Raw genomic sequence first — 57,671 nt, 5'->3', positions numbered from 1 at the left:
TCTGAAAATCCAACTGTTGGCTACAGTTTCGGCGGCTCTCGTAATTTCGACGATACCTTCGTCCACTTTTGTGATAGCCGTGTCGATATTCGATGCCATTTGTTCGTCGTGTATTAATCGCGGAAGGGTACCATCTCCATGATTTAAGGCGTAAGTGGTCTTGTGCAATTCGTACACGACGGAATCAGCAGTAGAAATGGTTGAATTTAAATCGGATAAAATGTTGTTTATTTCGGTTGTCAGTTTATCCTCGTTTACCAATTTACCCAAATCGCCTTGGCCATTATTGACTTTACTTATAAGCTGGTTCACCTGATGGAGAGATTTATTTACACTATGAGAGGCGATATTGAGCTGAGAGGTGAGTGAATCGTCGTTGAGCATACGGGCAATATCCCCGTTTCCACTGTCTATTTTGGCTGTTACTGATCGAAGATTGGTAATGGTTCCTGTAGCTTCTTCGAGCATTATTTGCGCTTGTGCAATCATCCCCTGAATATCGAGACCTTCGGAAACGCTCAAAAAATCCCCGTTTTGCACTCGTCCCGTTTTGGGATCGCCGGAAGAAATAAGTACAATTTTACCGCCCATTAATCCTTCCTGTCCAATCTGAACGGTAGAATTTCTATAGATATATTTGGTATAACGATCACGTACCGACATGGTGACCACCACAGAAGTGTCTGAGACGATACGGATATCGTTAACCGTACCCACGTTGATGCCGGCAAATCTGACATTGTTCCCCACAACCAGTCCGCGAATATCTTTGAATGACGCCCGTATTTGGGTGTTGGATGAAAACAGATTTTCCTGGCTGCCGATCAAATACACTGCTACCACGAATAGTATGAGAGCTGCGGCGATAAAAATGCCTAACCGTAATGCTCTTCTTTGATTTTTCATATTGAGTTTATTTTTTATAGTTGTTAGTTACTGATTTCTATTCATGCGTCAAATAAAATAATCTCTGATCTCTTTCCGATCGCTATGAACTAATTCGTTATAAGTTCCCTCGACCATAAAAACACCGTCTTCCATTATGCTTATGCGGTCGGTAGCAATTTTTGCACATTTCACGTCATGAGTAATAATGATGGAGGCAGTGTTATACTCCTCACGAATTTTGATTATCAATTCGCTAATTTCGCCGGAAGTTACAGCATCGAGGCCGGTCGTTGGTTCATCATACAGAATGATTTCGGGGCGAAGAATCAGTGTGCGTGCCAAAGCAACTCTTTTACGCATTCCGCCTGAGAGTTCCGAAGGCATCTTGTCTATCACGTCGAGCAGCCCCACACTTGCAAGCGATCGTTCTACCAACTCTTGCGAGTCGTGCTTTTTATCTACAAACTGAGTTCGGCGTATGGGGAAAAGCAGATTTTCGCGTACGCTCATCGAATCATACAATGCTCCTCCCTGAAACAGATAACCCACTTTTTTTCGAATGTCGTCGAGCTCTGTATCGTTGCAGGCAAGTACATCTTTTCCCAACACATTTATTTCTCCCGAATCGGGTTCAATCAACCTAACAATACATTTAGCCAAAACCGATTTTCCGATACCCGATTTCCCCATAATTCCCAAATTCTCGCCACGATGGAGCTTTAAATCAATTCCGTTAAGAATAACTTTATCAAGAAAAGATTTATACAAATTTTTTACGACGATCACTTCTTCCTTTTCCATGCGCATACTTTACAAAATATTGATAATCAAAACAAAAATGAGATCGATCACGAAAACAGTGAGTGATGAAGCAACCACGGCCGAGTTTGCTGCGTATCCGACAGATTCGGTACCGAGTTTGGCATTGTAGCCCTTATAGCAACCGATGAGACCTATAAAGAACCCAAAAAAGAAAGTTTTAACGGTGGCCGGAATAAGATCTTTGAAACTTAGCATGCCAAATGCATTGTTTATAAATAAAGTGCTACTCATGTCGGAAAAAATGTTGATAGCCAGATAAGCTCCCAAAAAACTAAAAGCATCGGCAAAGATTACCAATATAGGAACTACAATGGTGGAGGCCAGCACTCGAGTGGATACGACAAACCCCAATGGTCGGGTTCCGGACACTTCCATTGCGTCTATCTGCTCGGTGACGGTCATAGCTGCAATTTCGGCACCGATGCCCGAACTTATTTTTCCGGCACAGATAAGTCCGGTTATCACAGGACCCAACTCTCGTATCATTGCGATGGCGATGACTCCGGGCAACAACGTTTGAGCTCCAAAATCCGTGAGAATGGGATTCATTTGCATAGTGAGTACCAAGCCCATAATAAATCCCGTTACACTGACAAGTGAAAGGGATTTGTTACCGAGCAGAAACCCTTGTTTGATTATTTCCTTATGTTCGAAAGGAGGTTTGAAGAACTGTTTGATTACTTTACCCGTAAAGATTGCCAATTCGCCCAAATCTATGAATATGCTGGTATCGAAATTTCGAATTTCTTCTTGGAGCTGAGCCTTTCGAACCTTGATTTGTCGACTGCTTATTATTTTGGTGTTAATTTTCTTCATATTTTTCGTAATCAGATCGTCGGACAAATATAAATGTAAAGATAGTTATACTATAGTGTAAAACATTTTTTGGTGAACAAAGGTTTTTAGAAATTTATTTATCTTTATTTTTTTCGATAAAAAAAGCCCCTAAATTGGTTTATCTGCAAATTTGCTTCTCTCAAACCAATTTAGGGGCGGGTATCTATTGTAACTAATCTCTTCTTTTTATAACTTATTGCGAATATTCATGGCTATTTCTTCAAATTCCTGAGATGTCAGTTTCACGCGTGGATTTGCCAGGTTCATATCGCCTTCTTTTTCAATAGGAATTAGATGAATGTGGGCATGGGGTACTTCGAGTCCGATCACCATCAATCCCACGCGGTTGCAGGGAACAGCATTTTCGACGGCCTTAGCTATTTTTTTTGCAAAAATAATCATCTCGCTCAATGTTGTATCATCGAGATCGAATATATAGTCAGTTTCTTGTTTTGGAACGACCAGCGTATGCCCTTTCGACATCGGATTGATATCGAGAAATGCGAAAAACCTTTCATCTTCTGCAATTTTATAACAAGGAATTTCTCCTTCGATAATTTTGGTAAAAATGGTTGCCATGACTTGCTGCATTGTTTAGATTGAGATTTCCAATATTTCGAATGTCAACATCCCGGAAGGTACTTGTATTTCGACCACGTCGCCCACTTTTTTGCCAAGCAAACCTTGTGCAATCGGCGTATTGACGGCTATTTTGCCGTTTTTTAGATCGGCTTCGCTTTCAGAAACGAGAGTATAGGTCATATCCTTTTTCGTTTTTAGATTTCGGATAGTAACCTTATTCATGATTTGCACAAAATCTGTTCCTATAGAATCTTCATCGATGAGACGAGCTGAAGCGATCAACCCTTTGAGTTGGGCTATTTTAGCTTCGAGCATTCCTTGAGCCTCCTTTGCAGCGTCATATTCGGCATTTTCCGAAAGATCACCCTTGTCGCGAGCTTCGGCTATTTGTCGCGATATTTCGGGACGTTGCACAGATTCCATGTAAGTCAATTCTTCCTTTAACTTCCGAAACCCTTCTTCGGTCATATAAGTAACGGCCATAGTAAAGTCTCCTTTTTTTGTTCGTTAATAATATTCTTTTTTGTTCGTAAAAAATGAAAGAAAAAGAATTCCGGCCTATCCTCGTAAAAGACCGGAACTCCTTTGCTTTCATATTGTATGTTGGGCAAAGATACGATTTTTTTTGCCTAACAAAAAATTTTATCGATATATTTTACAGCACTTTGTTTAATTCGCTTTCGAGTTTGGTAATATCTTCCACCCGAGCAACGATGCTTCCTTCGCGATTGAGAATGAATGAAGTAGGCAGATTTCGTACATTATACATCGAAAGCAATTGAGAATATACCGATTGAGAATCATGCACGGCGATCCATGGTATGCTGAGCGATGCATTTTTCCAAAAGTGTTCGTCTGAATCAAAAGAAATTTGATATATCTCCAATCCACGATTCTTGTACTTCGAATAAATCGTATTTAAATCGATGTTGTGTTTTGGAGAGAAATCCGAATTATATACAGTGAAATCTATCACTACTACTTTGTTCTTTAATGATGAAAGAGCAATCTTGTTCCCATTTACATCAGGTAAAACGATGTCAGGAAGAGCCGATTCGGTTTTTATCGGGACATTTTCCAGTATTTTTCGACGTTCTTCCTCTTGTCGGCGTGCTCGGAGTGCATTCATCGTAAAGTTATAAAGATGCTCGGTGCGCGCCGATTCGGGATAATACTGTTTCCACGAAGTAGCCACTGCCCCAAACATAGCATAGTCCTTCTTGTCATAGGGATCAAAGATCAGATAATCATCCACTTTCTGAAAAAGAGCATAATAAGCTGCTGCGCTTGCCGGATTACCCAAAATCACTTTTGTGGCAAACGTTTTATATTCATTCAGAGCCGAATCGAGCAGATTGACGTAAGTAACATCATCGATTATTTTGGTTTGATGCTGTTTCATCAATTCCCTTATTTTAGCGGCCGTAGCATTATATTGTTGGTCTATTTGTTTCAATTGATCATTCACGGGTGAATTCTCAATGCTGAGTGTACCATACAAATCGGATGCATTTGCTTTTATCACTAATGTTTCAACCGAATCGACCGCGAAAGGAGCTAATTGATGACCCAATCGTAATTGATAAAATTCGGGATTTTCGGGCGCCTTAACGGTAAACTTAAATGATCCATTCTTGTTGATTTTGGCAGAATCAAGCCGTTCGATACCGGCCAATCCCCGATGTTCGAGATAAATGGTGTCACCGGCTTTTGCCGAAGACAATTCTCCTTTTATTCTGAAAGTTTTCCCTCCCGATTGGCAACCGGAGACAAAAATGATCGCAAGACAAATCAGAATAAAAGCATATAATGCATTTCTCTTCATAAATAAATTGAAAATGATTTATAGTTTTTGATTGACAGTACAAACTTAACGATTTTTTCTTGACCACGAAAAACAAACTTCTCAAAAATAGAATGGTTACGCAACATGGTTGTTTTGAACAACAATTTTGATATTTTATTTCGTTGTCTTACACAGGAATAAAAACTTTATGCTAACTTTGTACGATTTTTATTAGATGTAGAAAAAACAATCAAAAATTTTTATGACGAATCCAATTGTTAAGAGAATCGAACTGTCAGACGGACGTACGATTACTCTCGAAACGGGGAAACTGGCCAAACAAGCCGATGGCGCCGTAACCTTGCGAATGGGCAATACGGTATTATTGGCAACTGTTTGTGCTGCCAAAGATGCCACCCCCGGAACTGACTTTATGCCTCTGCAAGTTGAATACAGAGAAAAATTCGCATCTTTTGGGCGCTATCCCGGCGGTTTTTTGAAACGAGAAGGAAGACCTTCCGATTCGGAAATTCTTGTCAGTCGCTTGGTCGATCGTGCTCTGAGACCTTTATTCCCGGATGATTACCATGCCGACGTATTTGTAAATGTTATTCTTTATTCGGCCGATGGGCAGGATATGCCCGACGCATTGGCTGGACTGGCCGCCTCTGCAGCCATTGCTGTTTCGGACATTCCCTTTAACGGACCCATTTCTGAAGTTCGTGTAGCGCGCATCGACGGGAAATTTGTAATTAACCCTACATTCAAGCAACTTGAAAATGCCGATATCGACATCATGGTTGGTGCAACCATCGACAACATTATGATGGTGGAAGGAGAAATGAACGAAGTATCGGAGGCGGAAATGTTGGATGCTATCAAATTTGCTCACGAAGAAATCAAAAAACAGTGTCAGGCGCAAATAGAACTCACGGAAATGGTGGGTAAAACTGTAAAAAGGACCTATTCACACGAAGTGAATGACGATGAGCTTCGCAAAGCTGTATGGGATGCCTGTTATCGGAAAGCGTACGACATTGCTAAATCGCAAAATCCCAACAAACACCAACGTACTGAGGCTTTCGAGGCGATTCAGCAGGAATTTTTGGAAACTATTCCTGAGGAACAACGTGAAGAAAAAGCTCCTTTGGTAGCCCGTTATTACCACGAAGTCGAGAAAGAGGCTATGCGCCGCTGTATACTTGATGAGGGAAAACGGCTGGATGGACGGACAACTACCGAGATACGTCCGATCTGGTGTGAGGTTGACTATTTGCCCGGTCCTCATGGTTCAGCAATTTTCACCCGTGGCGAAACACAATCGCTCACAACCGTAACGCTAGGCACAAAACTTGACGAGAAAATTATCGACGAAGTGTTGATGCAGGGGACAGATCGTTTTCTGCTTCATTATAATTTTCCGCCTTTTTCTACAGGAGAAGCTCGCCCCTGGCGTGCGACAGGACGTCGTGAAATTGGACACGGAAATTTGGCTCATCGGGCACTCAAACGGATGATTCCGAAAGATTATCCCTACGTTGTTCGCGTGGTTTCGGATATTCTCGAATCCAACGGGTCATCGTCGATGGCTACCGTTTGTGCCGGAACACTTGCATTAATGGATGCAGGCGTAGCAATAAAAAAACCTGTTGCCGGTATTGCTATGGGACTTATCTCCGAAAACAAGGGACAAAATTATGCAATTCTTTCGGATATTCTCGGCGACGAAGACCACTTGGGCGATATGGATTTCAAGGTGTGCGGGACCAAAGACGGTATTACTGCTACACAAATGGATATCAAGGTTGACGGACTCTCGTATGAGATTCTTGAAAAAGCATTGGCTCAGGCAAAAGCCGGACGCGAACATATCATGAGCAAAATGATGGAGTGTATATCAGAGCCTCGCACAGATCTCAAGCCTCATGCTCCGCGAATTGAAGTGATTATTATCCCAAAAGATTTCATAGGAGCTGTGATTGGTCCCGGAGGAAAAATCATTCAAGGAATTCAGGAAGAGACCGGAGCAGTGATCGCTATCGAAGAAGTAGATGGCAAAGGGCGTGTAGAAGTTTCGGCTTCTAACAAGGAGTCTATTGATGCCGCTATGCGCAAGATTAAAGGGATTGTTGCAGTACCCGAGGTGGGTGAAGTATATCAAGCTACAGTACGTTCGGTTATGCCTTACGGATTGTTCTGCGAATTTCTTCCCGGAAAGGACGGATTGCTACATATTTCTGAAATCGATTGGAGACGCTTCGAAAAAGTTGAAGATACCGGCATCAAGGAAGGCGATACAATCAGTGTGAAATTAATGGATATTGATTCTCGTACGGGAAAATTCAAATTGTCTCACAAAGTACTGCTTCCGCGTCCACCTAAAGCGGATAATCAATAATAGTGCATAAGCAGACGATTATTTCATATTTAAGCGAGCTCTCCAAATGAAGGGCTCGCTTTTTGGTGTGCCGGGCTACATTACTACCGGTAAGATGCAAGTTCCGGTACACGCCGAGTCGGAAAGATGTGTTAGTGAATGGCAAGGGTGTTAACTCTTCGTTCGGGAATCGATTGAGTCTCCATCTGTAAAAAGCATTTATACGGATAATGGCCGAATCAGAACGACCTGAAGCTTTGCAGTAGTAAACAACAAAGTTGTCCGCTAGCTCTTTAAAAGTTGCAGCCATCACAACACCTCCTTCCCTAAAGGGTAATTATCAACACTCAAAGAGCATTCCTTGAGCGATTTGAAATCAGATGGCAGGTACGGATTTATTGATATGGGAATGGAAAAGGAAGAACGGAATTGTAGTAATAAGCCGGCTATCCGTAATTCATGAGTGAACCTCGATTTTTATCTACCCACACGATTTCACATGGAGCCAATGAAGACTTCCTGCATAAATTGAGGCTGCAATCGTCCCGAATACACGTTTGTATCGAAAAATATTGTAACTTTCGGAATATTTCTTGACGGCACTATGATTATCATGCGGAAATATTTTGTTTTGTTGTTGTTTATCCAACTATTTTTATCTCTTTCAGTGGCTCAAAATAAAGACATACAGGCGTTGATTGACTCGATAGAGAAACAGTATATCGTTGACTCTCGAACGCAGATTTATCGTATCAACTTGTCCGAACGTGAAGGCCAAATCTTTTTAGAGGGAGTAATATCGAATGATCTTGCTTACAATGAACTGAGATCAGGTATTTCGGAACGTTTTCCACAACTGAAATTCGCCGTTCGGTTGCTTCCCGATCGGGAAAAATTGGGAAATGAAGTTTGGGGAGTTGTTTATAATTCGGTTGGGACAATGCGGGCTCAACCATCGCATGCAGCCGAGATAGTGAGTCAGACTTTGCTCGGGACACCCGTAAGGATTTTTGATGCAAAAGGCGATTGGAAATTGATTCAGACACCCGATTTATACATCGGATGGATAAACGGATCGATACAACCGATGGACGATACTGTTCACCGTAAATACTTTTCCTTGCCAAAGTTGATTGTTACTGCGATGGCAACGCAATCGCATGAGAATCCCGATGTCGATTCTCAACCGGTCTCGGATTTAGTAGCCGGCGATATGCTCGTTTTCACCGAAAAGCGATCGAATTTCTATCATGTTTCTTATCCTGACGGAAGGAAGGCATGGGTCGCAGCAACGGATGTCCTTCCCGTGCCGGATTGGCTCGAAAATATTCGGTTGACGGGTGAAAGCATTGTTGCCACTGTCCGAAAATTTGTCGGAGTGCCATATCTTTGGGGAGGAACCTCAGCCAAAAGCGTTGATTGCAGTGGCTTCGTCAAATCGGTTTATTTCATGCATGGAATCATTCTTGCTCGCGATGCCTCGCAGCAAGCACGATACGGAAAACTTGTGGATACAGCCGGAGATTTTTCGAAAACCGAACCGGGCGATTTGGTCTTTTTTGGCAGACGCGGTGACGAACAAAATCCGACGGAAAGTGTGGTTCATGTGGGAATATATATCGGCAACAACCGGTTTATTCATGCTTCCGACTATGTTCATATCAGTAGTTTCGATCCGAATGATCCACTATACGACGCATACAACACCAATCGTTATCTTCGCACGAAACGTATTTTGGGCGAGATTAACACCGAAGGTGTTGAAGAAATTTTACACAACGAATTTTATCGATAAAACAAGATAGATGCAAAACAGACGTCAATTTCTCAGAAATTCGGCTCTTGTGGTAGCAACGCTCGCTGTTCCGAAGACTTCGTTTGCATTTCCGGGCAACAAACGTCATTCATCAAACAAAATGAAATTATCTTGGACTCCCTACAACCTGCAACTCAATCATACCTTCACCATTTCGGGCTATTCGCGTACGACTACTCCGGTTGTACTTACCAAAATCGAATATGAAGGGTTGGAAGGCTATGGCGAAGCATCCCTCCCTCAATATTTGGGCGAAACACAGGCGTCGGTGATCGATTTTCTGAAAAAAATAGACTTTTCTGCGTTTAACGATCCGACACATATCGAGGAAATTCTTGAATACGTGGATGGAATTGCCGAGAAAAATACGGCAGCCAAAGCTTCGGTGGATATTGCTTTACACGATTTGGTCGGAAAAATTATCGGCGCTTCGTGGTACAAAATGTATGGCCTCAATAAAGCGGATGTTCCCGATACAACCTTTACGATAGGTATTGACACAGACGAAGTCGTTCGCGAAAAAACGCGCGAAGCGATTGGCCGTTTTCACATTCTGAAAGTGAAGGTGGGAGGGCCCGACGATAAGCGAATGATCGAGGCCATTCGATCGGTAACGGATTTGCCTTTGTCGGTGGATGCCAATCAGGGGTGGAAAGATCGCGAACAGGCGCTTGATATGATTTTTTGGCTCAAGGAACATGGCGTGGTGATGGTCGAACAGCCTATGTCCAAGACCGATTTCGATAATATAGCCTGGTTGACCCGGCATAGTCCTCTTCCGATTTTTGCCGACGAATCGGTGCAGCGATTAGCCGATGTGGAACGGACGAAAGGTGTTTTTTCCGGTATCAACATCAAGCTGATGAAATGTACCGGCATGCATGAAGCATGGAAAATGCGAAATCTGGCGAAAGCTTTGGGCATGAAGGTGATGATTGGGTGCATGACCGAAACATCGTGTGCTATTTCGGCGGCTGCACAACTTTCGTCGGGACTCGATTTTGCCGATCTGGACGGAGCGCTGCTCATTTCTAACGATTGCTACAACGGGGCTACATTACAAAACGGGAAAATCATTGCAACCGATTTGCCCGGAATCGGGGCTATTCCAAATCGAGATATTTCGTTTGGACGCGATTAGAAAAAATCAAAAGAATTGAAATAGATAACGGTGGAGCGCAAAGCAGACGGATATGGCCTGTTTTACGCTTCACCGGTATTTTATCCGTAATTTTGTTTCAAAAAAACTTACAATATTTTTGTTCTATGAAAGCATTGGTTACTATCGGATTACTCGTTTGTTCAAACCTGTTTATGACTTTTGCGTGGTATGGACATCTGAAACTGACGCAATATGCGTGGTTCAACAAATTTTCGTTATTTGGCATCATTGTGTTCAGTTGGAGCATTGCATTTTTTGAATATTGCTTTCAGGTTCCTGCCAACAGAATCGGATTTATCGGGAATGGCGGTCCCTTCTCGCTTGTGCAGCTCAAGGTACTTCAAGAGGTGATCACACTCGTGGTTTTCACCCTATTTTCGGTTGTAGCATTTCATTCGCATATTAAACCGAATCATCTGGTCGGATTCTTTTTCCTGATTGTTGCCGTATACTTTATTTTCAAGGGCTGAGTCAGATTTCATCAGATTCTATCAGGGTGCATCCTTTGAGGTACATTTCATTCAATGCCTTTCTATCGTCGCCCTTCTCGATATTTACAGCCGCTACGGCGTCGGTGATGACATAGGTATGAAATCCGTTTTCGATCGCATCCAAAACGGTTGCTTTCACACAATAATCCGTTGCCAGACCGCAAACATACAGATCCTGTATTTGATTTTCGTGCAGATAATCGATCAGCGAAACATTGGTTGCTTCAAAAGCCGAATATCCGTCATCTTTGTTTCCGGTACCTTTTAATAATTTTAAATCGATTTTATCGGTAATCAGATTGGGATGAAAGTCGGCACCGAAGGTCCCGGCAATGCAGTGTGGAGGCCATTTTTCAAAATGAACTGTTGCGGCCGGATGCCAGTCTTGCGACGAAATGACGAAATCGAATTTATCTTCGATTTGATTAATTATCGGAACGATTTTGTCGCCATCGCTGACGGCCAGCGATCCACCGGGACAAAAATCGTTTTGAACATCAACAATAAGCAATGCATTTTTCATATACTGAATTTTGAGAAATGTTCATTTTTTTTCGTACGATATAACGAAATAAACGGGTTTATGTTCGCAAAATGATTTGGATGGTGGCGCTATCTTGCCGAAATTCATTTTATTTTTGATCGGACCGAGCATTCCGTCCGGTAATTTAACCGGATTCGACCGGCTTTTTTGCCGTTATCGAACGAAATTTTATACATTCCCCACCATTGGCGAGGATTTGGCCCAATTTTATAAAACAAAACAATATTTCCATTGGACTTTTTGTAAAGAACCGGATTCCAGCAGGGGTATTGCAACGAGTCGTTGACAATGCCGTCGGCAACCTTGACGGGAGTGCTCCATTTTCCTTTTTTATCTTTCTCCGCCAGATAAATACAAACATCATTATTCCCTTCGCGTGTGCCTCCGAACCAGGCCGACAGAATTTTGTTTTTTCCTGTCTCCAATAGCGTCGAAGCATGACATTCGGAAAAAGGAGCTTGGTCGAAAATAAATTCTGAGGTCAGAATTTCTATTTTAGGCCTTTTCGCAAAATTTTGTCCTTCCATCGTAACGGAGAGAAAAATCATCAAAAACAGGAAATGTAATTTGAGAATTTTTGAAAGATCTTTTTCCATTTTGATATCGTTGAATTTGTTGGTATTCATAAATTGATTTTTTTCGATAAAAGCAAATAAATGAGCATGACCGCTATGATGCACAAAATTGCCATTACAATTTTCTCCCATTGTTTGATGGATTCGTTTTTTTCTTTTTTAGCTTTGATAAACAGAATAATCCCGACGACGTAGAAAAGAACCGTGAAGACAAGATACCTTAATCCGACCGAAAAAATTACGTAAACCGAATAGATCGTTCCCAGCACCGAGATGACGAAGAAGCGAAAATTTTGTCCCGTTATGCAATCCTGCCACGCGATCTTTACCGCATAAAGTGATGATAAAAAATAAGGAATCAAAACGAGACTGGTGCCGACAGTGATAGCTGCAAGATAGGTGTTGTTCATATTGGGAGAAAGAATGGCCAACAGAAAAAGTTGAGTGAAAAGTTGAGTAAGCAGCAAAGCGACAATCGGCGTTTTCTTTCGATTTTCCTTTGCCAGTATTTTTGGCATCACGCCGTCACGCGCGGCGGCATACATCGTCTCCACCGAAAGCAGTGTCCAGGATAAACCGGCGCCCAATACCGAAAGCATAATACCCAGCTTAACGATCACGGCCCCGGTTTGCCCGATTGAAGTTTTTTCGAGAAGCAATGCCATTGGCGTAGGAGAGGCATAGAGCTCTTTTGCCGGAATGGCAGCATGGATATGACCGTGAGTATAACATAAATGGCGAGCACTGATAATACGGAAATGAGCGTTGCCCGCTGAACGGTTTTTTGATCGGCAGCTCTTCCCGAAAGGACTGACGCCGATTCCACTCCCACAAAGCACCACAAAATAATAGCCATAGCATCTCCGATTTGAGCTACGACATTGGATTTTTGACCGGTCGAAGCTAATGTATGTTGCCAGTCGGCAACATGAAATATTTCGGGATTCATCAATCCGATTCCGGCAACGATAGCAAGTATGATTGGAATGAGTTTGGCAACGGTAACGATAAAATTTGTGATAGCGCTTTCTTTTATTCCTGCCCTTACGATGAAGTAATAAATCCACAGAATTGCCGAACCTGCCCAAAAGCATATTGTTGGCGAGAGTGCCTTATCGCCCAATAAATCGTTCATCGTTTTGAAAAACAACACCAGGTAGCTCACATTTCCCAACCAGCCTAACGACCAATAACCCCAAGCTGAATTGAATCCCATATAATCGCCGAATCCATCTTTGGCATATTCGTAAATTCCGCTTGTGAGATTGGGCTTTCGGTTTGCCAGAAAGATGAAAACAAAAGCGAGCATCAAAGCGCCTAATCCGCCAATGATTCAAGCGATGAGGGTTGATTGAGGATTGGCTACATGAATTAAGTCTTTGGGCGAATTAAAAATCCCCGAACCGATCATCGATCCGATACCCACAAATACCAACAGCCATAATCCTAATTTATCGTCTTTTTGCTTCATTGGTGTATAATCTGATTAGCTGTTTGTCGATGAACGTCGGCAAAGGTGAAGAAGCATTTATCTGTCATGCGAAAATGGCGAGCAAGATGACCACCACAACCAGTGCAGGGAGCATATTCATAACTCGAAGATTGCTAATGTGCAGAATATTCAGGCCTAATCCAACCAACAGAATTCCTCCGACACTTGTAAGCTCGAGAATGATTACAGGAGTGAAGAATGATCCCGCAAACATGGCTATCAACGTAAGCGAGGCCTGAAAAATGAAAAGAGGAACGGCAGACAATGCAACCGAAACTCCAAAAGCCGAAGCCAACAGCATGGACGAAAAAAAATCCATGAGCGATTTGGTATAGAGCAAATCGGGCGATCCTCCCGTGCCTTCCTGAATGGTTCCCAAAATTGTCATTGATCCGACGCAAAAAAGCAAAAAAGCCGTTGTCAGTCCTTCGGAAAATTGTTCGCTTCCGATACGAAATCGCTGTTTTACATTTTCTCCCAGTGTATTAACCCAGTTTTCGATATTCATCCATTCGCCCAGCAACGAGCCTATAGCAAGACTTGCAACCACGATAAGAATATGTTCCATTTTGACAGCCATCGACATACCGATTGCCATTGTGAAAAGGCCGATTGCCTGAAAATAAATTGAAGTAACTCTTTCGGGCATTTTCTTTTTCAAGAGTATTCCGATGATTCCGCCGGCGGCAACTGCAGCCGTATTTACGATTGTTCCTATCATGATTTTTTTTGTTGCTGCTTAAATAATAGATGATTTCACCTAAAACCATTCGCAAAAATACATTTTTTTGAAACAATGCAATTTTTTCAATCTACTAAAATCGAGTTATTTTGTACCTTTGTTTGATTTTTGTTTAAAAATTAGAAAATAAAAAAATTCATTCATTATGTATAATTGGTTTGAGTGTAAAGTGCGATACGACAAAATGCTGGAAACAGGGATGCAAAAAACGGTTACCGAACCTTATTTGGTAGATGCCTTATCGTTTACTGAAGCCGAAGGAAGAATCATCGAAGAAATAAAACCGTATATTTCGGGAGAATTTACCATAGCCGACATCAAACGGGTGAAATATGCCGAAACCTTTTTCAATGAGGAAGGCGATCGCTATTTCAAAACAAAATTATATTTCCTTATGTTGGACGAGAAAAGCGGAAGCGAAAAGAAAACTGCCGTAAATATGTTGGTGCAAGCCTCCACATTGAAAGAGGCGGTTGATATTGTGGAAACCGAAATGAAGAAAACCATGATCGATTATGAGTTTGCGTCTGTTGCCGAAACCGCAATTATGGACGTTTTCCCCTATTCGGTTGAGCCTCATAAGGAGAAAGAAGAATGAGCGTTAGAGAGAATATCGAATTGCTGCGACGATCGGTGCCCGAAAATGTAAAAATCGTGGCAGTTTCAAAATTTCACCCCGTCGAACAAATTCGCGAAGCTTACGATGACGGGCAGCGAATTTTTGGCGAAAGTCGAGTACAGGAACTTGTCGCCAAGCAGGCAGTTTTGCCCGACGATATCGAATGGCACTTCATCGGCACTTTGCAGCGGAACAAGGTGAAATATATAGCACCCTTCATACGCCTAATTCACAGCCTCGATAGCGAATCGTTGATGTCGGAAATCGACAAGCGTGCCGTTGAAAATAATCGTATCATACCCTGCCTTTTGCAAATACATATTGCGCGCGAAATCACAAAATCGGGATTTGCACCACAAGAGAGTACCGATTTCCTTGCCGGAGGCAGATGGAGAAATTATCCGCATGTTCAACTCTCGGGCGTGATGGGTATGGCTACCTTAACGGACGATGCCGAACAGATTCGAAGCGAATTTCGCCTTTTGAAATCGCTTTTCGATGAATGGAAACAAAAATATTTTGCCGATGAGCCGGCATTCAGCGAAATTTCTATGGGAATGTCTGACGATTATTCCATTGCTGTGGAAGAGGGTAGTACCATGATTCGAGTGGGTACGATGATTTTTGGGAAAAGATAAAAAATTTCGATATAACCTATCTATTGATTATCCTTATCGATAAAAATTGTATATTTGTTTCATCGTTTAAACCACAAAACATTTATTAAAATGGCCAATTTAGAAACCAGCTTTGCAGGCCTTAGTCTGCGAAATCCGCTTATAGCCGGAAGTAGCGGATTAACGAACAGTTTATCTAAAATAAAGGAAATGGAACAGGCCGGGGTCGGAGCTATTGTGCTGAAATCGCTCTTCGAAGAACAAATTGAGAGTCATTCCGAAAAACTGGCATCCATTTCAGATTATCCTGAGGCAGTCGATTATATCAATACCTACGTCAAAATGAATCATGTTGAAAAATATCTCGACTTAATTCGTTCGGCGAAGGAGGAATGCAAGATTCCGATCGTAGCCAGTATCAACTGTTACAAACAAGACCGATGGACGGATTTCGCTAAAAGCATCGAAAATGTCGGAGCCGACGCCCTCGAATTAAATGTGGTAATGTTGAATGCCGGCGACTTTGACAGTAATTATCTCGAAAACACTTATGTCAGTATCGTTCGCGATCTAAAAAAAACGATTCGTATTCCCATTGTTGTCAAATTGGCAAAAAACATGACCAATTTGCCGGGGTTGGTTTCGAAGCTTAAATCTCTTGGAGTCAACGGAATAGTGTTGTTTAATCGCCTATATCAGCTCGATATCGATATCGAAAATATGGAAATCGTCTCAGGTCCTGTTTTTAGTCATCCGTCAGATTTTAGCGATACATTAAGGTGGACGGCCATCGTTTCGGGCAAAGTTCCGGATGTAGATATAGCCTGTTCATATGGTGTACATTCGTGGGAAGATGTTGTGAAAGGAATCCTTGCCGGAGCAAGTGCAATTCAACTCTGCAGTATGCTTTATGAGCAAGGCCTCGATTCGGTTGGCAACATAATCACCTGCCTCGAAGAATGGATGGAACAGCACAACTATACAACCATAGACGATTTCAGGAGAAAACTAAGTTTTTCGAACGTTCCCGATCCCACATTGTATGAACGTGTACAGTTTATGAAATACTTTTCGAATTATAAACAATGACCCGTAATCTCACGATTCCGGATTGTTGATTTTTACGTAATTTCTTTTGGAATATTATATGAATCTACAACAACTTGAATATATTATCGCAGTGGACGATTATCGCCATTTTTCTAAAGCTGCCGAAGCTTCATTTGTCACCCAACCCACGTTGAGTATGATGATACAGAAGCTGGAGGACGAATTGGGTGTAAAAATATTCGACCGAACGCAACTCCCCGTACAACCTACCGAAATTGGCTCTCGAATTATTGACCAGGCCAGAGTTGCCGTGGCACAGGTTTATCAGATTAAGGAAATCATACAGGAAGAAAAAGGCATTGTGAAAGGAACTTTCCGGTTGGGAATCATTCCCACTATATCGCCTTATCTGCTGCCCAAACTGATGCAAGTCCATCAGCATAACCATACCGAGATTAGAATCGCCATCAACGAACTTACCACTGATAACATCATAAAGGGGTTGATGAATGGCACACTCGACGGCGGTATTCTGGCCACTCCACTCAAAGACGAACACATTGCGGAATATCCGCTTTATTACGAAAAATTCTTTGCTTATGTATCACCCAAGGAAACGGCTTTGTATGCGAAAAATGTGTTGGACGAAAGCGATTTGAATTCGACAAAACTTTGGCTGCTTGATGAAGTTCACTGTTTTAGAACACAAATACTTCATTTGTGTAATCTCAAAAAAAAGAAAAATCAGAACTCTATTTTTTCGTATGAGGCAGGAAGCATAGATACACTTATCAATATTGTGGATGCTACAGATGGGCTAACGGTTATTCCGGAAATGGCACTCGACAGTTTGAGCGAACTGCAAAAGAAAAACGTTCGCTCTTTTAGAAACTCTACCCCCGTCCGAGAAATAAGTCTTGTGACTCGAAAAGAATTTTTACGAAGACGCTTGTTGGGAATCATTTCCGATGAGGTAAAATCGGTTGTCCCATCGTCATTATTAGACGAGTCGCTGAAAAAATATGTCATTCCGCTATAGTATTTTTTCGGAAAGCACAGATCAGATCACAACGAAATAGAGCAACTATCTGCGTATAATCAATCAACGATGAATTATCAGTCGATTATAGACAAATATTATAAGAAAGGGACAAAATTATACGATATCTATATATCGCATGTTACCGATGTAACTCGAAAAGCTCTTTCCATTGCTCATAACCATCCCGAATTAGCCGTAGATGTACGTTTCCTCGAAGAAGCAGCGATGCTTCATGATATTGGCATATTCATGACTCACGCTCCGCACATTGCTTGTCAGGGACAGTATCCTTATATTTGTCACGGCTATTTGGGGCGCGAGATCCTTACCAACGAAGGCTATCCCCGTCATGGCCTTGTTTGCGAACGACACACCGGCACCGGCTTAAGTTTGCAAACCATCATAGATCGAAAATTGCCAATCCCCCATCGAGATATGCAACCCGTAAGCCTGGAAGAGAAAATCATTTGTTTTGCCGACAAATTTTACTCCAAATCGAGTCTGGGTAAAGAAAAATCTCTTCAAAAGATTCGGCAAAGTCTTTTGAAACACGGCAGAGAACAAGTAGAAAAATTTGACGAATGGTGCGAGCTTTTTCTATGACCTATCAAAAGGATGAGGGCATAGATTTTGGCAAGCTATTTGCATGATGATAGATGTGTACACCATGAGGTTTGACAACTAATAGTAGTTTTTTATGTACATATTTCATAAAATAATATTGTAAAACAGGTATGAAACAAAGGGACGAAAAATATAACGAAAATGGAAAACGAACGACAAATGCTCCTGAAAAAAATGAAACCATTGACAAGGAAGGCGTGATTGCGACTGAAGAAACGGACAATTTGACAGATGCGAAACCTGCTGATTACGACCAGGAAAATCAAATCAGTCAAATGCAGCAGCAATATGATGATTTAAACGATAGTTATTTGCGATTGCATGCCGACTTCGACAATTATCGCAAGCGCACGATGAAAGAGAAAGCGGATATCATTCGAAGTGGAGGCGAGCGTGTTTTGTCGGACATCATTCCCTTGATTGACGATTTTGAACGTGCCTTGAAAGCACTGCATGAGGCAGAAGAAAAAGATTCCATTTTGGAAGGCATTGATTTGATATATCAAAAATTTGTTTCGTTTCTTGAACAGCATGGCGTTCGAGAGATTGAGTCCGTAGGCCTGCCATTTGATCCCGACAAATTTGAAGCAGTGACGACAGTACCTGTTGCCGATGAATCGCAAAAAGGGAAGGTTGTCGATTGTATTCAAAAGGGATATTCATTGAACGATAAAGTGATTCGATTCCCTAAAGTAATTGTTGGAGAGTAACGGGGCATGGCACAAAAGAGAGATTACTACGAAGTGTTGGGTATTTCGAGAAATGCCACGGCAGAAGAGATAAAAAAAGCATATCGCAAAAAAGCTATCGAATATCACCCGGACAAAAATCCGGGTGATAAGGATGCCGAAGAAAAATTTAAAGAAGCTGCTGAGGCCTATGAAGTATTGGGCGATGCCAACAAACGAGCGCGTTACGATCAGTTTGGACATGCCGGTGTGGGCGGCGCAGCCGGAGGCGGATTTGGTGGAGGAATGTCAATGGATGATATTTTCTCGCAATTTGGTGATATTTTTGGAGGCCATTTCGGTGGGTTTGGCGGATTTGGCGGTTTCGGAAGTCAACGTGCCGGTCGTCGAACCAATCGTGGTTCGGATTTGCGCGTGAAAGTAAAAGTTAATCTGAAAGAAGTGCTCACCGGTGTCGAGAAAAAAATCAAGGTAAAAAAATATGTCGCCTGTTCGCATTGCAATGGAAACGGTTCGGAAAATGGGAATTCGACGAGTACTTGTTCTACCTGTCATGGATCGGGAGTAGTTACCCGTGTCACGAACACTATCTTGGGTCAGATGCAGACTACTACTACTTGTCCGACATGCAACGGAGAGGGCAAAACCATCACTAAAAAATGTCCGCATTGCAATGGAGAAGGCATCGTGAGTGACGAAGAAATTATTACCATAAAAATTCCTGCAGGTGTGGCCGAAGGTATGCAATTGTCGATGCAGGGCAGGGGAAACGCTGCTCGGCGTGGCGGAATCAATGGCGACTTGTTGGTAGTGATCGAAGAAGAGGAAGATCCGAATTTGATTCGCGATGAGAATGATGTGATTTACAATCTCTTTTTGAGCTTTCCGACTGCGGCTTTGGGTGGAACGGTGGAAGTACCGACGATTGACGGAGTAGCCAAAGTGAAAATCGATCCCGGAACGCAACCTGGCAAGGTGCTGCGACTGCGCAATAAAGGATTGCCCTCTGTCAATGGTTTTGGAACCGGTGATGAGTTGGTACACGTCAACGTCTATGTTCCCGAAAACTTGACGGACAAGGAAAAAAAGCTTCTTTCGGAGATGGAAAAATCGCCAAATTTTGAGCCCAGCAAATCCGCTAAAAAAAGCGTTTTCAATAAATTTAAGAAGATGTTTGACTGAAAAACAGATTATTAGATTTCGAAAAAAGCGAAAGTTTAATGAGGTGGACTTTCGCTTTTCTTAATCATAAATATAAGGATTATAATTTATTACACTTTTCAAAAAAATTAATTTCTTCAAGATTGCGTTTCATTATTAATTCTTCTTCGCCATTCATGTTTTGAAATGGCGTGCGGTTAATGCCTAAGTCAATACCGATTAATTTCATAATGCGTTTTCCTCCCACGATGTTTCCTCGATAATTTACAATCACATTAATGACTTTTTGGGCGAAATTTTGTAATTCCCTCGCTTTTTCGATATTGCCTTTATTGAATTCGTCAATCACGCCTACAAGTACTTTACCGATGTAGTTGCCTGTTCCGCTAATTCCCCCTTGTGCTCCACCCATGACTAACGCAGAAAGAATGGTTTCATCTTGTCCGTGCAACATGTCGAATTTGCCATTTTTATATAGCATACATTGGTTATATTCATATAAGCTTTCGTAAGTGTACTTAATTCCTGCCAGATTGGGAATCCTGTCTTCGGCTGCTTTCAAGAAGGGTAGCATGGGCAGGCATACACCGCTTAGGGCCGGAATATGATAAAAATAGAAGGGCAGTGAGGGTGCACCACAAGCAATTTCTTCGCAATATTTTACAAGTTCTTCAACGCGTCCTGCCTTTGGGAAAGGTGAAGCCATTGCCCCAATACCGAATGCTCCGATTTCAGCAGCATGTTGTGCCATCTTATAACTGTCTTTTATGCATGTTGATCCGACATGGACGATAACTTTGAATTCTTTATCTACAACCGATATCCATTTTTCTGCCAGTTTCATACGCTCTTCAACGGTCATCATGTAACCTTCGCCTGACGAACCGTTGATAAAAACCCCTATTATTCCGTTTTTTTGCAACATCATTGCATAATCCCCGATCGGGCTTAAATCTACTTCGCCTCTTTTGTCAAATGGCGTAAACGGAGCAACGATCAATCCTTTTATTTTTTCGAAATTCATCATGTAATTTTTTTTAGATGTTGATTATTTTAGTTAAATATTATTTTCTTCCGTATAGGTATATTCTTTTTTGGGTTTTAAGAAGAGCAATACCATAATGACTGCCAGTAAAACCAAAAAAGCCAATTTGCTAAAATCGGAACCTAAATTTCCTTTGTCGGTTGAAGTTCCAAGTACAATTGTAATAGCATATCCTCCAAAAACTCCCATCATGTTCATTATGCCGTAGGCTGTTGCCCGATATTTTGGAGAGATGATTTGGCAAAGTATAGGCATATTGTTGGCATCGAACATTCCATAACCGATACCGAACAAAAAGGCCGAACAAATGAGGCTTATATAGGTGTGCCCAAAGCCCAGGAGTATGAGTGAAGGTACGGTCAGGGTTAATCCTATGGCACTCGTGTAGATACGGCCTTTGATGTTTTTGAGCACCCATCGGTCGGATAGAGGGCCGCCGATAAAAACGCCGATGAGAGATGCAACGGCAATGGAAATCGTGGCCATTGGTCCTGCCATTGTCATGGGAATGCCCAAGTTTTTTGTAAATAATGTCGGTAGCCAATTTTTAGTTGCCCATCCGGGAAGGCTCGGGACGATAAAGTAGAATAGCATAACCCAGAAAGATGCTGTACTTAAAAGCACAATAAATGGTTTCCAGAAAGGTTCTTTTTCGGCTTTTGTGTTTAAAGGTTGTGTCTCGGATATTCGACTAGTATGACTTTTTTGGTCATTAAGGAACAAAATAAGGATAACGGCGTATATAATCCCAATGATACCAAAACCATGAAATACTGTTCGCCAGGAATAATTGGCCGCTATTGCAGCCCCAAAACCACCCAGTGCTTGCCCCGTATAAAGCCCTGTCATATGAATGCCGATTGCCAAGGAGCGGGTTTTATTTGTGTGATAATCGGCAATCATGGACAATGCTGCAGGAAGGTATAATGCTTCGCTTATTCCCATAAAAGCCCTGAGCCAATACAATTGGTTGAAAGAAGTAGCGTAACCCATGAAATAAGTTACGGCTGACCATACCAGTAAACTTCCGGCAATAAGCCATTTCCGATTTATTCTATCTGCTACAGCTCCTGCTGCCGGGCTTAAAAAACCGTAAACAAGCAAAAATATTCCCATTAACCGACCGAAATTTTCCGCAATTGACAGTTCTGCAATATCGACAGCCATTGCCGCTTGCATGGTGGATAGCATCTGTCGGTCGAGATAATTAAGCAGTGCAACCACCCAAAGTAATCCAACTACAATCCAAGGATAAGCTTTACTGTTTCTCATTTTCTTTATCGATTTTTTTATCGGGGTTATAAATAAGTCCTTCCATTTCCTGTTTACCATCGAGGGTGACAAATACAAACGTAAACATCCATTTTTGTAGGCGCACTTCTTTTGTGGAAAATTCACCTATCGGCAATTTCAACAAAATTTTATTCCAACCTTTTTTTAAAGTTACGGGAATAGGAGGACGCATCGCGAAATTTTCGTTCCCAAGTGGGATTTCGCTTGAAAGAATGGTATGATTATTACTCCAAACCGGAGGTTGAATTTCTTTATCGTTAATCATTATTTTACTTTTTCGATAATCCCATTCTCCTTGAGGAGGAGGAAGATCTTTTTCCGACCTGCTGTAGTTTTGCGTGCTCATCCATGCTCCAACGGTTTGTGTTTTCGGCGACCATACCCATGTATATGCATAGGCTGTATGATTGGGCTTGAGGTTGTCGTAAAAGGAGGGTATCATTTCTCCCCATACATGACGCAGGTATATGGCAGCACCGATAGCTTCGCGGGTATGGTATGTTTTCCCTTGATAGGTATAGTGTGTTTTTAGTTTTTTTTCGGGTGGAAATGATTGTTGCAGATTTCCGTAATTGGGAAAAGCATCCGTGATGCGCCATTTCACGTTTGTTTGGCGGACATAGGGAAAGGGTAAATTATTCAACATGTTTTGTTTATGCCAAAGCATTCGATTTTCAAAATCAATAAAGAGCGGATACTCCGGCGAATCTTCTTTCAATAATGTGCCTTGTTGGTCGAAATATTTTTTGCGTCCGCCTTGCCACGAACTTTCGGCAAAAGTCAGCATTAAAGGATAGAAGGCGTTTTCGATTAAAATATTTTTTTCGGGATATACAAATCGATCGTTCCATACAGCCATTATTGCTCCTATGATGTTATCTTTTTCATATTCTCGGTTGCCGATGTTGCTATTGTACAAGGCAATTAAATCGGCAAAATTGTCAAAATGATTGATATAATGGTACCGGGAATCAATAGCCGGCGTATTGGTTAATGGTTTTCCCCGCGAACTCCACATGTGTATCATATCGATTTCTCCCGGATGGTATGTATATCCCGGATTCCAGGAAATCACTTTTTTCCCCATTGAGCGTATGTATTGTACCATTTCAGGCACAAATTCCGGGTTGGTAATTTCTACCTCATCGGTTCCGATATGGAGATAGGGCAGATCGGGGAAAATCTCGATGCAAATCTCTTGGATCAATTGTTTCAGGATGTCCATTCCTTCAGGACTTTGCATATCGCAACCGAATGTTTTTCTGAAAGCAGCGCTATGTCCCGGCATATCTATTTCCGGGATAAGCAATACTTGGTGTGCTTTGCAAAATGCCGCAATATCTTTGGCTTCGTCTATGGTATAATATTTTCCCGGAAGACGTCCAAAGTTAGCGCTATCATTGAGCTGAGGGTAAATTTTACTTTCTAATCTCCATCCCAAATTTTCAGTTAGATGCCAATGAAATGTATTTATTTTGTATGTGGATAGAATTGCGATTTCCCGTTTCAGTTCATCGGGCGAAATGTAGCTTCTTCCCACATCATGCATGAAACCACGTATATGAAAAGCAGGCCAGTCGACAATTTCGCAACACGGCAAATAGTGCTTGCTGCGATATTGCGTAATAAGCTGGTTTAATGTTTGTTTAGCCCAATAAACACCTTGATCTGCCGTTGCCTTTATGAAAATACTGTCGGGTGTAATCGTCAAATGATACGCCTCTTTTTGATTTACCAAAGCCTGTGGTATTGATGATACGTACTGAATGGCAATTTTATTGTTGTTGATTGTATCTTCAAACAGGTGTGTTGCATTTTGAATTTTTATGGACTGAGGTTTGGGTATTAACATTAGGGTGTCCCGAGCATAATCGGCATAATCAATATAATCAGCGTAAAGCGATGTTATACTGTAAATAAAAGAGAAAAAAATGAGAAGATATGTTTTTGTTTGTTGTATCGCCATTTAATTAGTATTTAAACTGATTTTACCTTTCCATGTAATTGGTGTACGAACGCCCGGTTTCAATTCTCCTTGTATGAGATAGAAAGTATCGTTCTCAAAAACAAGAGTAGCTCCTGCACGTGCGGCATTTTGGGTGACGTCTATGGTTTGCCATCGATTGGTTTTTGTATCAAAGATTCGGCATTCGGGGTTGAATTTGTAATATGCCATCGGCTGAGTCATGTATATTTTTGAAAACGCGTTGTTCTTTTGTTTCTTTTCTTCGTCGGTGAGTAACCGATTAAAATTGATGTTGTATTGTGTTGTGATGGCATTTAGGAATATATCGTAATTAACTCCTCCCATACATAAAATGTATCGGTTTTGCAGGGGCATTGCAACGGCTCCGGCTAGAGAGAATGGTTTTTGCGTATCGGGATCAATTTGTTCTCCTACCTTTTCCCATGTGCTGTCTTCAACGCAATACCGATATACATCTTTTGCCATTTCGGGTAGATGAAATTCGTCTCCCCCGAAAAAACCTCCCAGTAAATAGACATAGTTTCTCTCGGCATTTTTAATTCCTGCCATTACCGGTTGCACTCGAGGTATACCCGGAAAAGGCGGAAGTTTTTTCCATATTGAGTCATTTTTTATGTCGATGGAATAAAAATCGTTGCTTGGCGTATCGTTTACATTCCCGCCCCCGACAAAAACGGAATTCTCTATGGCACAACCGGCAAAATTATCCATCGTTGCAGGTAAGAACGGAAGAGAATCCAATTTTTGTTCTCCCGATCTCTGCAACGATACGCTATACACATTTTTCAACGATTCGTTTCCTGTGTTTCCTCCGATCCAAAGCGTTTCGTTGGACGATAATCGGATGGAAACCCCATATGCAGCAGGTTTAGGAAGTTTGCCGACATGTGTCCATTTGTCGAGAATTGTAGTATCCATCATCACGATATCGTCATAGTATACTTTTACTCCCCCCTCAAAGCCGAGCTTATCGGGGAAGTTGCAACCTCCTGCAACTAAAAGTTTATCATGACTGATGGCAGCATATGATGCCGAAACTCCTTTCTGTAAATTTCCCGTCAAACCGTCTGTGGGAATCCGTTGCCAGGTAATTTTCAAATTTGTCGTCGTCTTATTCATTTCTTGGCATGATAAAAAAGTGTGGAAAATTAATGCGATAAATGTTGAACATATTGCAATCTGTTGAAATCGGGACATGAATTTTTCTCATTATTATTTATTTATATTTTGGTCGGAAATTATATCCGAAACCGGTATTTTTTGAAAAATAAGATTTCTATTTCCTTCATATACTATTCCGACGTGTTGTTCGTTAACCATCGTCAGGCAAGAATATCCAAAACCTTCAGGTGCATGAATAAGAAGATGATAGTGTTCGGGCCAGGTCATGCCTTCATCCAGGCTAGCCTTTATAGTTATGTTGATTCGACGATATTTGTCTGCGGGATTTGAGAAGAGAAGAACTTTTTGATTTTCTTTTTCTATCCGAACATTGGCACCGATAATACTTGCCATGCAATTAGGCTCAGGTAATGCAGTGTTTGAAGAAGGATGAACAGTCCATGTTTTCCCCATGTCGTTCGTGACAGCTACGGCGCGCCCATTTGTGTCGTCTTTTATTTGTCTGTTTCTGTCGTCACGCATGTTCAGCATCAAACTGCCATCGCTCAATTGCACAACTTGTGCCTCTGTGGTATTGGGCTTGGCACCAGTACCGATATGCCAGGTATTTCCCCCATCTTTACTATATACAATAGTGGAATGGCTTGTGTATTTTCCGCCATCTAATGCTTTTTCACCTATATCGGCTTTGAATTGTGCCGGGAAGACAAGTGTACCGTCATCCATACAAATGCCCCTCCCGGGTCCTTGCAGGAGTAATTGCCAGGATGGATCTTTTATTTGCTGAGTAATGTTGATAGGTTTTGACCATGTTTTTCCGTCATCTGTGCTTTTGACGAGCATAAACTGTCCGGTTTTTTCGGGTGTCATTCCGGGTTGAGAAGCCCACCAGGCCATATCATCCCTCTTAAATCCGTGTACCCATAGTGCTGCCACCCATATCGTATGGTTTTTATGATCGTAGAGAATAGCCGGATCTCCCACACCATTGAGGTATTCCGGTTTTCCACCCCACTCATTCATATCCATTATGACTTTCATGGGTTCCCATGTTTCGCCTCCATCTTCGCTCCGGCTCATACCGATATCGATATCTTCCTGAAGATCCTTGCTTCGCGCATAACGGTTATCGTAAACAGCAATCAGCGTACCTTTATTGGTGGTGATTATTCCCGGAATCCGATAGGTATGACAATTGTCCTGACCGACGGCCCGTAATTCGATTGCCGGTCTGAAAACTGCTTCAGGTGTCGACACATACGTACTGCCGTCTTCAAAGGTTATTTGGATTTCGGATAAACAGGCTTTCGTCGAAAGATTCGCGTTGGGATTCAAATTTAGCTCAAGTGCAAAAGTGCTTGTTTTTTCATTCGTTATTTCTTCATTCAAATCAAATCGGATTTCCGTATTTAAAGGAAATTTGTCGGTATTGGCTATTAAATCGTTTATTTCGTTGCTTTGCTTATGTAAGCAAGCTTTTTTAAAAATAGGATCAATTTTTTCTTTGAATGAGAATTTAATTTCGGAGATTATTTTCCGACTATTGGCGGCGGGAGTTATTTCGATTCTGACTACATTATCATTTGGTCTTTCCCGAAAAAGTGCTTGAGTGGGTGCATCAATTGTGATTTTTTCGATTCCCTGAATGGAATTTGTCTCTTTCTTTTGTGAAGAAAAACATCCTATAAAAATTGAACAAAGCAAGATAATTAATGATATTCTTTTCATTTTAATTTTGATTTTTTTGTTTTCATGAACACTATCTTAATATTTTCCATAAGAGATAATCATACCTGTATTTTGAATTCTCGAAGTTAAATAAATAGAGCTAGAATAGAGCGTTAGTATGGCAGAATTGTAACTATCTTTCCTGCAGTATTTCGGCCATTCTGACAAAACCAAGGTCGGTAAAATGTATGCCGTCAACCGTTGCTTCGCCGTCATTACCAATTATATTGACGCTTGAAAGGTAGTAGATATTCTTATTTCCGGATTGTTTCAATTTTTCCACTTCCTGTTTTAATGCCTTATTCTTTTTTGTAACAATATCAAAAGCGATTTTGTCGTACAATGAATGAGGGAAAATTACCGATTCTACGAACAATATTGGGGTATTCGGATTTTCTTTTCGAAGTATACTTACAAAAGTAGCGGTTTTTTCTTTGATTTGCTCCTCATTTACATTAGGGATAAAATCAAGGATAAATAATGCGGCATCGTGTCTTTTGGCCATTGTTCCGGCAATTTCGTAATCCAGTTTCCCGTTTCCGCTAAATCCCAGATTAATTACTTCTTGATTGAGGCGACGAGTTAGAATATTTGAAAACGACATTCCGGGACGTGCGGCGCACCCTCCTTGAGTTATGCTTGTACCGTAAATAATAATCGGAGAGTCGGTTTTAGGGTATGTCAAGTTGGGTTGTTTGATCGTTGCAAGAGAGTCAACCCCTATGGAAAGTGAAACAACCCCATCATATAACGGAAGGAATAACAAGTATTCCCGTTCTTCCGGCGCCATATTCATGATGATTTGCTTTTCGTTTACCTTTCCTGTTGGACGAGCCGAATTGACAAATTGCCAATGATCGCCTTCCCATGCATAAAGGTCGAGTCCTTTGCAACCAACATCGGTCATGTGATCCATATGCGTATTGTTCAACACTTCCCATTTAGCCGAAATGGTAGAACTGTTTGAACAAAACCGTATAGCAAGACCGGATGTGTTTTTCCCCAACTTCCATAAAGGAGGCCTGCATCGGTCTTTCAACGTTGCAGGTAAACGCTCGTAGCGTGTTTCCGTTTTATCGGAAATTTTTCCGATAAGGGGGAATTGATTGGCATTTACGTATCGTATTTGAGAATAAGTAGGGATAATCCAGCTTATATACCCCAAAAAAATTATCCATTCTTTCATAAATTAATTTTTGCCGGACTTAAAAACATTAACGTGAGAAAAATTAAGCAGTAAATTTGCTATTGAGAATTTACTGCTTAATAATTTGATTTATAGATGAGTCCATCTGAATAAGTCTTATTTATCGGAAATGAACAAAAATTCAACCTGAATATCAAGTTTATACAAAAATACTTTTCAGTATTTTGGACTTCTTAACAATAGTTCGGTAAATTTTTACGTAATATCCTTTTAATCAGATGATTATATTCTTCATTTTGTAAGGCGAATTCAGTACTAATAATCAATTAGTTATGAGTAACCTTTCTGAAAAAATACCGAACTGTTGTTCTTAAAGCAGACTCATAGATTAAAAATTTTGGAAAATTTTAAAGAGCTTCTCAAACTTAAACATAAAGCTATTACCACGTTTCTTCTTCTTGATCACCAACTTTATAGCCTGGAGTTTGTTTGAGCAAGGGATCGGCGTTTAATGTGCTTTTATCTATCGGCCATAAGAGCTTATGTGTTTCATTGGATTTGAGCACAGGCATACCACGGTATGTTGATACGTTATCAAATGCCAAAGGTTTTCCGTCTTTTGCATCTTTCAAGCGGCAGACATCATACCAACGTTTTCCTTCATATACAAACTCCCTATCGCGTTCTTTTAATATTTCCAATTCATTGGTTTTGAAATCGCTATTGTGATAACTATCCGTGACGGGATCAAAGTCGTTTCCGTAGGCGCGTTTACGTATTTCGTTAATGTATTTGGCAGGATCACCACTCTTCATATTTTCGACTTCAGCCAGCATAAGAAGAACATCTGCGTAGCGATACAAAGGTTCGTTGGTGTCGAACACCCGGTTCCCGGTGGCGTTAATAGAGCCGAGAAATTTTTTCAAAACAGTACCTTCCAATGTACCCTTGTCATTATAGTAATCCATAAAAGTAGCATCTCGTCTCTTGTCTTTTTCGTCAAATGAAAGCCAAAAATCATTTGTGTATTCATAGCGTTGCCACCCTGTTCCTCTTAAATCCAAAATATCTGTATCAATTTTTTTTCCATTACGATCGTAGAAAATTCCTATCATGTTTTGAGGAGCATATACAAAATCGCCTGCATTGCTTGTTGCTTCACCGTCAGCATAGTTTATGGCGAAAATAATTTCTTTGTTTTTTTCATTGTTTGTTGAAAATACATCTGCAAAATTGGTTAGCAGTCCAAAACGCGTATCATTTTTCACTGCCAGCAAATAATTTTCAGCTTTTGATAAATCTTCTGCTGCGGGTTTTTGATCGCCTAAGCTAACTTTGGCTGACCATAAATATATTTCTGCGGCAAGCATTTGTGAAGCAACTTTAGACCACGTGACATTATCAATTGTTCCTTCATCTTGGTATGTACCGAAATAATCCAGTGATTTTTGTATATCCGATTTTATGGAATCCATAACCATTTTCGGAGTAGCACGACCAGTATATAAATCGGTTGGCGAAACTTGACCGTCGAGTACTTTTACCCGTCTAGCCAATGGTACTCCGCCATAGGCTCTATAAAGTGTAAAATAATAGAGTGCTCGAATTCCGTAAGTCTGTCCTAGAAGTATATCTACTTTTTCTTTATTTTTTTTATGTATGTCGCTTCCTTCTACCATTTGAATAACCAAATTGCAGTCGAAGATATTGCCATATAAACCGGACCAGGATGAAAGGCCGGGATTATTACCATCAAGAGAATTGCTTTTTATAATATCGTTGTAGGTAGACAAACCTTGAGAGCTGGTGCCGATTTTTTGGAGACCTCCGCGAGCTTCTCCCATTAAGAATTTACGAGTAAAATTTGTAGAGCGCAGATCTAAATGAATACCGTTTACATAAGCTTCCGTTTGCGGCAAAGTTTTCCAAAAGTTACCGCTTCCATAATAGTCTATCGGTGCTAAATCAAGTGTATCTTTACATGAGGTATTGGCAAAAATTACCATGATAAGTGCACTTAATGTATAAATTATTTTTTTCATATTTTTTAATATTAAAGATTAGAAAGTAATATTTAAACCTAATGTCACTGTACGCGGTAAGGTATATGTAGCATCTTGAATTCCACCTTGTTCCGGAGTAGATATTGTTTTTGCCGCTGTAATATAACCCAAATTCTGACCGGTTATCGAAAGATCCAATTTTTCTATAAAAGCTTTATTAATAAGCGATTTCGGCAAGGAATAGGATAGGGATACTTGTCGTAACGATAAATAATCGCCTTTGTATGTGAATAAGGTAGAATTACGATAGTTCCCCTTTCCCAATTGATCAGCCCATACGTAAATCGGATATTTCGCATTTGGATTTTCCGGAGTCCATGTTTTTCTTACATCAGTGGTCATATTATAGGTACCTTGCATATTACCCATGATCCATGGCAAGCGATAATCCATTACCCAAAAATCAAAAGCGTAATCAAATGCACAGTACAATGAAAGTTGTTTCCACGTTACGGTGGTGTTGAATCCTCCAAACCAATGAGGTGTTGTATTTCCCACTTTCACCAAATCATAATCGTCTATTATATTATCTCCATTTATATCTTTCCATTTCACATCACCGGGTTGAATAGGGAATCCCCTACTGTTAATTTTTTCTTGTTCAGTCATTTTTGCCCAATTACTTTTGCCATAAAGTGTACGGGTAGTGGCCCCTTGGAAAGAATGGGGTTTTACAATCATGTCGTCCGGTATTTCACTTTCATCTTTATAAATACCTTCAGCTTTAAATACATAGAGTGCTCCCGGCTCTTGTCCTTCTTGATAGCCTCCTACCCAAATCAAATCAGTTTTGTCTTTCCCCGAATATACTTGAAAACCACCTTGTCGGTTCAATGGAAGACCATTATAGGGTAAACTTACAACCGTATTTTTGTTGTATGAAATATTTGCTCCTATGTTCCAATACCAATTAGTGTTCTGAATAGGTGTTGCAGAAAGTTCAATTTCGACCCCTCTGTTGCGAAATTCTCCGTTATTTGTGCGAATACCACTAATTCCTGATGAACTGGGAAGACTCAAAGTGGCGAATTTATCCGACGTTAGACGATCATAAAAAGTAAAATTGGTTGAATACCTGTTTTTTAAATAACTAAGATCAAGCCCGACTTCAAATGTTCTTGTTTTTTCCCATCGCAGATCAGGATTGGGAACAGAGCCTAAAACAAAAGTAGCAAGACCGTTGTAGTTTGTTGAAGCAACATAGCTGCCTTGCAATTCATATGCGCCGATGCCCGATACATTTCCGTTTAATCCGTAGCTGGTTCTTAACTTACCGAAAGAAATAATATCGTCGAATTCTCTCATGAAAGATTCTTTACTGAAAACCCATCCGGCAGATATACCGGGAAATGTTCCCCATCTTTTGTTGACTAATCTGGAGTACCCATCATGTCGTAAAACCGCTGAAAGGAGATATTTTTCCTGATAATTATAATTGGCACGACCAAAAAATGATAAAATGCGTTGTTTAGTATGGTATGAATCAATGCTTCTTTTATCTTTTTCACTGGAGGTCAATTGCAAGTCGCGAAAATCATCCGTCGGTGCGCCGGATCCGGCTGCATAAATACCATATGAGTAAGTATCGTAATATTCGGATCCAAGCATTGCCGAAAGATAATGATCATTTATTTGTTTATCGAAATTGAAAATTGCGTTATAGGTTTGATCCAACGTTCGTGCGAATTCACCCGAGGTATTTCTTGTGGTATTTATCTTTGTCGGGTTTTCTCTAAAATCTTTATTAAATGCTTCGTAAAACCCTTCACTATAATACCAATTTCCGGAAAGCTTCAGATAAATGTTTTTGGTAAAATCAATTTTTAATGTTTGGTTCATTGTAAATTTGTCCGTTTGATTAAAACGAAAGAATTTTTCTGGCTGATAAGCTTGATTACCGTCACTATAATTATTCCCCAGTCGGTACGAACCATCATGGTCGTTGGTATAACGCACGGTAGGTGGAACTGTTAATATTCTGCTGAAATAATTAGCTTCGCTTGTTTGTGATGCGGGCATCGATTGCCAATTAGCCCTGTTAAAGTTGAAGCTTGACTGCGAGGTAAGCCACGGTTTGATTTTATAATCTCCATTGATAATAATCGAATAACGTTTGTAATACGAAGAAATGGGTAATCCTTGTGAATAGTTGTAGCCCAAACCAGCATAATAACTTCCCTTGTCGTTCCCGCCTGACATATTCCAGTTGTAATCTTGTGAATAGGATGGATCCTTAAAGTTGAAATCTCCCGGATAGGTATTTTTAAAAATCAAATATTCGGGGACCGAATTTGGATCTTTACTTATGCTCCTTATGTATTCATATGCAGGATCTTTCATTTTTTGCCAACCATGTTTATCAATTAAAAATTGATACCGGTCTTCATAATACATGGTGCTCCAAACAGAATTCATGGTGTTTTCTAAAGGTGTCACACCATCTGCAGCAAAATATGCATTTCCTGTTCCGTACGGTTGTGTTCCTGTTAGTGTGATGGGGTTTGAGTATCCCATCCATGTGCCATTTTCTCGTTGCCATATTTGTGCCGATTTTACGTAAGATGGGCGCATCCAGGTAAGGTATTCTTCAGCGTTGCAAAACTCATAAGGGAGATTTAGGTAGTTGACTCCAAACTTCATTTTGAAATTCATTTCCGAAACTCCCTTTTTCCCTCTTTTTGTTTGGATAAGGATAACCCCATTATTTGCTCGTGCACCATAAATAGCTGTAGCTCCCGCGTCTTTCATTACTTGCATGTTTTCGATATCTTCCGGATTTATATCCGAAAGGCTTCCTCTGACTTGACCGTCAACTATAATCAGTGGCGAACCTGAACCGTCCAAATTTGTTCCTCCGCGTAATACAATAGATGGTGTTGCGCCCGGATTACCGGAATATTGTACTACACGTAGACCGGAAACTGCTCCGGAAAGAGCCTGTGCAGGATTGGAAAATATTCCAGCCTCCAATTTCTTGTTTTCAACTTTAGCAATGGAATTGGTACTTCTTGATCGCAATTGCGTTCCCCCATAACCTGTAATAACTACCTCTTCAAGCATTTCAACATCTTCTTGCATGGTAACATTAATCACAGCTCTGCCATCTACCGGTACAACCAATGTTTTCATGCCGACATACGAAAATTCCAATTTTCCTGTTGGCGGAACATTTGGAAGTTCGAAATTGCCATCATAATCTGTTACTGTTCCGGTAGGTGTTCCTTGTATTTTAACCGAAACGCCGATTAACGGTTCTTTTTGCTCATCGACAACATTTCCTTTGACGGTAATGTTTTGAGCAAACAATGTCAGAGAAGTTAGCCATAAGAAGGCAAGAGTGAATATTGACTTCTCTAACGCATTACCTTTTTTGTCTCTTTTCATTTTCATTTAATTAGATGATTAATTTTTAAATTTGTGGGTTTAAGATTTTTTGTTCGCTATTTATTTCGCTATTTATTTTTTCCAGTGTTTTCCAACATTGATACAATCCTCGTGGCACATGGAAACAACCCTTCCATTTTCCACCTTTTAAATCGAGCAGAACTTCGCCTCGTCGGTTGAGATATCCCCACCATTCGGGATGTTCAGGGTCTTTGAAATGGCTCCAGGTATAATCGTGTATTTTCTCAAACCAAGTAAGGCATTCTTGTGATCCGGTCAGCTGATACCCTTTCAGCAGGGATATCAATGCTTCTACATGCACCCACCACAGTTTCTGATCCCATTCCAGTTGCTGGGGCGGAAATCCTTTACGGTCAAGAAAATAAAAGATACCGCCATATTCTTTGTCCCATCCATAATTGAGCATGGTGAGAGTTGTTTCGACCGCTTTTTTAATTAATTCGGGACGATTGAGTCTTATGCCAAGATCCATAATGAACCACATCGCTTCGATGGCATGACCAGGCGTGATTTGCCGGCCTTCGAACGAGTCGGAAAGAGTGCCGTCGCTATTTACATTTTCCACAACGATGCCTCCAAGTTCCGGACGGAGGAAAACATCCATGACTTCATGGATACAATTCTCCATCGTTTTTGTAAGGAATTCCTCATCGAGTAAATGTTCAATTTCCAACGATAGATTGCAAAGAATCATTGGTAAGGCAAAGTTTTTCAGATTTCGTGTTCCGGGATGTGCCTTATTCCATTTTCCTTTTGGATTATCTACTTTCGAAAGGATGATATCAAATGTACGTTGGGCAATTTCGGCATATTCTTCATTCCCTGTAGCAAGGCTTAATTGTCCAAATGCCATTGATGCAAATGTGTAGGAAAAAATATTGTAGGGATCGATAAGTGGTTTGCCTTCGCGGGTAAGTGAAAAATACCAGTTGTAGTTGCCGTCGTGGCCGTATTTTTTTAAAAATTCAGCTCCCTCAATTGCGCAGTCGAGCCATTCCTGTTTCTTTTCTACTTTATTGTAAAGCATCGAAAAAAGCCATACTTGTCTTCCTTGTAACCAGATAAATTTGTCTGTATCGAAAACGTTGCCTTGACGATCAAGGCAAGTGAAATATCCTCCGCATTCTTTATCTTGTGATTTTTGCAGCCAAAAAGGGAGTATATTATCGAGAAGCTCATTTTTGTATTGCAATTCCAACTCTTTTAAATTGAGATTCATAGTTATTATTTTATTTGATGTTGATTATTCTATTCATTATCAGAAATCTATCCATTTGATTCAGCGATTTCAGTTGTCGTTTTTGTGATATACTTATTATATTATGAATCATATTTATTAAATTTCCGCTAATTACGAAAATTATTTTTATTCAACCAAATAAAAAATAAATTATTTTGTTAAATATGCTACAAAACATATATTTGTTTTAATATGACGTATTCCAAAGATATTTTATAAATTTGTTCAGGATTTACTCATAAGCTTTTTTATATGAACAATAAATTTTGGGAAGAAATTAATTCAGGTTCGAAAAACGCCCTGTTAAAGAGAGATATTATTTGCTATTATATCAATAACGGCGAAAACACTCTCGCCGATTTGGGAAAGGAAATGAATCTGAGTGTACCTACGGTGACAAAACTGGTGGGAGAACTGATAGATGACGGATATGTGGTTGATTATGGGAAACAGGAAACCGCAGGAGGTCGACGCCCCAATATTTATGGACTAAACCGTGATTCGGGCTACTTTGTCGGAGTTGATATCAATCATTCTTGTATGAATATAGGCTTGATCAATTTTAATGGTATAATGGTGAATTCTGTCATGGATATTCCTTATAAAGTGGATCATTCGGTAGAAAAATTCGAAGAACTTTGTGGGGCAATAGATAATTTTTTAAATAACTGTGGCATTCAACGAGATAAAATTTTAAATATAGGCATTAATATTTCGGGACGTGTTAATACGAAATCCGGGCATAGTTACAGTTTTTTTTATATCGATGAACGGCCTTTAACAGATATTTTTACTGAATGTTTTGGAATTAATACGAGCATCGATAACGATTCGCGAGCCATGACTTATGCCGAATTCTTGAATGGCTGTGTGCAAGGTGAGAAGAATGTTGTTTTCATTAATGTAAGCTGGGGTTTGGGAATGGGACTGATTATCAACGGAGAGTTGTATTATGGCAAATCGGGATTCTCAGGGGAATTTGGACATTATCCTGCATTCGACAATGAAGTTTTATGCCATTGCGGGAAAAAGGGATGTCTCGAAACGCAAGCATCAGGATCGTATGTGTATCGTGTTTTCATGGAAAGAATGAAAAATGGCGATTCCAGTAGATTACGAACAAAATTCGAAGCCGGTGACGAGATTTCTTTAACCGACATCATCACTTCAGCTTTGCAGGATGATATCACAGCGATTGAGCTGATTGAGGAGGTTGGATCAACTTTGGGAAGGTCTGTTGCGGGTCTAATCAATATTTTTAATCCCGAATTAGTGGTGATTGGTGGAACATTGGCTCAGGCCGGTGATTTTTTGTTATTGCCGTTACGAAGTGCCATTAAAAAATATTCGCTCAATTTGGTCAATAGCGATACCACTTTAAAGGTCTCAAAATTGGGCGAAAAGTCTGGAATTTTAGGGGCTTGCCTGCTCGCCCGGAGCAAGACTATCGGGTTAATTTAATTTTTTCGATAAATTCATTTGCTTTTTGCAATGCATCCAATTTACCGACGTCAAGAAGTTCGAAATGCTTGGGAACATAGGATTTAATCACTGTTTTGTTGCAAATGGAAAGATAAAAATCGATGATTGAAAATTTTTCGGGAAAATCTTTCATGTAAGAAAAAACGGATGTGTCGAGCACATGTATTCCCGAAAATGCAAGTTTTTGATATGCTTCCGGATGAAAATCGGTGAGCGGTGATTTTGTTTCTCCGGTTTTTTCGTTAATCCATCCTTTTAAAGCATTTTCACGATCGAAGAGCAAATAACGAGATGATTTTCTTTCACTGCAAACAAGCGTTGCAAGATTTTTTTGATTGAGGTGATATTCGTAAAGTTGCCTTAACCGAATGTTTGAGAGAATATCTACGTTGTAGATCAAAAAAGGTTTGTCGTCATCGAAAAACCAAGATGCTTTTTTGATCCCACCGCCGGTATCGAGAAGAGATTTCCGTTCATCCGATATTTCGATGCGAATGTCGAAACGATCGTTGGCATCTAAAAAATCGATAATCTTTTCGGCAAAATGATGGACGTTCACAATAATTTCGTCAAATCCTTCGGCTTTCAGTTTTTCGATTACGAGTTGCAAAAGCGGTTTCCCGTTCACCTCAACCAATGCTTTTGGCATCGTATCGGTGAGTGGTTTCAACCGAGTGCCCATGCCTGCCGCGAAAATCATGGCTTTCATTTGATTATCTTTTTCGAAATTCCTGTTCCAGATTTTGCTCGCGATGCACGAGAACGACTTTCACACCGAATTTTTTCGAGATGTGCTCTGCCACATGTTGTGCAGCATACACCGAACGGTGCTGCCCGCCGGTACAACCAAATGCAATCATCAGATGCGTGAACTTGCGTTCGGTATATCGTTTAACGTGTCTATCGACCAACGGATAAATATTATTCAAAAATTCGATGATTTCGCCATCTTCTTCCAGAAATTTAATCACAGGTTCATCCAGTCCGGTAACATTATTGTATCGCTCATATTTCCCGGGATTGTTAATGGCACGGCAATCGAAAACATAGCCACCGCCGTTTCCCGAAGGATCGTCGGGGATTCCTTTTTTGTAGGCAAAACTTACCACACGTACCTCCAATTCGCGTTTCGTGGAGTCGGCAAATTGTTTGAGGTTAACCATTTCTGTAAGAATATGGCTTAAATATGGATATTCGTCGAATCCTTCTTTCAAAAGTTCGCGTAAATTGTTTAAGCCAAACGGAATGCTTTGGATGAAATGTGGTTTTTTTTCGAAATAACCCCGAAATCCATAAGCGCCCAGCACTTGAAGCGTTCTGAACAGAACAAACTGGCGCAATTGTTTCAGGAATTTGGATTCGTCCACCTCTCGGTATTTTTTCAACGATTCGATATAGGTCGAAATAAGTTCATCTCGCAAATCGGGCGGAAAATTTGCTTTTGCCTGCCAGAGAAATGATGCCACGTCATAATAAACCGGTCCTTTTCGTCCTCCCTGAAAATCGATGAAATAGGGTTCATCATTTACCAACATCACATTGCGCGATTGGAAATCGCGATACATGAATGTTTCGCTATCGCCTTGCAATAAATTATCGGCTAATCGTTCGAAATCGTTTTCGAGCAGCTCTTCCTGAAAATCCATCCCGGTTGTTTTCAGAAAGTTGTATTTGAAATAATTCAAATCCCAAAAAACCGACCGGCTGTTAAATTCAGGCTGAGGATAACAAACATCAAAATTTAAACCTTCTGCGCCTATTATTTGAAAATCGGCAAGCTTCGCGATAGTTTTTTGCAACAACTCTTTCTCGTTCGGTCCAAACACACCCGTTAAGCGACCTGCTTTGATTGCATCAAAAAGTATTTTATCGCCCAAATCTTCCTGCAGATAAAACATTTCGTCGTCCGATACAGCAACTACTTTGGGAACATTCAGCCCTTTTTTGTAGAAATGGCGATCGAGTTCGATAAAAGCATGATTTTCGTTTTTCGATTCTCCTTCAACGCCAACGAGCGAAGTATCTCCCGATTGCAGTCGATAGTATTTACGGTTGGATCCCGAGGTTGGAAGCTCCTCCATTGTCGGATTTGTCTTTCCGGTATAGTTTGCAAATAATTGGTTCAGTTGTTTCATTTCTGTTGTTCCACGAAAATAGATTATTTGTAAGCGGATTACATTTGCAACAGTTCGTCCATCCACACGGCTACCGAAGCATCGCTCGGCATTCGCCAGTCTCCGCGTGGCGAAAGATTGATAGATCCCACCTTAGGTCCGTCGGGCATGCACGAGCGTTTGAATTGTTGCGTGAAAAATCTTCGATAGAATGTTTTCATCCATTTTAAAATGGTCTCAGCCGAATATTTTTCGGCAAAAGCAAATTGAGACAGATAGTAGATGCGGGATGGAGAGTCGCCATAGCGAAGCATGCGATGCAAAAAGAAATCGTGCAGTTCGTAGGGGCCGATTTTGTCTTCGGTGATTTGTGCAATATTCCCATTTTGGTCGGCAGGTAAGAGTTCGGGACTGAATGGAGTGTCGAGAATATCGTGTAGAATATTTTGAGAAGAGTCTTCCATTTGAGTGTCGGCAATCCAGCGAACAAGTGATTTCACGAGTGTTTTTGGAACGCTGGTATTTACGCCGTACATCGACATGTGGTCGCCATTGTAGGTTGCCCATCCCAAAGCCAATTCCGACATATTACCCGTCCCCACTGCTAATCCGTCGATTTTATTGGCAATGTCCATCAATATTTGAGTTCGTTCGCGGGCTTGTGCATTCTCATAAACGATATTTTTGTCTGCGAGGTCATGTCCGATATTTTTGAAATGAAGTTCAACGGCTTCCGAAATCGGAATTTCCAATAATGTCGCTCCCAATGATGTTACGAGTTCTTTTGCATTATTATAGGTGCGATTAGTCGTACCAAATCCGGGCATTGTAATACCATATACATTCTTTCGAGGAATTCCAAGCAAATCGAATGCCCTTATTGCAACCAACAAAGCCAATGTCGAATCCAATCCACCCGAAATGCCTATTGTTACCGTTTTTATTCCGGTGTGCATCAATCTTTTGGCTAATCCGTGCGTTTGTATGTTGAAAACTTCGAAGAGCCGCTCGTTTTCTTCACTTTTCGATGGAATGAATGGGAAGGGATTGATCGTTCGTCTGATTTTATCTGCAGATATTGGCCTGATTTGGCATGGCAATACTTGACAGGTAGATTGATCGGGCGTCAGATAATTTGCATTTTTTATTCTGTCGTGTCGTAATGCAAATAGGTCTATATCATTAATCGACATGCGGTTGTCAAGCGAAAATCGTTCTGATTCTGCAATAATAGAACCATTTTCGGCAATGATCCGGCTTCCCGAAAAAACAAGGTCGGTTGTTGATTCTCCTACACCGCACGAAGTGTAAATGTACCCACAAATGCAACGTCCCGATTGTTGTGCAACGAGTGAACGTCTGTAAGCGTGTTTGCCCACAAGTTCGTTGCTTGCCGACAGATTAAAAATAAGTTCCGCTCCTTTCAATGTTAAATTCGAAGAAGGAGGAATCGGCATCCATAAATCTTCGCAAATTTCGATTCCGAATGTGACGAATGGGGTTTCAAACAAGATATCGGTTCCGAATGCGATATGTTCATTTCCTATCACGATGGTCGTATTTTCCATATCCTTGCCGGAGGCAAACCAGCGCTTTTCGTAAAATTCTCCTTCATTCGGTATGTAAGTTTTGGGAATCATCCCCACGATGCCTTCGGATGAAATGACGGCGGCTACATTATAGAGGCAGTTCAGTTTGCGAATTGGCAAACCTACAATAGCAACGATTGTCGGCTTATCGTGCATGAAGCTTGCAATCTCGAGTAGCGAAGCTTTTGCCTTTTCCAGCAACGCCGTCTGAAAAAACAAATCGGCACATGTATAACCGGTGATGCAGAGTTCGGGGAAACAGATGATTTGCACCTGATTTTTAACGGCTTCATCGATCATCGATTTCATTTCATAAACATTATAGTCGCAATCGGCAACTTTCAATTTTGGCGTTGCAGCTGCAACTCGCACAAATCCGTAGTCATTGATATTCATATTGATAGTTTTTCGCTGATCTATAAACAAAGGTAAAAAAATATAACGATATTTCTTCTCAAATCATCATATATATCAAAAGTATCTTAGAATGAATTTATAGTTAGCCTGCTCGTTTGTAAATAAAAAAGAGAGCCTCGGCGGACTCTCTTTTTGAACAATATATCGTTAATCTGCGATAATTATAAATTCGGATTAATGGTGTGCCACTGTTCAACAGGAGGGATGACCCCCATCTCGATGACTTGCTGACGAAGATCGACCAGGTGTTGATAGCTTTTTTTCAATTCGTCCATCTCTTCGGGAGTGCCTTTGATTTCGGAGTAAGAAACGCCATCTATTGTAATGTTGGTTTCCATTGCCATCATGACGTTGTTGAATCCCTGGCTGTTAACGTAGCAACCTGCAGGCCAACGGAACGGATCGCCACCCATTGCAGCACGCATCATTTCTACCGAAACGTAGGCCGGGCTTTGGAATGACGAACGTCCACGAAGTTTGATGATAGTTGCGCCGCCTTTGATAACGCGTTCTTTCAGTTTTTCCCATTCTTCGTTAGTCAGTTTTTCGGTGCCGATGAGGTCGAGAAGAGGAGTCCCGTTCACCTTGGCAGTCGAGGCAAATACGGCCATTTCTTCACCATGTCCGCCGTAGGTGCGGGCATTTGTTACCTGGCTTTGTCTTACTCCGAAATGTTTGGCCAATTCACTCTGCAGACGGGTACTATCCAATGCTGCCAATGTGGTCACTTGCGATGGTTTAAGTCCTGAATAGATAAGTGCAACCAAACCCGTGATGTCGGCAGGGTTGAAGATAACGGTCAAGTGTTTCAAATCAGGACAGTATGCTTTGATGTCTTTTCCCAATTGTGCTGCAATAGCAGCGTTTCCTTGCAATAAATCTTCGCGTGTCATTCCATCTTTGCGAGGAGCGCCACCCGACGATATCATATATTTTGTATCGGTGAATGCTTCTTTGATGTCGGTAGTGTAAGTAAAATCTACATCTTCAAACCCGCAGTGACGCATTTCTTCCCAAACTCCTTTAAGTCCTCGTTCAAAGGGATCATAGAGACAAATATTTGGCGTAAGATGCATCATGGCTGCCGTTTGTGCCATGTTCGAACCAATCATGCCGGCTGCTCCGACGATTGTAAGTTTGTCGTCTGTTAAAAATTTCATACCATTTGTTTATTTATAAGTTATTTATGCTGCTTAAAATCGAGTCTCAAAGTTACAAAATGTTCATGAATTTACAGTTTGGAAGATATTAAATAATGGTTAAATCATCCGTGAAACCAACAAAAGAGCTGCCCGATAGAGCAGCCCTTTTCTAATGAATAGTTTGTTTTTGAAAGATTATTCCGAAGCTTTTTCCAAGACATTTGAGCGGTGCGGAGTTTTCATTTTTTCAAAATCTTCACGAGTGCCGACAATGAGTTTATCGAACTCGCGTTGACCCGTACCGGCGGGGATGAGATGACCACAAATTACGTTTTCTTTCAATCCTTCCAGATAATCTACTTTTCCGTTGATGGCAGCCTCGTTGAGAACTTTTGTTGTCTCCTGGAATGAAGCAGCCGACATGAAACTTTTTGTTTGCAGTGCTGCTCGTGTGATTCCCTGCAATACCTGATTGGCAGTTGCCGGGATTGCGTCACGTGCTTCCACAAGTTTCAAGTCGCGACGTTTGAGCGAACTGTTTTCGTCACGCAACTTACGAACGGTAACTATCTGGCCCGGTTCGAAAATTTGAGAGTCTCCCGGATCGATGATCACTTTTTTACCCCAGATGCGATCGTTTTCTTCCATCATCTCATGTTTGTCCACAAGTTGTTGTTCGAGGAAGCGAGTGTCTCCGGGATCCACAATTTCAACTTTTCGCATCATCTGCCGAACAATTACTTCGAAGTGTTTGTCGTTGATTTTAACTCCTTGAAGGCGATAAACGTCCTGCACTTCGTTTACAATGTATTCCTGAACGGCAGTTGGGCCCATGATTGCAAGAATATCGGAAGGTGTGATGGCTCCGTCTGAAAGTGGCATACCTGCGCGTACGTAATCGTTCTCCTGAACCAGAATTTGTTTCGAGAGCGGGATCAAATATTTCTTTACTTCACCTGTTTTCGATGTGACAGAAATTTCCTGATTTCCGCGTTTAATTTTTCCGAACGAAACTTCTCCGTCGATTTCGGACACGATGGCCGGATTTGAGGGATTACGAGCTTCGAAAAGCTCCGTAACCCGAGGAAGACCACCGGTGATATCTCCGGCTTTTCCGACCGCTCTTGGTATTTTTGCCAATACGTCACCGGTTTTAATTTCATCGTTTTCGTTTTTCACGATGTGAGCTCCGAGTGGCAGCGTATATGTGCGCAAAACATCATCGTTTTCGTTCACGATATGAGCCGACGGTGCTTTTGTCTTGTCGCGCGACTCAATGATAACTTTTTCTTTCAAGCCGGTTTGTTCGTCTGACTCAACTTTGAAAGTTACATTTTCGATAAAATTGTCGAAACGAATTCTTCCGGTTGCTTCGCTGATGATAACGGCATTGAATGGGTCCCATTCGCAGATAAGGTCGCCTTTGGTCACTTTATCTCCGTTGCCGAAGTAAAGTTTTGATCCATAAGGCACATTGTGTGATAGCAAAACAATTTTTGTATTGGGATCTATAATTCGCATTTCAACCAATCGACTGACAACCACTTTGTATGCTCTGCCGTTTGCATCTTTTTCTTGAGGATCGACGGTTCGCAGTTCATCAAATTCGAGAATACCGTCGTACTTTGTGGTGATATTGTTTTCGGCCGCAATATTTGAGGCGATACCACCCACATGGAAAGTACGAAGCGTCAGCTGTGTACCGGGCTCTCCGATGGATTGAGCAGCGATTACTCCTACGGCTTCGCCTTTTTCTACCATTCGGCTGCGGGCCAAATTCCGTCCATAGCATTTAGCGCAAACGCCCTGCCTGGATTCGCATGTGAGTACTGAACGAATTTCTACTCGTTCGATGGGAGACTCTTCGATTTTTTTTGCGATATCTTCCGTGATTTCTTCGCCCGATTGTACCAGAATTTCTCCCGTCAAAGGGTGCTGCACATCATGCACCGAAACACGTCCGAGAATGCGCTCGTAGAGCGAAGCTACCACTTCGTCATTATTTTTGAGAGCTGTTGCTACAAGCCCACGAAGTGTTCCGCAGTCTTCTTCCGTAATGATCACGTCTTGCGAAACGTCAACCAAACGGCGAGTCAGATAACCGGCGTCAGCCGTTTTGAGGGCAGTATCGGCGAGACCTTTACGAGCACCGTGTGTCGAAATAAAGTATTCCAATACCGAGAGTCCCTCTTTGAAATTTGCCAAAATCGGGTTTTCGATAATCTGTCCACCTTCGGCACCGCTTTTTTGTGGCTTGGCCATCAGTCCTCGCATACCGGACAACTGGCGAATTTGTTCGCGTGAACCACGGGCACCCGAGTCGAGCATCATGTACACAGAATTAAATCCCTGGTCATCTTCGGCAAGTTGCTTCATCAGAATGTTCGACAATTTGGAATTGATATGTGTCCATGTATCGATAATCTGATTGTAGCGCTCGTTATAGGTGATAAATCCCATGTTGTAGTTTTCCATAATCTGCTCAACCTCTTCGTATCCCTGCTTGATAAGTTCTTCTTTTTCAGCAGGTATGATGATATCCTCGAGGTTAAAGGAAAGTCCTCCTTCGAAGGCCATTCGATAACCGAGTGCTTTTATGTCATCGAGATATTGAGCAGTTCGTGCTACTCCGCAACGTTTGATTACTTTGTTGATAATGTCACGAAGCGATTTCTTCGAAAGAAGTTCGTTGATGTAGCCAACTTCTTTGGGAATATATTCGTTTGTAATAACGCGTCCGACGGTTGTTTCGTGCATTTTGCGGATAGGATTGCCTTCCTCGTCAACATCATCCACGATAACTTTCACCAAGGCGTGAATATCCACTTTTCCTTCGTTATAGGCTATTATAGCTTCTTCTTCGCCATAAAATGTCATTCCTTCGCCTTTTGCTCCCGGACGGATTTTTGTAATATAATACAGTCCGAGCACCATGTCCTGTGAAGGTACAGTGATAGGTGCGCCATTGGCAGGATTAAGAATGTTGTGCGAAGCAAGCATCAGCAATTGAGCTTCGAGGATAGCTTCGTTGCCGAGCGGAAGGTGAACAGCCATTTGGTCACCATCGAAGTCGGCATTGAATGCCGTACATGCCAGCGGATGAAGCTGAATGGCTTTCCCTTCGATCAGTTTTGGCTGGAATGCTTGAATACCCAATCGGTGAAGCGTTGGTGCACGGTTGAGAAGGACGGGATGTCCCTTCATCACATATTCGAGAATATCGTAAACAACCGGTTCTTTGCGATCGACAATTTTTTTGGCCGATTTCACGGTTTTTACGATACCTCTTTCGATAAGTTTGCGAATGATAAACGGTTTATAAAGTTCGGCAGCCATGTCTTTTGGCAAACCGCATTCGTGCATCTTCAATTCCGGACCGACGACGATCACCGAACGAGCGGAATAATCGACACGTTTACCCAACAAATTCTGACGGAAGCGGCCTTGTTTTCCTTTTAAGCTGTCCGAGAGAGATTTTAGCGGACGGTTCGATTCTGTTTTGATAGCGCTCGATTTGCGCGAATTATCGAAAAGCGAATCAACGGCTTCCTGAAGCATGCGCTTTTCGTTACGCAAAATCACGTCAGGAGCTTTGATGTCGATGAGTCTTCTTAATCGGTTGTTGCGAATAATGACACGGCGATACAAATCGTTGAGGTCGGATGTAGCAAAACGTCCTCCATCCAGTGGAACAAGTGGACGAAGCTCGGGCGGGATAACGGGAATTACCTTCATGATCATCCATTCCGGTTTGTTCACGTTTTTCGAGCTACGGAATGCCTCTACAACCTGCAACTGCTTGAGAGCCTCGTTTTTGCGCTGTTGCGAATTGTCTGTATTGGCGCGATGGCGAAGCTGATTGGCTAATTTGTCGAGATTTAATCTTTCAAGAAGATCCAGAATTGCTTCGGCTCCCATTTTCGCGATAAATTTATTGGGATCGCTGTCTTCGAGCAGCTGATTTTCTTTTGGCAGGCCGTTAAGAAATTCCAGATATTCATCTTCGGTGAGAAGATCTTTTTCTTCAACTTTATCCTTTAATATACCCGGTTGAATTACCACGTAACGTTCGTAATAGATAATCGAATCGAGTTTTTTTGTCGGTATTCCGAGTAGATAACCTATTTTGTTGGGCAGCGATCTGAAATACCAAATATGTGCTACAGGAACTACGAGGTGGATGTGCCCTGTACGTTCGCGTCGTACTTTCTTTTCAGTTACTTCTACGCCGCATCGATCGCATACGATTCCTTTGTAACGGATTCTTTTGTATTTTCCGCAATGGCATTCGTAATCTTTTACTGGACCAAAAATGCGTTCGCAGAACAATCCGTCGCGTTCCGGTTTGTAAGTTCGATAATTGATGGTTTCGGGTTTCAGCACTTCTCCATACGAATTCTCGAGAATTTCTTCGGGTGACGCTAAGCTGATTGTTATTTTCGAAAAGTTACTCTTTATTTTATTGTCTTTTCTAAATGCCATATTCTTTTGTATAAAGAGTTTGTCTGTTTTTAAATTAATTATTGAGGGATTTGGGACCCTCTACTGTGTCGGAAATCCATTTGTATGATTAAGACTTTAATCGAGTTGAATACTCAATCCTAATCCTCTTAGTTCGTGGAGCAAAACATTTAGCGATTCCGGAATGCCGGGTTGAGGCATCGCTTCTCCTTTTACGATAGATTCGTATGCTTTTGAGCGTCCAACGACATCATCCGACTTGATTGTCAGTATTTCCTGAAGGATGTGTGCCGCGCCAAATGCTTCAAGCGCCCAGACTTCCATTTCTCCAAAACGCTGACCTCCAAACTGGGCTTTTCCACCGAGAGGTTGTTGCGTAATAAGTGAATAGGGCCCGATTGAACGTGCATGCATCTTGTCTTCAACCATGTGCCCGAGTTTCAGCATGTAAATAACGCCTACAGTGGCAGGTTGATCGAATCTGACGCCAGTTCCTCCATCGTAGAGATAGGTCTTGCCATATCGGGGAATACCTGCTTTGTCTGTCCATGTGTTGAGGTCGTCGAGCGAAGCGCCATCGAAGATCGGAGTAGCAAAACGAACACCTAATTTTTCACCTGCCCAACCGAGTACAGTTTCAAAAATCTGTCCCAAGTTCATACGGGAGGGCACTCCCAACGGGTTTAGAACGATATCGACCGGCGTACCATCGGGCAAGAAAGGCATATCTTCCTGCCGAACGATTTTCGAGACAATACCCTTGTTCCCGTGGCGCCCTGCCATTTTGTCTCCTACCTGAATCTTACGTTTTTTTGCTACGTACACTTTAGCGATCTGCATGATTCCCGAAGGCAGTTCGTCTCCGATGGTAAGATCGAAGCGTTTGCGTTTGAGTTCAGCATCCAGTTCCTTATATTTACGCAAGTAATTGATAACAGTCGTACGAATTAGCTCGTTTTTATGAGTGTCAGTCGTCCATTTGTTCAATTGTATTGACTGATAATCAATTTCATTTAATACCTTGGCAGTGAACTTCGAGCCTTTCGGAATCACTTCCATATTAGTATAATCTTTAACTCCGGCTGAAGTTTTACCTTCGGTAAGGACAAGCAATTTATCGATCAGTTTTTTACGCAACTCTTCCATTTTCTCTTCGTATTCTTCGTCGAGTTTTGGGAGAAGTGCTTTATTCGACAATTTGCCTTTTCCTTTTTTGGCAGCTTTAGAAAACAGATTGGTTTCGATTACGACGCCTTTTAATGAGGGTGAAGCCTTCAGTGAAGCGTCTTTGACATCGCCTGCTTTGTCTCCAAAGATGGCACGAAGCAATTTTTCTTCCGGCGAAGGGTCTGATTCTCCCTTCGGAGTTATTTTCCCGATCAGGATGTCACCAGGCTGAATTCGTGCACCTATTCGAACGATTCCTCTTTCATCCAAATCCTTTGTAGCTTCTTCACTTACATTGGGAATATCGGAAGTGAGTTCTTCGAGGCCGCGTTTAGTTTCCCTGACTTCGAGTGAAAATTCTTCTACATGTACTGATGTGAAAATATCTTCGCGAACGATGCGTTCGTTAAGAACGATAGCATCTTCGAAGTTGTATCCTTTCCAGGGCATAAATGCCACTTTCAGGTTTTTACCTAAAGCCAATTCTCCGTTTTCGGTAGCGTAGCCTTCTGTCAAGAAGTCTCCTTTTTTAACTTTCTGCCCCAATTTGCACAATGGACGCAAATCCACTGTGGTATTTTGGTTCGTTTTGCGGAATTTGGGAATCTTATATGTTTTGACAGCTTCTTCGAAACTTGTAAATTCTTCTTCCTCACTTCTATCGTATCGAACCTTAATGGTCGTTGCATCAACGTAGATCACTTCGCCATCACCTTCAGCCATGATCTGTGTTCGGGAATCCTTGATAAGTTGTCCTTCTATTCCCGTTCCAACGATTGGAGCTTCGTTTCGCATAAGCGGAACTGCTTGTCGCATCATGTTCGATCCCATCAAAGCTCGGTTGGCATCATCATGTTCGAGAAACGGAATCAAGGAAGCTGCAATAGAGGCAATCTGCATAGGAGATACGTCCATTAACTCAACCTCGTCCGGACTTACAAGCGGATAGTCGGCATCTTCTCTCGCTTTCACACGAGGATTGATGAATCTGCCTTCGTCGTCGATAGGAGCATTTCCTTGGGCAATAATTTTCCCCTCTTCTTCTTCGGCTGCCAAATATATCACGTGATTATTATCAATATCGACTTGTCCATTTGAAACTTTGCGATAAGGAGTTTCGATAAAGCCCAAGTCGTTGATTTTGGCATAAACACAAAGTGATGAAATAAGTCCGATATTAGGACCCTCGGGAGTTTCGATAGGACAAAGACGGCCATAATGGGTGTAATGAACGTCGCGAACCTCAAAACCTGCGCGTTCGCGCGACAATCCACCGGGACCGAGTGCCGAAAGACGACGTTTGTGGGTGATTTCGGCCAGAGGGTTGGTTTGATCCATGAACTGAGACAGAGCATTCGTCCCGAAAAATGTATTGATTACAGACGAAACTGTCTTTGCATTGATCAAGTCGATAGGGGTGAATACTTCGTTATCTCGCACATTCATGCGTTCGCGAATAATGCGTGCCATACGATTCAGCCCTACGCCAAACTGATTGTAAAGCTGCTCGCCGACGGTACGGACACGACGATTGCTTAAGTGGTCGATATCGTCAACCACGGCTTTCGAATTCACCAATTCGATGAGATATTTGATAATTTCGATAATATCTTCTTTGGTGAGAACGCGAATCTCGTCAGGAATATTAAGATTCAGTTTTTTGTTTATCCTGTATCTTCCAACATCACCTAAGTCATATCTCTTTTCCGAGAAGAACAAGTTGTTGATAACTTCTCGAGCACTCGAATCGTCTGCCGGTTCGGCACTGCGAATTTGGCGGTAGATATGACGGATAGCGTCAATCTCGGTATTACTCGGGTCTTTCTGTAATGTATTATAGATGATGGAATAATCCGACGCATTAGCCGTTTCTTTGTGTAACAAGATTGATGAGACCCCGGATTCGATGATCTCGTCAATATGTTCGGCCTCGAGAATAGTTTCTCGTTCGATGACTACTTCATTTCGTTCGATAGAAGTAACTTCTCCGGTGTCTTCATCCACAAAATCTTCCATCCACGATTTTAGGACCCTGGCCGCGAGTTTTCGTCCAACTACTTTTTTGAGATTGGCTTTGGACACTTTCACCTCTTCTGCCAAATCGAAGATTTCGAGAATGTCTTTGTCACTCTCAAATCCAATTGCTCGAAGCAAGGTGGTGACGGGTAATTTCTTTTTACGATCGATATATGCATACATGACATTGTTGATGTCTGTTGCAAATTCTATCCATGATCCCTTGAAAGGAATGATGCGGGCAGAGTAAAGAATGGTTCCGTTGGTGTGCACGCTTTGTCCAAAGAAAACGCCGGGAGAGCGATGCAATTGTGAAACGATAACACGTTCTGCTCCATTGATGACGAAAGTGCCTCTTTCTGTCATGTAGGGAATGGTGCCTAAATAAACATCCTGAATGACGGGTGCAAAATCTTCGTGGTCAGGGTCGGTGCAATAGAGATAAAGCTTAGCCTTGAGAGGCACACTGTATGTTAAACCTCTGTCGATGCATTCGTCGATAGAATAGCGTGGAGGATCGACATAATAGTCTAAAAATTCGAGGACGAAGTTGTTCCGAGTATCGGTAATCGGAAAATTTTCCATGAAAACCTTATACAATCCTTCGTTTTTTCTTTTTTCGGGTGGAGCGTCGAGTTGCAGGAAATCTTGGAAAGATTTGATCTGTACTTCGAGAAAATCCGGGAAATCAAGAGGGTTCTTGACGGTCGCAAAATTGATGCGTTGTTGAGCGTTGGTTGAAGACATGGATGATGCTATTTTTGAACTTAGATGTATTGACACAAAAGGTTAAGAATCTCCTCATGGAAGATTCCTAACCATATTAACCTAATTTTAGGTAACTGATCTTATTTAAGTTCAACTTCTGCTCCTGCTTCTTCAAGTTGTTTTTTCAAAGCTTCCGCTTCGTCTTTTGTTACACCTTTTTTCAATTCACTGGGAGCAGCGTCAACTAAATCTTTAGCTTCTTTCAAGCCAAGGCCTGTGAGTTCCTTAACAGCCTTAACAACTGCCAGTTTGGCTTGTCCTGCACTTTTCAGGACAACGTCAAAGGAGTTTTTTTCTTCGACTACAGTAGGCTCATTACCTACAGCAGGGCCGGCAGCCACTGCAACAGCTGCGGCGGCAGGTTCGATGCCATATTCGGTTTTGAGAATCTCAGCAAGTTCGTTAACTTCTTTTACTGTTAAGTTAACTAATTGTTCAGCAAATGCTTTTAAGTCTGCCATTGTTGTATTTGTTTAAATTGATTACTAATTCTGTTTGTGTTTGTGTTGAAAAATTATTTTTCCGAAAGAGTTTGCAAGATGCCGTGAATGGTATTTCCGCCTGATTTAAGGGCAGAGATGACATTCTTGGCAGGAGATTGCAACAATGAAATGATATCCCCGATAACTTCGTTTTTGCTTTTGATGGATATCAAATCTTTCAGATATTTATCCCCGATAAAGAAGCTTTCCTGTACGTATGCGGCTTTGAATGCCGGTATCTTTGTAGCTTTATGTTTATCGATGAGTTTAGCAGGTGCGTTGGCTACGTTCGAAAACATGATGGCGGTATTACCCTTAAGTACGGGATATAGCTCTTCAAAATTTCCGTCGAGTGACTCAAGCGCTTTTCTCAGCAAAGTATTTTTTACTACCAGAAGCTTAATATCCTCTTTTGAGCATTCTCTTCTAAGTTCACTGGTCTTAGCCGCATTTAAAGTGGCTATGTCAGTAAGGTAGAAGTTGTCATAAGACTGAACAGTTTCAGCTATTTTCTTTATTAATATGCTTTTATCTTCCTTTTTCATAGATTAATTTCCTTTTTTAGATTTCTTCTACCGATTTAGGATCTATTTTCAGACCCGGGCTCATCGTGCTCGAAAGATAAATACTCTTAATATAAGTACCCTTAGCTGCCGTGGGTTTCAGTTTGATAAGCGTCTCGATGAATTCTTTGGCGTTATCTCTGATTTGTTCCGGCGTAAATGATACTTTTCCGATAGAAGCATGCACAATACCTGCTTTGTCCACTCTAAAGTCGATTTTCCCCTGTTTCACTTCTTTGACTGCTTTAGCCACGTCAGTAGTCACAGTTCCGCTTTTAGGATTAGGCATTAAGCCTCGAGGGCCTAAAATGCGCCCCAATGCACCAATTTTTCCCATAATTTGCGGTTGAGTGATGATAACATCCACGTCGGTCCAACCTCCTTTAATTTTTTCGATGTATTCGTCAAGTCCTACATAGTCGGCACCGGCCTCTTTGGCTTCGGCTTCGGCTTCGGGGGAACATAACACAAGAACTCTGACTTGTTTTCCGGTTCCGTGAGGCAGAGACACTACACCTCTTACCATTTGGTTCGCTTTTCTGGGATCTACGCCAAGGCGTACATCGATGTCAACCGAAGCGTCAAATTTGGTAGTTGTAATTTCTTTGACCAATTTTGAAGCTTCTTTCAGCGTGTAGGTTTTCCCTGCTTCAATTTTGCTCAAAGCCAACTTTTGATTTTTTGTCAGTTTACTCATAACTCAATTGAAGTTTTAATTATTAACATTTTCAGGGAACTCCCCTTTTACTGTGATACCCATACTGCGAGCCGTGCCGGCAACCATTCGCATTGCAGATTCGATGTCAAAGCAATTTAGATCGGGCATTTTTTCTTCGGCTATAGCCTTTACCTGATCCCAAGTGATTTCTGCAATCTTCTTACGATTAGGTTCGGCCGAGCCGCTTTTTGCCTTGGTGGCTTCTAACAATTGAATCGCAACCGGTGGAGTTTTAACAATAAAATCGAAAGATTTGTCGGTATAATAAGTGATTACCACAGGTAACACTTTACCGGCTTTGTCCTGAGTTCTGGCATTGAATTGCTTGCAAAACTCCATGATGTTGATCCCCTTCGAACCTAAAGCAGGTCCAACGGGGGGAGATGGGTTTGCAGCTCCTCCTTTGATTTGTAATTTGATTTGTCCAGCAACTTCTTTTGCCATTTTCTTTGATTAAATTAATAAACGGTTTTCGAAACAAACGGAAGAATTTCAGAATCTGCGTAACCAAATTGCTGTTTATTCTTTCTCTACTTGCATATATCCCAATTCGAGAAGTTGTTTCCTCCCGAATATTTTGACCATTACTTTCAGTTTCTTTTTTTCGTCATTCACTTCTTCAACCTCTCCCGAAAAACTTGTAAAGGGACCGCTAATCACTTTTACATTTTCGCCTACGTAGAATTTTACATCCATTTCTTCGTTGGCTTCTTCCAATTCGTCCATCGTACCCAAAATACGTTTCACCTCCGATTCACGAAGGGGTTGGGGATCTTTGGTGTTGGGAAGAAAGCCTGCTACGTAGTTGAGATTTTTGAGTTCGTGAATTACCTCCCCCGTCAGATCGGCTTCGATAAGCACGTAACCGGGAAGATAAGCGCGTTCTTTCATCACTTTCTTTCCGTTGCGTACAGTGTAAGTCTTTTCTGTGGGAATGAGGACCTGAGATATGTACTTTCCTAAATCGGTTTTTTTAATTTCTGACTCGAGGTACTCTTTGACTTTATTTTCTTTGCCGCTAACGGCACGCAGAACGTACCATTTTTTTTCGCTTTCAGCCATTTTTTCCTTTATTTCAGATGATTAAATACCGTATAGGATTTTCAATATCCACTCGAATAAAGAATCCAACCCAAAAACTATCAGCGCAATAATAAGGGAAGCAATCATTACTATTATTGTACTGCTGGTTAGTTCTTCTCGTGAAGGCCAAGATACTTTATACACCAATTCGGTATAGGCATCCTTGAGATATGCAACTATCTTTTTCATTTAAAATTTCATACTTTTTGCACGGGTCGAGAGACTCGAACTCCCGACACCTGGTTTTGGAGACCAGTGCTCTACCAAACTGAGCTAGACCCGTAGAGGAACTTAGTCGACCACCTGAAAAACAGGCCGGCTAAGTTCTATTGTTTTCAGTCTAATAATTCCGTGATTTGACCGGCGCCTACCGTGCGACCACCTTCGCGAATTGCGAAGCGGAGACCCACGTTACATGCAACCGGATAGATCAGCTCAACCGTAATTGTTACGTTATCGCCGGGCATTACCATTTCAACTCCCTCCGGTAATTGAATCTCGCCGGTAACATCCAGTGTGCGGATGTAGAATTGAGGACGGTAGTGATTATGGAACGGAGTGTGTCGTCCGCCTTCTTCCTTTTTCAGAATATAAACCTCAGCCTTGAATTTCGAATGGGGTTTTACTTTTCCCGGATGAGCAATAACCATACCGCGTTTGATCTCGTCTTTGTCGATACCTCTGAGCAAAAGTCCTACGTTGTCGCCGGCTTGACCTTCGTCAAGAATTTTGCGGAACATTTCGACTCCGGTTACAACCGATTTTTTGCCTTCGGCGCCAAGACCGATGATTTGAACTTCGTCACCAACTTTGACAATGCCTGTTTCGATACGACCGGTTGCCACTGTTCCACGACCCGTGATCGAGAATACGTCTTCTACCGGCATAAGGAAAGGCTTGTCGATGTCGCGAGGAGGAAGTGGAATCCACGTATCAACGGCATTCATGAGTTCGATGATTTTTTCTTCCCACTTCGGGTCGCCGTTGAGAGCACCAAGTGCAGATCCGCGAATAACAGGTGTATTGGCGCCGTCGAAATCATAGAAATCGAGCAATTCTCTCATTTCCATTTCTACCAGCTCAAGCATTTCTTCGTCGTCCACCAAATCGCATTTATTCATAAATACCACCAAGCGTGGAACATTTACTTGACGTGCTAAGAGGATATGTTCACGGGTTTGAGGCATTGGACCGTCAGTTGCGGCTACCACGATGATAGCACCATCCATTTGAGCCGCACCGGTAACCATATTCTTAACGTAGTCAGCGTGACCCGGGCAGTCAACGTGAGCGTAATGGCGGTTTTCAGTTTCGTATTCAACATGAGAAGTGTTGATGGTAATACCTCTTTCTTTTTCTTCGGGTGCGTTGTCGATCGAGTCGAAAGTGCGTACTTCCGAAAATCCTTTTTTAGCCAAAACGGTCGTGATTGCAGCCGTTAGGGTAGTTTTACCGTGGTCAACGTGGCCGATAGTACCGATGTTGACATGCGGTTTTGTCCGGTTAAAATGTTCTTTTGCCATAAAATGTTCTTATTAGTTTAGTTAGTTTATTTACTCTCTTTTAGTGCTTAATTCAGAAAACAGATGAATATATTTTGCTCACCCAATTTTCAATCAAAAAAATAATCGCGTTTCGAGCCGATGGCGGGAATTGAACCCGCGACCTCTTCCTTACCAAGGAAGCGCTCTACCCCTGAGCTACATTGGCAAAAGAGGAAAGATGCCAGAAAAATCTACGGATGAATCTGTCTTAAGATTTTCTCCGCATTGTGTGGTTTTGTGGCGATCTTCTCCGAAGAATGCTTATGCAATTACTTGATGAACATTGCTTCGAAACGCGACCTCAGTATTGCCGCGGAAAACGCTACAGCGGTTTTCCCGCTCGTTTGGCACTTACGCTAAGATGTTTTTTCTTTTTGCAGTGCTCAACAAAACTTTTGTTCAAAGTTTTTGATTGCGATCCGCGATTCATATCAAGAGCGGAAGACGGGACTCAAACCCGCGACCCTCAGCTTGGAAGGCTAATGCTCTATCGACTGAGCTACTTCCGCATTCAAACAGTTGATGACGTTGTCAATATTCAAAATATTTATCCTAAACTCCATCAATTTGTTTTGTGGGCAGTGATGGATTCGAACCACCGAAGGCTACGCCAGCTGAGTTACAGTCAGCCCCATTTGGCCACTCTGGTAACTGCCCCAATCAAAAATGATATATTTATATATCGCTGATTTACAATAAGAAATAGATCTCTTTACCGGTGAATTATTTGTATTTTTTGAGCCTCTTGTCGGATTCGAACCAACGACCCCGAGATTACAAATCACGTGCTCTGGCCAACTGAGCTAAAGAGGCTTATTTACTTATAATTAACCGTTCCCCTCTCATGATTAGAGAGAAACGGTCGCAAAGGTAGTAATATTTTTTCGATTGCCAAAGATTTCAATCTATTTTTTACGAGGATTATCTATCCTTTTTTTTCTTTGGTTTTGATGATCTGTTTTTCAAGAGCTTCTCTGCACAAGTCTACTGCTTCTTCGAAAGTATCGGCAACCTTGTTGGCGAACGGTTCGCTGTTTTTTAATTTTAGTTTAACGGATACGTCCTTGTTTTTTGCGGTTTCAGGTCTTACGACCTTCATAATTACTTCTGCCTCGAGGATGCCGTCGTTGAATTTCTCTAATTTTTTCATTTTTTTTTCAACAAATGCTTTTAACTGGGCAGTTGCGTCGAAATTGACGGATTGAATTCTAATTTCCATAATTTTTCCTCCTTCATTTTTTTGCTCGGGGATGAGCTTGTTGATAGACTTTCTTTAGTTCGTCAAATGTCACGTGGGTGTAGATTTCTGTAGAAGCGAGACTTGAATGTCCCAACAATTCTTTTACAGCGTTTATTTCGGCTCCATTGTTTAACATTTCGGTGGCAAAGGAATGACGTAATACGTGTGGGCTTTTTTTCGAAAGAGTTGAAATGCGACTAAGATGAGTATGTACGATTTTATATATCATGGCCGGATACATTGGATCTCCATTATTCCTAACAAATAAAAATGCCGAATTGTTTTTGATTTTTGCATCGCGCAGGGATATATATTTTTGTATATTATATAAAGTGTTGTCCGAAAATGGGATAAGTCGCTGTTTGTTTCTCTTTCCGGTAACGCGAAGAGTTTTGGCATAGATGTCGATATCTGCATCTTTTAGATTGATCAGCTCGGTTCGGCGCATGCCGGTAACATAGAGCAGCTCGAGTATGAGGTGATCGCGATATCCTTCGAAATTGTCGGAAAATTCTGTTTCATCATCCAGGATTTTTTCCAAATCGGTGTCGGTGGCAAATGTAGGTAATTTTTTTTCGATTTTGGGCCCATGCACCGTTTCGGCAGGGTTGTTTTTCAAAACCTCTGTTTTTTTTAAATACTTGAAAAAAGATTTTATGGCGCTTAGCTTGCGATTTACAGATCGAGGTTTTATGCCATTTTCTATTAGTTGCGATATCCATATCCGGATAAGGTCTGCATCGATATTTGTAGGGTCAAAAGTGCCGGTTTCGGATCTGATGAATGATTCGAATTGAGAAAGATCGTTTAAATACGAAATCTCCGTGTGAGAGGAATAATTCTTCTCGACACGGAGATATCTCATGAACTTTTCTTTCCACATTTCGTCGGCCATCTTGTGGCAACGAAGTTAGATAAAATTTTGGAAGATCAAAAATTAATCTTCGTTTTGTTGCAGCTGTTGTACGTATATGGCATGCTGCTTTTTCTTACGTCTTTCAATTGACGGTTTTGTGTATGCCTGACGCTTGCGCAGCTCCTTAACAATACCTGTTTTTTCGTATTTTCGCTTGAATTTTTTTAAGGCTCTTTCTATGTTTTCGCCTTCTTTTACTTGTACAATGATCATATGTTTCTTTGTTTTTTTGTTCAATTATTGAGACTATTGTTCGCACGATTGGGGATAATAAAATTATAGCATATCCCTAATTTTCTCGAATAAAAATTTGATAATAAGCTTTTATTCGAGGATGGTTGCTGTTTATATTCTACTATATATACTATCGTTTCGTTCTTTTTTTCTGTTGGCTTACAATAACCCCCTTTCTGTTAGAGGGTGCAAAGTTAAAAATAATGATTGAAAAACCAATACATTGCGAACGAAATTATTCGGAAAAATTTTATAGAGGGTTTCCATGAATGCGTTCAGCTCCTTGTGGTATATATGCTGATATGGAGAATAAAAAAGAGTCCGACGCTGATTCTTTTTGTCTTACATCGAATAAAAAAGCCATTTACAAGAAGTATCTGCTTAAAAAGGTTATCGCTTCTTCTTTAAAATTATGTCAAATTTTGAAGTATTTATATCAATTTTTGTAGTAGGCTGATTTCTATATATAATATTTTTGTAGAAGAAAAGAGACGGCTGGAGGTAATAAAAAATAAGTATTTTAATCATATAGATATTTATAGAAATAAAATCTCTTAAATCTCGCCTTGTTAAATTTTATCGAACAATATAGACCAATAGTTCGGTAAATATTCAATTAACTAATTAATATTCAATGTTTTATATAACAAAGTTTAACATAGAAAATAAGGTTAAGTAGCTGATTATCAGTATCTTTATAGTAATTCCAAACACTGTAAAGATGGACAAAACCAGCATACTTAACCAATATAGGGATATCTGTAGTGACGTTTTAAATAAACTAACTAC

General features: G+C 41.2%; 49 protein-coding genes and 5 tRNA genes (1 of these 54 running past the window's edge). 12 read left to right on the top strand and 42 right to left on the bottom strand.

Annotation, left to right across the window (positions count from 1 at the left end; all coding sequences use genetic code 11):
• The 6 genes from EJN84_RS04255 to EJN84_RS04230 form a co-directional block, all read right to left on the bottom strand.
• A protein-coding gene (locus tag EJN84_RS04255; protein WP_129594265.1) for an MlaD family protein crosses the window boundary here: on the bottom strand, positions 1-906 show its 5' portion. 135 nt of this gene lie to the left of the window's left edge; only the first 906 of its 1,041 coding nucleotides appear in the window; the start codon lies at positions 904-906; its stop codon lies beyond the left edge, outside the window.
• A gap of 48 nt (positions 907-954) precedes the next feature.
• Complete coding sequence (locus tag EJN84_RS04250; protein ID WP_129594264.1) at positions 955-1,689, bottom strand: ABC transporter ATP-binding protein; 735 nt, start codon at positions 1,687-1,689, stop codon at positions 955-957.
• A 9-nt stretch (positions 1,690-1,698) separates the two neighbouring features.
• On the bottom strand, positions 1,699-2,526 hold the full coding sequence (locus EJN84_RS04245) for an MlaE family ABC transporter permease (protein WP_129594263.1): 828 nt from the start codon (positions 2,524-2,526) through the stop codon (positions 1,699-1,701).
• Positions 2,527-2,733: 207 nt separating this feature from the next.
• Entirely contained in the window at positions 2,734-3,126 is a 393-nt protein-coding gene (locus EJN84_RS04240) for an HIT family protein (RefSeq protein ID WP_129594262.1), read from the bottom strand.
• Positions 3,127-3,141: 15 nt separating this feature from the next.
• The gene (gene greA / locus EJN84_RS04235; protein WP_129594261.1) at positions 3,142-3,612 is read right to left on the bottom strand and encodes a transcription elongation factor GreA; all 471 of its coding nucleotides are present in this window, start codon (positions 3,610-3,612) and stop codon (positions 3,142-3,144) included.
• Between the two features lie 172 nt (positions 3,613-3,784).
• Positions 3,785-4,954 carry a DUF4369 domain-containing protein gene (locus EJN84_RS04230; protein WP_129594260.1) on the bottom strand — a complete coding sequence of 390 codons (1,170 nt, stop codon included), beginning with the start codon at positions 4,952-4,954 and terminating at the stop codon, positions 3,785-3,787.
• A gap of 223 nt (positions 4,955-5,177) precedes the next feature.
• Between EJN84_RS04230 and pnp the strand changes: the two genes are divergently transcribed.
• The 4 genes from pnp to EJN84_RS04210 all read left to right on the top strand — a co-directional run bounded on the left by pnp (position 5,178) and on the right by EJN84_RS04210 (position 10,740).
• Entirely contained in the window at positions 5,178-7,313 is a 2,136-nt protein-coding gene (gene pnp / locus EJN84_RS04225; protein ID WP_129594259.1) for a polyribonucleotide nucleotidyltransferase, read from the top strand.
• 646 nt (positions 7,314-7,959) lie between these two features.
• Complete coding sequence (locus tag EJN84_RS04220) at positions 7,960-9,087, top strand: NlpC/P60 family protein (protein WP_165004071.1); 1,128 nt, start codon at positions 7,960-7,962, stop codon at positions 9,085-9,087.
• Positions 9,088-9,097: 10 nt separating this feature from the next.
• Positions 9,098-10,249: a dipeptide epimerase gene (locus EJN84_RS04215; protein ID WP_129594257.1), complete on the top strand. Its 1,152-nt coding sequence runs from the start codon at positions 9,098-9,100 to the stop codon at positions 10,247-10,249.
• Positions 10,250-10,374: 125 nt separating this feature from the next.
• Complete coding sequence (locus EJN84_RS04210; protein WP_129594256.1) at positions 10,375-10,740, top strand: DMT family protein; 366 nt, start codon at positions 10,375-10,377, stop codon at positions 10,738-10,740.
• 1 nt (position 10,741) lies between these two features.
• On the opposite strand, the gene EJN84_RS04205 is transcribed toward EJN84_RS04210, so the two are convergent.
• The 6 genes from EJN84_RS04205 to EJN84_RS04190 all read right to left on the bottom strand — a co-directional run bounded on the left by EJN84_RS04205 (position 10,742) and on the right by EJN84_RS04190 (position 14,093).
• On the bottom strand, positions 10,742-11,284 hold the full coding sequence (locus EJN84_RS04205; protein ID WP_129594255.1) for a nicotinamidase: 543 nt from the start codon (positions 11,282-11,284) through the stop codon (positions 10,742-10,744).
• 104 nt (positions 11,285-11,388) lie between these two features.
• On the bottom strand, positions 11,389-11,931 hold the full coding sequence (locus EJN84_RS04200) for an exo-alpha-sialidase (protein ID WP_165004068.1): 543 nt from the start codon (positions 11,929-11,931) through the stop codon (positions 11,389-11,391).
• On the bottom strand, positions 11,928-12,545 hold the full coding sequence (locus EJN84_RS12435) for an amino acid permease (protein ID WP_262707342.1): 618 nt from the start codon (positions 12,543-12,545) through the stop codon (positions 11,928-11,930). The genes EJN84_RS04200 and EJN84_RS12435 overlap by 4 nt, the downstream gene beginning before the upstream one ends.
• Positions 12,497-13,189, bottom strand: a complete 693-nt coding sequence (locus EJN84_RS12430) for an amino acid permease (RefSeq protein WP_262707341.1) — start codon at positions 13,187-13,189, stop codon at positions 12,497-12,499. The genes EJN84_RS12435 and EJN84_RS12430 overlap by 49 nt, the downstream gene beginning before the upstream one ends.
• Before the next feature lie 24 nt (positions 13,190-13,213).
• Positions 13,214-13,351 carry a hypothetical protein gene (locus EJN84_RS12345; RefSeq protein WP_238943921.1) on the bottom strand — a complete coding sequence of 46 codons (138 nt, stop codon included), beginning with the start codon at positions 13,349-13,351 and terminating at the stop codon, positions 13,214-13,216.
• Positions 13,352-13,415: 64 nt separating this feature from the next.
• Complete coding sequence (locus tag EJN84_RS04190) at positions 13,416-14,093, bottom strand: DUF554 domain-containing protein (protein ID WP_129594253.1); 678 nt, start codon at positions 14,091-14,093, stop codon at positions 13,416-13,418.
• A gap of 166 nt (positions 14,094-14,259) precedes the next feature.
• Between EJN84_RS04190 and EJN84_RS04185 the strand changes: the two genes are divergently transcribed.
• From EJN84_RS04185 to dnaJ, 7 genes are all read left to right on the top strand, one after another.
• Entirely contained in the window at positions 14,260-14,712 is a 453-nt protein-coding gene (locus tag EJN84_RS04185) for a DUF4494 domain-containing protein (RefSeq protein WP_129594252.1), read from the top strand.
• Positions 14,709-15,371 (top strand): YggS family pyridoxal phosphate-dependent enzyme, encoded by a 663-nt coding sequence (locus EJN84_RS04180; protein ID WP_129594251.1) that lies wholly within the window; start codon positions 14,709-14,711, stop codon positions 15,369-15,371. The genes EJN84_RS04185 and EJN84_RS04180 overlap by 4 nt, the downstream gene beginning before the upstream one ends.
• Before the next feature lie 90 nt (positions 15,372-15,461).
• Complete coding sequence (locus EJN84_RS04175) at positions 15,462-16,439, top strand: dihydroorotate dehydrogenase-like protein (RefSeq protein WP_129594250.1); 978 nt, start codon at positions 15,462-15,464, stop codon at positions 16,437-16,439.
• Positions 16,440-16,497: 58 nt separating this feature from the next.
• Positions 16,498-17,439, top strand: coding sequence for a hydrogen peroxide-inducible genes activator (locus EJN84_RS04170; protein WP_129594249.1), 942 nt, complete (start codon positions 16,498-16,500; stop codon positions 17,437-17,439).
• Positions 17,440-17,508: 69 nt separating this feature from the next.
• The gene (locus tag EJN84_RS04165) at positions 17,509-18,045 is read left to right on the top strand and encodes an HDIG domain-containing metalloprotein (RefSeq protein WP_129594248.1); all 537 of its coding nucleotides are present in this window, start codon (positions 17,509-17,511) and stop codon (positions 18,043-18,045) included.
• 131 nt (positions 18,046-18,176) lie between these two features.
• On the top strand, positions 18,177-18,776 hold the full coding sequence (gene grpE, locus EJN84_RS04160) for a nucleotide exchange factor GrpE (protein ID WP_129594247.1): 600 nt from the start codon (positions 18,177-18,179) through the stop codon (positions 18,774-18,776).
• A 6-nt stretch (positions 18,777-18,782) separates the two neighbouring features.
• Positions 18,783-19,937: a molecular chaperone DnaJ gene (gene dnaJ, locus EJN84_RS04155; protein ID WP_129594246.1), complete on the top strand. Its 1,155-nt coding sequence runs from the start codon at positions 18,783-18,785 to the stop codon at positions 19,935-19,937.
• Positions 19,938-20,016: 79 nt separating this feature from the next.
• On the opposite strand, the gene EJN84_RS04150 is transcribed toward dnaJ, so the two are convergent.
• From EJN84_RS04150 to EJN84_RS04110, 9 genes are all read right to left on the bottom strand, one after another.
• Positions 20,017-20,940: a dihydrodipicolinate synthase family protein gene (locus EJN84_RS04150; RefSeq protein WP_129594439.1), complete on the bottom strand. Its 924-nt coding sequence runs from the start codon at positions 20,938-20,940 to the stop codon at positions 20,017-20,019.
• A 33-nt stretch (positions 20,941-20,973) separates the two neighbouring features.
• Positions 20,974-22,233: an MFS transporter gene (locus EJN84_RS04145; RefSeq protein WP_129594245.1), complete on the bottom strand. Its 1,260-nt coding sequence runs from the start codon at positions 22,231-22,233 to the stop codon at positions 20,974-20,976.
• Positions 22,220-24,220 carry a family 20 glycosylhydrolase gene (locus EJN84_RS04140; RefSeq protein WP_129594244.1) on the bottom strand — a complete coding sequence of 667 codons (2,001 nt, stop codon included), beginning with the start codon at positions 24,218-24,220 and terminating at the stop codon, positions 22,220-22,222. The genes EJN84_RS04145 and EJN84_RS04140 overlap by 14 nt, the downstream gene beginning before the upstream one ends.
• On the bottom strand, positions 24,221-25,360 hold the full coding sequence (locus EJN84_RS04135; protein ID WP_129594243.1) for a cyclically-permuted mutarotase family protein: 1,140 nt from the start codon (positions 25,358-25,360) through the stop codon (positions 24,221-24,223). It lies immediately after the preceding gene.
• A 93-nt stretch (positions 25,361-25,453) separates the two neighbouring features.
• The gene (locus tag EJN84_RS04130; RefSeq protein WP_129594242.1) at positions 25,454-27,091 is read right to left on the bottom strand and encodes a sialidase family protein; all 1,638 of its coding nucleotides are present in this window, start codon (positions 27,089-27,091) and stop codon (positions 25,454-25,456) included.
• A gap of 133 nt (positions 27,092-27,224) precedes the next feature.
• On the bottom strand, positions 27,225-28,277 hold the full coding sequence (locus EJN84_RS04125; RefSeq protein WP_129594241.1) for an SGNH/GDSL hydrolase family protein: 1,053 nt from the start codon (positions 28,275-28,277) through the stop codon (positions 27,225-27,227).
• 401 nt (positions 28,278-28,678) lie between these two features.
• The gene (locus EJN84_RS04120; protein WP_129594240.1) at positions 28,679-30,280 is read right to left on the bottom strand and encodes a RagB/SusD family nutrient uptake outer membrane protein; all 1,602 of its coding nucleotides are present in this window, start codon (positions 30,278-30,280) and stop codon (positions 28,679-28,681) included.
• An 18-nt stretch (positions 30,281-30,298) separates the two neighbouring features.
• Positions 30,299-33,685, bottom strand: coding sequence for a SusC/RagA family TonB-linked outer membrane protein (locus EJN84_RS04115; protein ID WP_129594239.1), 3,387 nt, complete (start codon positions 33,683-33,685; stop codon positions 30,299-30,301).
• 25 nt (positions 33,686-33,710) lie between these two features.
• Positions 33,711-34,925 carry an AGE family epimerase/isomerase gene (locus tag EJN84_RS04110; protein WP_129594238.1) on the bottom strand — a complete coding sequence of 405 codons (1,215 nt, stop codon included), beginning with the start codon at positions 34,923-34,925 and terminating at the stop codon, positions 33,711-33,713.
• A 273-nt stretch (positions 34,926-35,198) separates the two neighbouring features.
• On the opposite strand from EJN84_RS04110, the gene EJN84_RS04105 reads away from it, so the two are divergent.
• Complete coding sequence (locus tag EJN84_RS04105) at positions 35,199-36,407, top strand: ROK family transcriptional regulator (protein ID WP_129594237.1); 1,209 nt, start codon at positions 35,199-35,201, stop codon at positions 36,405-36,407.
• Here the strand turns inward: EJN84_RS04105 and EJN84_RS04100 are convergent.
• From EJN84_RS04100 to rpsU, 21 genes are all read right to left on the bottom strand, one after another.
• Positions 36,391-37,137: a nucleotidyltransferase family protein gene (locus EJN84_RS04100; RefSeq protein ID WP_129594236.1), complete on the bottom strand. Its 747-nt coding sequence runs from the start codon at positions 37,135-37,137 to the stop codon at positions 36,391-36,393. The genes EJN84_RS04105 and EJN84_RS04100 overlap by 17 nt on opposite strands.
• Before the next feature lie 4 nt (positions 37,138-37,141).
• Positions 37,142-38,563: a RapZ C-terminal domain-containing protein gene (locus EJN84_RS04095; protein WP_129594235.1), complete on the bottom strand. Its 1,422-nt coding sequence runs from the start codon at positions 38,561-38,563 to the stop codon at positions 37,142-37,144.
• Between the two features lie 38 nt (positions 38,564-38,601).
• Positions 38,602-40,527: an NAD(+) synthase gene (locus tag EJN84_RS04090; protein ID WP_129594234.1), complete on the bottom strand. Its 1,926-nt coding sequence runs from the start codon at positions 40,525-40,527 to the stop codon at positions 38,602-38,604.
• 182 nt (positions 40,528-40,709) lie between these two features.
• Positions 40,710-41,708: a malate dehydrogenase gene (locus EJN84_RS04085; RefSeq protein WP_129594233.1), complete on the bottom strand. Its 999-nt coding sequence runs from the start codon at positions 41,706-41,708 to the stop codon at positions 40,710-40,712.
• A gap of 177 nt (positions 41,709-41,885) precedes the next feature.
• Entirely contained in the window at positions 41,886-46,172 is a 4,287-nt protein-coding gene (rpoC, locus tag EJN84_RS04080) for a DNA-directed RNA polymerase subunit beta' (RefSeq protein ID WP_129594232.1), read from the bottom strand.
• Between the two features lie 96 nt (positions 46,173-46,268).
• Complete coding sequence (gene rpoB, locus EJN84_RS04075; RefSeq protein ID WP_129594231.1) at positions 46,269-50,081, bottom strand: DNA-directed RNA polymerase subunit beta; 3,813 nt, start codon at positions 50,079-50,081, stop codon at positions 46,269-46,271.
• 101 nt (positions 50,082-50,182) lie between these two features.
• Entirely contained in the window at positions 50,183-50,563 is a 381-nt protein-coding gene (rplL, locus tag EJN84_RS04070; RefSeq protein WP_129594230.1) for a 50S ribosomal protein L7/L12, read from the bottom strand.
• Positions 50,564-50,616: 53 nt separating this feature from the next.
• On the bottom strand, positions 50,617-51,129 hold the full coding sequence (gene rplJ / locus EJN84_RS04065) for a 50S ribosomal protein L10 (protein ID WP_101486773.1): 513 nt from the start codon (positions 51,127-51,129) through the stop codon (positions 50,617-50,619).
• Positions 51,130-51,145: 16 nt separating this feature from the next.
• Positions 51,146-51,844, bottom strand: coding sequence for a 50S ribosomal protein L1 (gene rplA, locus EJN84_RS04060; RefSeq protein WP_129594229.1), 699 nt, complete (start codon positions 51,842-51,844; stop codon positions 51,146-51,148).
• A 15-nt stretch (positions 51,845-51,859) separates the two neighbouring features.
• Positions 51,860-52,309, bottom strand: a complete 450-nt coding sequence (rplK, locus tag EJN84_RS04055; RefSeq protein ID WP_101486771.1) for a 50S ribosomal protein L11 — start codon at positions 52,307-52,309, stop codon at positions 51,860-51,862.
• Positions 52,310-52,384: 75 nt separating this feature from the next.
• The gene (gene nusG / locus EJN84_RS04050) at positions 52,385-52,927 is read right to left on the bottom strand and encodes a transcription termination/antitermination protein NusG (RefSeq protein WP_129594228.1); all 543 of its coding nucleotides are present in this window, start codon (positions 52,925-52,927) and stop codon (positions 52,385-52,387) included.
• Positions 52,928-52,948: 21 nt separating this feature from the next.
• Positions 52,949-53,137 carry a preprotein translocase subunit SecE gene (gene secE / locus EJN84_RS04045; RefSeq protein ID WP_101486769.1) on the bottom strand — a complete coding sequence of 63 codons (189 nt, stop codon included), beginning with the start codon at positions 53,135-53,137 and terminating at the stop codon, positions 52,949-52,951.
• Between the two features lie 20 nt (positions 53,138-53,157).
• A tRNA-Trp gene (locus EJN84_RS04040) sits at positions 53,158-53,231 on the bottom strand.
• 52 nt (positions 53,232-53,283) lie between these two features.
• Positions 53,284-54,471: an elongation factor Tu gene (gene tuf / locus EJN84_RS04035; protein ID WP_101486768.1), complete on the bottom strand. Its 1,188-nt coding sequence runs from the start codon at positions 54,469-54,471 to the stop codon at positions 53,284-53,286.
• A gap of 115 nt (positions 54,472-54,586) precedes the next feature.
• Positions 54,587-54,658 (bottom strand) — tRNA-Thr (locus EJN84_RS04030).
• 270 nt (positions 54,659-54,928) lie between these two features.
• Positions 54,929-55,001: transfer RNA gene (locus EJN84_RS04025), tRNA-Gly, on the bottom strand.
• Positions 55,002-55,067: 66 nt separating this feature from the next.
• Positions 55,068-55,149: transfer RNA gene (locus EJN84_RS04020), tRNA-Tyr, on the bottom strand.
• An 82-nt stretch (positions 55,150-55,231) separates the two neighbouring features.
• Positions 55,232-55,305 (bottom strand) — tRNA-Thr (locus EJN84_RS04015).
• A 112-nt stretch (positions 55,306-55,417) separates the two neighbouring features.
• The gene (hpf, locus tag EJN84_RS04010; RefSeq protein ID WP_129594227.1) at positions 55,418-55,711 is read right to left on the bottom strand and encodes a ribosome hibernation-promoting factor, HPF/YfiA family; all 294 of its coding nucleotides are present in this window, start codon (positions 55,709-55,711) and stop codon (positions 55,418-55,420) included.
• Between the two features lie 13 nt (positions 55,712-55,724).
• A complete protein-coding gene (locus EJN84_RS04005) occupies positions 55,725-56,627 on the bottom strand; it encodes a tyrosine recombinase XerC (RefSeq protein WP_394343079.1) in 903 nt (300 codons plus the stop codon).
• Between the two features lie 42 nt (positions 56,628-56,669).
• Complete coding sequence (rpsU, locus tag EJN84_RS04000; protein WP_101486805.1) at positions 56,670-56,861, bottom strand: 30S ribosomal protein S21; 192 nt, start codon at positions 56,859-56,861, stop codon at positions 56,670-56,672.
• Positions 56,862-57,671 lie beyond the last annotated feature (810 nt).

It is taken from the genome of Seramator thermalis, assembly GCF_004138125.1.
Classification (GTDB): domain Bacteria; phylum Bacteroidota; class Bacteroidia; order Bacteroidales; family Dysgonomonadaceae; genus Seramator; species Seramator thermalis.
This window is presented reverse-complemented; position numbering and strand designations above follow the sequence as displayed.

Coding starts and splice junctions, on each gene's coding strand:
- EJN84_RS04250 (WP_129594264.1), bottom strand. CDS start 1,689: ATGGAAAAGGAAGAAGTGATCGTCGTAAAAAATTTGTATAAATCTTTT.
- EJN84_RS04245 (WP_129594263.1), bottom strand. CDS start 2,526: ATGAAGAAAATTAACACCAAAATAATAAGCAGTCGACAAATCAAGGTT.
- EJN84_RS04240 (WP_129594262.1), bottom strand. CDS start 3,126: ATGGCAACCATTTTTACCAAAATTATCGAAGGAGAAATTCCTTGTTAT.
- greA (WP_129594261.1), bottom strand. CDS start 3,612: ATGGCCGTTACTTATATGACCGAAGAAGGGTTTCGGAAGTTAAAGGAA.
- EJN84_RS04230 (WP_129594260.1), bottom strand. CDS start 4,954: ATGAAGAGAAATGCATTATATGCTTTTATTCTGATTTGTCTTGCGATC.
- pnp (WP_129594259.1), top strand. CDS start 5,178: ATGACGAATCCAATTGTTAAGAGAATCGAACTGTCAGACGGACGTACG.
- EJN84_RS04215 (WP_129594257.1), top strand. CDS start 9,098: ATGCAAAACAGACGTCAATTTCTCAGAAATTCGGCTCTTGTGGTAGCA.
- EJN84_RS04210 (WP_129594256.1), top strand. CDS start 10,375: ATGAAAGCATTGGTTACTATCGGATTACTCGTTTGTTCAAACCTGTTT.
- EJN84_RS04205 (WP_129594255.1), bottom strand. CDS start 11,284: ATGAAAAATGCATTGCTTATTGTTGATGTTCAAAACGATTTTTGTCCC.
- EJN84_RS04200 (WP_165004068.1), bottom strand. CDS start 11,931: ATGAATACCAACAAATTCAACGATATCAAAATGGAAAAAGATCTTTCA.
- EJN84_RS12435 (WP_262707342.1), bottom strand. CDS start 12,545: ATGGCATTGCTTCTCGAAAAAACTTCAATCGGGCAAACCGGGGCCGTG.
- EJN84_RS12430 (WP_262707341.1), bottom strand. CDS start 13,189: ATGCTCGCTTTTGTTTTCATCTTTCTGGCAAACCGAAAGCCCAATCTC.
- EJN84_RS12345 (WP_238943921.1), bottom strand. CDS start 13,351: ATGAAGCAAAAAGACGATAAATTAGGATTATGGCTGTTGGTATTTGTG.
- EJN84_RS04190 (WP_129594253.1), bottom strand. CDS start 14,093: ATGATAGGAACAATCGTAAATACGGCTGCAGTTGCCGCCGGCGGAATC.
- EJN84_RS04185 (WP_129594252.1), top strand. CDS start 14,260: ATGTATAATTGGTTTGAGTGTAAAGTGCGATACGACAAAATGCTGGAA.
- EJN84_RS04180 (WP_129594251.1), top strand. CDS start 14,709: ATGAGCGTTAGAGAGAATATCGAATTGCTGCGACGATCGGTGCCCGAA.
- EJN84_RS04175 (WP_129594250.1), top strand. CDS start 15,462: ATGGCCAATTTAGAAACCAGCTTTGCAGGCCTTAGTCTGCGAAATCCG.
- EJN84_RS04170 (WP_129594249.1), top strand. CDS start 16,498: ATGAATCTACAACAACTTGAATATATTATCGCAGTGGACGATTATCGC.
- EJN84_RS04165 (WP_129594248.1), top strand. CDS start 17,509: ATGAATTATCAGTCGATTATAGACAAATATTATAAGAAAGGGACAAAA.
- grpE (WP_129594247.1), top strand. CDS start 18,177: ATGAAACAAAGGGACGAAAAATATAACGAAAATGGAAAACGAACGACA.
- dnaJ (WP_129594246.1), top strand. CDS start 18,783: ATGGCACAAAAGAGAGATTACTACGAAGTGTTGGGTATTTCGAGAAAT.
- EJN84_RS04150 (WP_129594439.1), bottom strand. CDS start 20,940: ATGAATTTCGAAAAAATAAAAGGATTGATCGTTGCTCCGTTTACGCCA.
- EJN84_RS04145 (WP_129594245.1), bottom strand. CDS start 22,233: ATGAGAAACAGTAAAGCTTATCCTTGGATTGTAGTTGGATTACTTTGG.
- EJN84_RS04140 (WP_129594244.1), bottom strand. CDS start 24,220: ATGGCGATACAACAAACAAAAACATATCTTCTCATTTTTTTCTCTTTT.
- EJN84_RS04135 (WP_129594243.1), bottom strand. CDS start 25,360: ATGAATAAGACGACGACAAATTTGAAAATTACCTGGCAACGGATTCCC.
- EJN84_RS04130 (WP_129594242.1), bottom strand. CDS start 27,091: ATGAAAAGAATATCATTAATTATCTTGCTTTGTTCAATTTTTATAGGA.
- EJN84_RS04125 (WP_129594241.1), bottom strand. CDS start 28,277: ATGAAAGAATGGATAATTTTTTTGGGGTATATAAGCTGGATTATCCCT.
- EJN84_RS04120 (WP_129594240.1), bottom strand. CDS start 30,280: ATGAAAAAAATAATTTATACATTAAGTGCACTTATCATGGTAATTTTT.
- EJN84_RS04115 (WP_129594239.1), bottom strand. CDS start 33,685: ATGAAAAGAGACAAAAAAGGTAATGCGTTAGAGAAGTCAATATTCACT.
- EJN84_RS04110 (WP_129594238.1), bottom strand. CDS start 34,925: ATGAATCTCAATTTAAAAGAGTTGGAATTGCAATACAAAAATGAGCTT.
- EJN84_RS04105 (WP_129594237.1), top strand. CDS start 35,199: ATGAACAATAAATTTTGGGAAGAAATTAATTCAGGTTCGAAAAACGCC.
- EJN84_RS04100 (WP_129594236.1), bottom strand. CDS start 37,137: ATGAAAGCCATGATTTTCGCGGCAGGCATGGGCACTCGGTTGAAACCA.
- EJN84_RS04095 (WP_129594235.1), bottom strand. CDS start 38,563: ATGAAACAACTGAACCAATTATTTGCAAACTATACCGGAAAGACAAAT.
- EJN84_RS04090 (WP_129594234.1), bottom strand. CDS start 40,527: ATGAATATCAATGACTACGGATTTGTGCGAGTTGCAGCTGCAACGCCA.
- EJN84_RS04085 (WP_129594233.1), bottom strand. CDS start 41,708: ATGAAATTTTTAACAGACGACAAACTTACAATCGTCGGAGCAGCCGGC.
- rpoC (WP_129594232.1), bottom strand. CDS start 46,172: ATGGCATTTAGAAAAGACAATAAAATAAAGAGTAACTTTTCGAAAATA.
- rpoB (WP_129594231.1), bottom strand. CDS start 50,081: ATGTCTTCAACCAACGCTCAACAACGCATCAATTTTGCGACCGTCAAG.
- rplL (WP_129594230.1), bottom strand. CDS start 50,563: ATGGCAGACTTAAAAGCATTTGCTGAACAATTAGTTAACTTAACAGTA.
- rplJ (WP_101486773.1), bottom strand. CDS start 51,129: ATGAAAAAGGAAGATAAAAGCATATTAATAAAGAAAATAGCTGAAACT.
- rplA (WP_129594229.1), bottom strand. CDS start 51,844: ATGAGTAAACTGACAAAAAATCAAAAGTTGGCTTTGAGCAAAATTGAA.
- rplK (WP_101486771.1), bottom strand. CDS start 52,309: ATGGCAAAAGAAGTTGCTGGACAAATCAAATTACAAATCAAAGGAGGA.
- nusG (WP_129594228.1), bottom strand. CDS start 52,927: ATGGCTGAAAGCGAAAAAAAATGGTACGTTCTGCGTGCCGTTAGCGGC.
- secE (WP_101486769.1), bottom strand. CDS start 53,137: ATGAAAAAGATAGTTGCATATCTCAAGGATGCCTATACCGAATTGGTG.
- tuf (WP_101486768.1), bottom strand. CDS start 54,471: ATGGCAAAAGAACATTTTAACCGGACAAAACCGCATGTCAACATCGGT.
- hpf (WP_129594227.1), bottom strand. CDS start 55,711: ATGGAAATTAGAATTCAATCCGTCAATTTCGACGCAACTGCCCAGTTA.
- EJN84_RS04005 (WP_394343079.1), bottom strand. CDS start 56,627: ATGGCCGACGAAATGTGGAAAGAAAAGTTCATGAGATATCTCCGTGTC.
- rpsU (WP_101486805.1), bottom strand. CDS start 56,861: ATGATCATTGTACAAGTAAAAGAAGGCGAAAACATAGAAAGAGCCTTA.